This window comes from Pseudomonas sp. No.117 (assembly GCF_054558395.1).
Map to the genome: position 1 here is coordinate 504,210 of NZ_BAAJNP010000004.1, position 56,211 is coordinate 560,420.

At 66.0% G+C, this 56,211-nt stretch carries 51 protein-coding genes, 1 other RNA gene and 2 pseudogenes (2 of these 54 running past the window's edge); 23 read left to right on the forward strand and 31 right to left on the reverse strand.

From position 1 onward, the window contains the following. The 3 genes in view from ACYJP6_RS12195 to ACYJP6_RS12205 are tightly spaced (each overlapping or abutting the next) and all read left to right on the forward strand, a layout consistent with a single transcriptional unit that may run on beyond the window. Positions 1-681, forward strand: the end of a protein-coding gene (locus tag ACYJP6_RS12195) for a cbb3-type cytochrome c oxidase subunit I (RefSeq protein ID WP_459475372.1). Its footprint begins 1,353 nt before the window's first position; 681 of the gene's 2,034 nt are visible here — the last part of the coding sequence; its start codon lies off the left edge, out of view; it ends in the stop codon at positions 679-681. Continuing rightward, positions 678-1,307 carry a cytochrome (ubi)quinol oxidase subunit III gene (locus tag ACYJP6_RS12200; protein WP_459475231.1) on the forward strand — a complete coding sequence of 210 codons (630 nt, stop codon included), beginning with the start codon at positions 678-680 and terminating at the stop codon, positions 1,305-1,307. Before ACYJP6_RS12195 ends, ACYJP6_RS12200 begins: the two co-directional genes overlap by 4 nt. Further along, a complete protein-coding gene (locus ACYJP6_RS12205) occupies positions 1,304-1,612 on the forward strand; it encodes a cytochrome o ubiquinol oxidase subunit IV (protein WP_027599589.1) in 309 nt (102 codons plus the stop codon). The genes ACYJP6_RS12200 and ACYJP6_RS12205 overlap by 4 nt, the downstream gene beginning before the upstream one ends. 44 nt (positions 1,613-1,656) lie before the next feature. Here ACYJP6_RS12205 and ACYJP6_RS12210 read toward each other — a convergent pair whose 3' ends face one another. Both ACYJP6_RS12210 and ACYJP6_RS12215 read right to left on the reverse strand, forming a co-directional pair. Then, on the reverse strand, positions 1,657-2,952 hold the full coding sequence (locus tag ACYJP6_RS12210; RefSeq protein ID WP_459475232.1) for a PQQ-dependent sugar dehydrogenase: 1,296 nt from the start codon (positions 2,950-2,952) through the stop codon (positions 1,657-1,659). Beyond that, positions 2,949-3,377 carry a DUF2231 domain-containing protein gene (locus ACYJP6_RS12215; RefSeq protein WP_459475233.1) on the reverse strand — a complete coding sequence of 143 codons (429 nt, stop codon included), beginning with the start codon at positions 3,375-3,377 and terminating at the stop codon, positions 2,949-2,951. The genes ACYJP6_RS12210 and ACYJP6_RS12215 overlap by 4 nt, the downstream gene beginning before the upstream one ends. 283 nt (positions 3,378-3,660) lie before the next feature. Between ACYJP6_RS12215 and ACYJP6_RS12220 the strand changes: the two genes are divergently transcribed. Beyond that, positions 3,661-4,788 carry an MFS transporter gene (locus tag ACYJP6_RS12220; protein WP_459475234.1) on the forward strand — a complete coding sequence of 376 codons (1,128 nt, stop codon included), beginning with the start codon at positions 3,661-3,663 and terminating at the stop codon, positions 4,786-4,788. Positions 4,789-4,810: 22 nt separating this feature from the next. Here ACYJP6_RS12220 and ACYJP6_RS12225 read toward each other — a convergent pair whose 3' ends face one another. The 4 genes from ACYJP6_RS12225 to ACYJP6_RS12240 all read right to left on the reverse strand — a co-directional run bounded on the left by ACYJP6_RS12225 (position 4,811) and on the right by ACYJP6_RS12240 (position 9,840). Beyond that, a complete protein-coding gene (locus ACYJP6_RS12225) occupies positions 4,811-6,133 on the reverse strand; it encodes a M20/M25/M40 family metallo-hydrolase (RefSeq protein WP_459475235.1) in 1,323 nt (440 codons plus the stop codon). Positions 6,134-6,436: 303 nt separating this feature from the next. Further along, complete coding sequence (locus tag ACYJP6_RS12230) at positions 6,437-7,585, reverse strand: alpha-hydroxy acid oxidase (RefSeq protein ID WP_459475236.1); 1,149 nt, start codon at positions 7,583-7,585, stop codon at positions 6,437-6,439. Between the two features lie 54 nt (positions 7,586-7,639). Further along, complete coding sequence (locus ACYJP6_RS12235) at positions 7,640-8,257, reverse strand: helix-turn-helix domain-containing protein (RefSeq protein ID WP_459475237.1); 618 nt, start codon at positions 8,255-8,257, stop codon at positions 7,640-7,642. A gap of 167 nt (positions 8,258-8,424) precedes the next feature. Continuing rightward, positions 8,425-9,840: an FAD-binding oxidoreductase gene (locus ACYJP6_RS12240; protein ID WP_459475238.1), complete on the reverse strand. Its 1,416-nt coding sequence runs from the start codon at positions 9,838-9,840 to the stop codon at positions 8,425-8,427. Between the two features lie 126 nt (positions 9,841-9,966). Here ACYJP6_RS12240 and ACYJP6_RS12245 point away from each other — a divergent pair, with 126 nt between their 5' ends. The 5 genes from ACYJP6_RS12245 (at position 9,967) to ACYJP6_RS12265 (ending at position 15,818) form a co-directional block, all read left to right on the forward strand. Further along, positions 9,967-11,055: an ABC transporter substrate-binding protein gene (locus ACYJP6_RS12245; RefSeq protein WP_312732724.1), complete on the forward strand. Its 1,089-nt coding sequence runs from the start codon at positions 9,967-9,969 to the stop codon at positions 11,053-11,055. A gap of 18 nt (positions 11,056-11,073) precedes the next feature. Further along, positions 11,074-12,162 carry an ABC transporter ATP-binding protein gene (locus ACYJP6_RS12250; RefSeq protein WP_459475239.1) on the forward strand — a complete coding sequence of 363 codons (1,089 nt, stop codon included), beginning with the start codon at positions 11,074-11,076 and terminating at the stop codon, positions 12,160-12,162. After that, positions 12,159-13,958, forward strand: coding sequence for an ABC transporter permease subunit (locus tag ACYJP6_RS12255; RefSeq protein ID WP_459475241.1), 1,800 nt, complete (start codon positions 12,159-12,161; stop codon positions 13,956-13,958). Before ACYJP6_RS12250 ends, ACYJP6_RS12255 begins: the two co-directional genes overlap by 4 nt. Positions 13,959-13,987: 29 nt before the next feature. After that, positions 13,988-14,905, forward strand: coding sequence for a 4-hydroxy-tetrahydrodipicolinate synthase (gene dapA / locus ACYJP6_RS12260; protein ID WP_459475243.1), 918 nt, complete (start codon positions 13,988-13,990; stop codon positions 14,903-14,905). Positions 14,906-15,224: 319 nt separating this feature from the next. Continuing rightward, positions 15,225-15,818: a TetR/AcrR family transcriptional regulator gene (locus ACYJP6_RS12265; protein ID WP_459475244.1), complete on the forward strand. Its 594-nt coding sequence runs from the start codon at positions 15,225-15,227 to the stop codon at positions 15,816-15,818. A 199-nt stretch (positions 15,819-16,017) separates the two neighbouring features. On the opposite strand, the gene ACYJP6_RS12270 is transcribed toward ACYJP6_RS12265, so the two are convergent. The 7 genes and pseudogenes from ACYJP6_RS12270 to ACYJP6_RS12300 all read right to left on the reverse strand — a co-directional run bounded on the left by ACYJP6_RS12270 (position 16,018) and on the right by ACYJP6_RS12300 (position 22,894). Continuing rightward, complete coding sequence (locus tag ACYJP6_RS12270) at positions 16,018-16,902, reverse strand: methyl-accepting chemotaxis protein (protein WP_459475373.1); 885 nt, start codon at positions 16,900-16,902, stop codon at positions 16,018-16,020. Then, positions 16,876-17,646: pseudogene (locus ACYJP6_RS12275) on the reverse strand (MCP four helix bundle domain-containing protein); the annotation flags it as partial. The gene ACYJP6_RS12270 and the pseudogene ACYJP6_RS12275, both read right to left, overlap by 27 nt. Before the next feature lie 149 nt (positions 17,647-17,795). Beyond that, positions 17,796-18,428 (reverse strand): response regulator transcription factor, encoded by a 633-nt coding sequence (locus ACYJP6_RS12280; RefSeq protein ID WP_459475245.1) that lies wholly within the window; start codon positions 18,426-18,428, stop codon positions 17,796-17,798. Continuing rightward, positions 18,425-19,483, reverse strand: coding sequence for a sensor histidine kinase (locus tag ACYJP6_RS12285; RefSeq protein ID WP_459475246.1), 1,059 nt, complete (start codon positions 19,481-19,483; stop codon positions 18,425-18,427). The genes ACYJP6_RS12280 and ACYJP6_RS12285 overlap by 4 nt, the downstream gene beginning before the upstream one ends. Before the next feature lie 40 nt (positions 19,484-19,523). Beyond that, a non-coding RNA gene (locus ACYJP6_RS12290) (sX9 sRNA) lies at positions 19,524-19,615 on the reverse strand. A 61-nt stretch (positions 19,616-19,676) separates the two neighbouring features. Next, positions 19,677-20,984, reverse strand: coding sequence for an ABC transporter ATP-binding protein (locus tag ACYJP6_RS12295; RefSeq protein ID WP_459475247.1), 1,308 nt, complete (start codon positions 20,982-20,984; stop codon positions 19,677-19,679). Between the two features lie 155 nt (positions 20,985-21,139). Further along, a complete protein-coding gene (locus tag ACYJP6_RS12300; RefSeq protein ID WP_459475248.1) occupies positions 21,140-22,894 on the reverse strand; it encodes an ABC transporter permease in 1,755 nt (584 codons plus the stop codon). A 287-nt stretch (positions 22,895-23,181) separates the two neighbouring features. Here ACYJP6_RS12300 and ACYJP6_RS12305 point away from each other — a divergent pair, with 287 nt between their 5' ends. From ACYJP6_RS12305 to ACYJP6_RS12355, 11 genes are all read left to right on the forward strand, one after another. Beyond that, complete coding sequence (locus tag ACYJP6_RS12305; protein WP_459475249.1) at positions 23,182-24,183, forward strand: substrate-binding domain-containing protein; 1,002 nt, start codon at positions 23,182-23,184, stop codon at positions 24,181-24,183. After that, the gene (locus tag ACYJP6_RS12310) at positions 24,180-25,193 is read left to right on the forward strand and encodes an ABC transporter substrate-binding protein (RefSeq protein ID WP_459475251.1); all 1,014 of its coding nucleotides are present in this window, start codon (positions 24,180-24,182) and stop codon (positions 25,191-25,193) included. Before ACYJP6_RS12305 ends, ACYJP6_RS12310 begins: the two co-directional genes overlap by 4 nt. 1 nt (position 25,194) lies before the next feature. Then, positions 25,195-26,052 (forward strand): ABC transporter permease, encoded by an 858-nt coding sequence (locus ACYJP6_RS12315; protein ID WP_459475252.1) that lies wholly within the window; start codon positions 25,195-25,197, stop codon positions 26,050-26,052. Continuing rightward, a complete protein-coding gene (locus ACYJP6_RS12320) occupies positions 26,049-26,843 on the forward strand; it encodes an ABC transporter permease (RefSeq protein ID WP_459475254.1) in 795 nt (264 codons plus the stop codon). The genes ACYJP6_RS12315 and ACYJP6_RS12320 overlap by 4 nt, the downstream gene beginning before the upstream one ends. Beyond that, a complete protein-coding gene (locus ACYJP6_RS12325; RefSeq protein WP_459475255.1) occupies positions 26,840-27,871 on the forward strand; it encodes an ABC transporter ATP-binding protein in 1,032 nt (343 codons plus the stop codon). Before ACYJP6_RS12320 ends, ACYJP6_RS12325 begins: the two co-directional genes overlap by 4 nt. 12 nt (positions 27,872-27,883) lie before the next feature. Next, positions 27,884-28,711: a phosphodiesterase gene (locus ACYJP6_RS12330; protein ID WP_459475256.1), complete on the forward strand. Its 828-nt coding sequence runs from the start codon at positions 27,884-27,886 to the stop codon at positions 28,709-28,711. A 211-nt stretch (positions 28,712-28,922) separates the two neighbouring features. Continuing rightward, on the forward strand, positions 28,923-29,603 hold the full coding sequence (locus ACYJP6_RS12335) for a GntR family transcriptional regulator (protein ID WP_459475257.1): 681 nt from the start codon (positions 28,923-28,925) through the stop codon (positions 29,601-29,603). A 46-nt stretch (positions 29,604-29,649) separates the two neighbouring features. Next, positions 29,650-30,456: an ABC transporter substrate-binding protein gene (locus tag ACYJP6_RS12340; protein WP_459475258.1), complete on the forward strand. Its 807-nt coding sequence runs from the start codon at positions 29,650-29,652 to the stop codon at positions 30,454-30,456. Between the two features lie 12 nt (positions 30,457-30,468). Further along, positions 30,469-31,236 (forward strand): amino acid ABC transporter permease, encoded by a 768-nt coding sequence (locus ACYJP6_RS12345; protein WP_459475259.1) that lies wholly within the window; start codon positions 30,469-30,471, stop codon positions 31,234-31,236. Between the two features lie 2 nt (positions 31,237-31,238). After that, complete coding sequence (locus ACYJP6_RS12350; RefSeq protein ID WP_459475260.1) at positions 31,239-32,015, forward strand: amino acid ABC transporter ATP-binding protein; 777 nt, start codon at positions 31,239-31,241, stop codon at positions 32,013-32,015. A 33-nt stretch (positions 32,016-32,048) separates the two neighbouring features. Further along, the gene (locus ACYJP6_RS12355; protein WP_459475261.1) at positions 32,049-33,665 is read left to right on the forward strand and encodes a gamma-glutamyltransferase family protein; all 1,617 of its coding nucleotides are present in this window, start codon (positions 32,049-32,051) and stop codon (positions 33,663-33,665) included. A gap of 41 nt (positions 33,666-33,706) precedes the next feature. Here ACYJP6_RS12355 and ACYJP6_RS12360 read toward each other — a convergent pair whose 3' ends face one another. Next, positions 33,707-35,908, reverse strand: a complete 2,202-nt coding sequence (locus ACYJP6_RS12360; RefSeq protein ID WP_459475263.1) for an OsmC domain/YcaO domain-containing protein — start codon at positions 35,906-35,908, stop codon at positions 33,707-33,709. Between the two features lie 273 nt (positions 35,909-36,181). Next, the gene (locus ACYJP6_RS12365; RefSeq protein ID WP_459475264.1) at positions 36,182-39,385 is read right to left on the reverse strand and encodes a hypothetical protein; all 3,204 of its coding nucleotides are present in this window, start codon (positions 39,383-39,385) and stop codon (positions 36,182-36,184) included. A gap of 401 nt (positions 39,386-39,786) precedes the next feature. Between ACYJP6_RS12365 and ACYJP6_RS12370 the strand changes: the two genes are divergently transcribed. Continuing rightward, the gene (locus tag ACYJP6_RS12370; RefSeq protein ID WP_459475265.1) at positions 39,787-40,740 is read left to right on the forward strand and encodes a GlxA family transcriptional regulator; all 954 of its coding nucleotides are present in this window, start codon (positions 39,787-39,789) and stop codon (positions 40,738-40,740) included. Between the two features lie 290 nt (positions 40,741-41,030). Next, positions 41,031-41,384, forward strand: a pseudogene (locus ACYJP6_RS12375) (winged helix-turn-helix domain-containing protein); the annotation flags it as partial. A 1,087-nt stretch (positions 41,385-42,471) separates the two neighbouring features. On the opposite strand, the gene ACYJP6_RS12380 reads toward ACYJP6_RS12375, so the two are convergent. From ACYJP6_RS12380 to ACYJP6_RS12450, 15 genes are all read right to left on the reverse strand, one after another. Further along, a complete protein-coding gene (locus ACYJP6_RS12380; protein WP_459475266.1) occupies positions 42,472-42,603 on the reverse strand; it encodes a hypothetical protein in 132 nt (43 codons plus the stop codon). Positions 42,604-42,640: 37 nt separating this feature from the next. Continuing rightward, positions 42,641-46,189, reverse strand: coding sequence for a VIT1/CCC1 transporter family protein (locus tag ACYJP6_RS12385; protein ID WP_459475267.1), 3,549 nt, complete (start codon positions 46,187-46,189; stop codon positions 42,641-42,643). 132 nt (positions 46,190-46,321) lie between these two features. Next, positions 46,322-47,371: an EscU/YscU/HrcU family type III secretion system export apparatus switch protein gene (locus ACYJP6_RS12390; RefSeq protein ID WP_459475268.1), complete on the reverse strand. Its 1,050-nt coding sequence runs from the start codon at positions 47,369-47,371 to the stop codon at positions 46,322-46,324. Positions 47,372-47,374: 3 nt separating this feature from the next. After that, positions 47,375-48,190: a type III secretion system export apparatus subunit SctT gene (gene sctT / locus ACYJP6_RS12395; protein WP_459475269.1), complete on the reverse strand. Its 816-nt coding sequence runs from the start codon at positions 48,188-48,190 to the stop codon at positions 47,375-47,377. Next, positions 48,191-48,460, reverse strand: coding sequence for an EscS/YscS/HrcS family type III secretion system export apparatus protein (locus ACYJP6_RS12400; RefSeq protein WP_115946921.1), 270 nt, complete (start codon positions 48,458-48,460; stop codon positions 48,191-48,193). It abuts the gene before it with no gap. Between the two features lie 3 nt (positions 48,461-48,463). Continuing rightward, positions 48,464-49,120, reverse strand: a complete 657-nt coding sequence (gene sctR / locus ACYJP6_RS12405; protein WP_459475270.1) for a type III secretion system export apparatus subunit SctR — start codon at positions 49,118-49,120, stop codon at positions 48,464-48,466. Next, on the reverse strand, positions 49,117-50,088 hold the full coding sequence (locus ACYJP6_RS12410) for a FliM/FliN family flagellar motor switch protein (protein WP_459475271.1): 972 nt from the start codon (positions 50,086-50,088) through the stop codon (positions 49,117-49,119). Before ACYJP6_RS12410 ends, sctR begins: the two co-directional genes overlap by 4 nt. Next, complete coding sequence (locus ACYJP6_RS12415; protein ID WP_459475272.1) at positions 50,079-50,540, reverse strand: hypothetical protein; 462 nt, start codon at positions 50,538-50,540, stop codon at positions 50,079-50,081. The genes ACYJP6_RS12410 and ACYJP6_RS12415 overlap by 10 nt, the downstream gene beginning before the upstream one ends. Next, positions 50,537-51,865, reverse strand: coding sequence for a FliI/YscN family ATPase (locus tag ACYJP6_RS12420; RefSeq protein WP_459475273.1), 1,329 nt, complete (start codon positions 51,863-51,865; stop codon positions 50,537-50,539). The genes ACYJP6_RS12415 and ACYJP6_RS12420 overlap by 4 nt, the downstream gene beginning before the upstream one ends. Next, entirely contained in the window at positions 51,855-52,436 is a 582-nt protein-coding gene (locus ACYJP6_RS12425; RefSeq protein ID WP_459475275.1) for an HrpE/YscL family type III secretion apparatus protein, read from the reverse strand. Before ACYJP6_RS12425 ends, ACYJP6_RS12420 begins: the two co-directional genes overlap by 11 nt. Next, positions 52,429-53,007, reverse strand: coding sequence for a hypothetical protein (locus ACYJP6_RS12430; protein WP_459475277.1), 579 nt, complete (start codon positions 53,005-53,007; stop codon positions 52,429-52,431). Before ACYJP6_RS12430 ends, ACYJP6_RS12425 begins: the two co-directional genes overlap by 8 nt. Continuing rightward, a complete protein-coding gene (sctJ, locus tag ACYJP6_RS12435) occupies positions 53,004-53,783 on the reverse strand; it encodes a type III secretion system inner membrane ring lipoprotein SctJ (RefSeq protein ID WP_459475279.1) in 780 nt (259 codons plus the stop codon). Before sctJ ends, ACYJP6_RS12430 begins: the two co-directional genes overlap by 4 nt. 3 nt (positions 53,784-53,786) lie before the next feature. Further along, positions 53,787-54,176 (reverse strand): hypothetical protein, encoded by a 390-nt coding sequence (locus ACYJP6_RS12440; protein WP_459475280.1) that lies wholly within the window; start codon positions 54,174-54,176, stop codon positions 53,787-53,789. A 9-nt stretch (positions 54,177-54,185) separates the two neighbouring features. After that, positions 54,186-54,398 carry a hypothetical protein gene (locus tag ACYJP6_RS12445; protein ID WP_459475281.1) on the reverse strand — a complete coding sequence of 71 codons (213 nt, stop codon included), beginning with the start codon at positions 54,396-54,398 and terminating at the stop codon, positions 54,186-54,188. A gap of 15 nt (positions 54,399-54,413) precedes the next feature. Further along, positions 54,414-54,989, reverse strand: a complete 576-nt coding sequence (locus tag ACYJP6_RS12450) for a type III secretion protein (protein ID WP_459475282.1) — start codon at positions 54,987-54,989, stop codon at positions 54,414-54,416. Between the two features lie 99 nt (positions 54,990-55,088). Between ACYJP6_RS12450 and ACYJP6_RS12455 the strand changes: the two genes are divergently transcribed. Beyond that, on the forward strand, positions 55,089-55,859 hold the full coding sequence (locus tag ACYJP6_RS12455) for a tetratricopeptide repeat protein (RefSeq protein ID WP_459475283.1): 771 nt from the start codon (positions 55,089-55,091) through the stop codon (positions 55,857-55,859). Positions 55,860-55,867: 8 nt separating this feature from the next. Here the strand turns inward: ACYJP6_RS12455 and ACYJP6_RS12460 are convergent, their stop codons facing one another. Continuing rightward, positions 55,868-56,211 carry the 3' portion of a hypothetical protein gene (locus tag ACYJP6_RS12460; RefSeq protein ID WP_459475284.1) on the reverse strand. 43 nt of this gene lie beyond the right edge of the window, so 344 of the gene's 387 nt are visible here — the last part of the coding sequence; its start codon lies off the right edge, out of view; its stop codon occupies positions 55,868-55,870.

The window sequence follows — 56,211 nt, forward strand, 5'->3', positions numbered from 1 at the left end:
GGGCGCATCGCCGCCTTGAACTTCGGTCTGGGCTTCATCCTGGCTTTCATGCCGCTGTACGTGCTGGGCGCCTCCGGCCTGCCGCGGCGTAGCCAAGCCATCCACAACCCCGACTTCGCCCCGCTGCTCTGGGTCGCCGAGGTGGGGGCGGTCCTGCTGCTCGCCGCCTTGGCGAGTCTGGTGATCCAGCTGGTGGTGAGTATCCGCCACCGCGACCAGGCACGGGTACCGGTGGGCGATCCCTGGAACGGCCGCACCCTGGAATGGGCCGTGGCCGCGCCGCCGCCGGCATACAACTTCGCCGTGCCCCTGCCGATCAACGACCGCGATCCCTTCACTTGGCTAAAGGAACAGGGCCTGGCCTATGACCGGCCGCGCACCTATGCCGACATCGAGCTGCCAAAGAACAGCGCCGTACCAGCCATCGTCGGGGCAGCGGGCTTCGCCTGCGCCTTCGGCCTGGTCTGGCACATCGGCTGGCTGGCGGTGCTCGGCCTGGTGGTGGCCTGGGGCGCGGTGATCGTCCGCAGCTTCCAGCGCGATACCGAGCGACTGATCTCGGCGGCGGACATCCGGCGCGAGCACGAGGCCTGGCTGGACGTGGTCGCCGCGACCCGCCCGGTCAATCGCGACGAGGAAACCACCCCCGGCAATCGCGGCCTGGCGGAGATGGGTCCATGAGTCCGCGCGATATGAACCACGCCGGCCTCAACGTCGGCGCCACCGATCACGCCACCCACGCCGAGGCCGAGTATTCGTTGTTCGGCTTCTGGATCTTCCTGATGAGCGACGCCCTGGTGTTCGCGCTGCTGTTCGCCATCTACGCGACGCTGCAACACGCCACCGCCGGCGGTCCGCGCCCCGGTGAGGTGTTCGAGATCCGCAGCGTGACCCTGCAGACCCTGGTGCTGCTGGCCAGCAGCTTCACCTATGGCCTGGCCTCATTGGCGATGAAATACCACGAGGGTCGTTTGCGCGCCCTGGTGACCTGGCTGCTGGTGACCCTGGCGCTGGGCCTGGTTTTCCTCGGCCTGGAGCTGCACGACTTCCTGGGTATGGCGGACAAGGGCGCCCTGCCCCAGCGCAGCGCCTTCCTCTCGGCGTTCTTCGCCCTGGTGGGCATGCACGGCGTCCACGTCGCCAGCGGTTGCCTGTGGCTGGTGGTGATGCTGGTACAGCTCCGGGTGTTCGGCCTGGATACCCCGGTGAAAACCCGGCTGATGCGCCTGGGCCTGTTCTGGCATTTTCTCGATATCGTCTGGGTCGCCATCCTCTCGGTGGTCTACCTGCAAGGACTCCTGCCATGAAGCGAGATGACTATCGCCGCGAACTGGCGAGCTATGTGATCGGCCTGGGGCTGGCGGTAACGCTGAGCCTGATCCCCATCGCCCTGGTCCAGTTTCCAACCTGGCCGCGCGGAACTACCCTGGGCATCGTCTTCGGTCTGGGCCTGCTGCAGATCCTGGTGCACCTGCGCTGCTTCCTGCACGTCAGCCTGGGCCGCTCGCACCGCCACGACCTCTACCTGCTGCTGTTCACCAGCCTGATCCTGGTGCTGATGGTGGTGGGCAGCTTGGTGGTGCTGGGCGATCTGCAGCATCGCATGCATTGACCGGCTTGCTGCCCGGCTGGGCGGCAAGCCGGCCTTTCCCCACCTTACTGGGTACGGGTCACCCGCCAGACGGTGTTGGCCAGGTCGTCGGCGATGAGGACACCACCGCGCTGGTCCACCGCCACGCCCACCGGCCGACCACGGGTCTTGCCGTCGTCGCCAAAGAAACCGGTGGCGAAGTCGATGGGCTCGCCAGTGGGGCGCCCCTGCTGGAAGGGCACGAAGACCACCCGGTAACCCACCGGCTTATCGCGGTTCCAGCTGCCGTGCTCGCCGACAAAGACCCCCTCGGCGAATTGTCCGCCCACCGCGGCGGTGGAGAAGCTCAGGCCCAGGGCGGCGACGTGGGAACCCAGGCTGTAGTCCGGCTTAATGGCTGCGGCCACCTTGGCCGGATCCTGCGGCTGGGCGCGGGTGTCGACGTTCTGCCCCCAGTAGCTGTATGGCCAGCCATAGAAGCCCCCTTCGCGGATGGAGGTCAGGTAGTCCGGTACCAGGTCGGGGCCGATTTCGTCGCGTTCGTTGGCCACGGCCCAGAGCTGGCCGCTGTCGGGCTGCATGGCCAGGGCGGTGGGATTGCGCACCCCGGTGGCATAGTTCTTGTGGGCACCACTCTGGGCATCGATCTGCCAGATCACCGCACGGTCCACCTCGACGTCCATGCCGCGCTCTCCGACGTTGCTGTTGGAGCCGATACCGACATAGAGGTAGCGGCCATCGGCGCTCACCGCGAGGGATTTCGTCCAGTGGTGATTGATCGCCGCGGGCAGGTCCACCAGCTTGGCCGGCGCGCCACTGGCCTGGGTCTGGCCGTCCTGGTAGGGAAAGCTCACCAGGGCGTCCTGGTTGGCCACGTAGATGCGGCCATTGGCGAAGGCCAGGCCATAGGGTGCATTGAGATTCTCGGCGAACACCGTCTTGAGTTCGTAGGTGCCGTCGCCATCGGCATCGCGAAGCAAGGTCAGGCGATTGCCACCCTTCACCTGGGTGTTGCCCTGGGCCTTGATGTAGCCGGCGATGACGTCCTTGGGCTTGAGCTTGGGCGCGTTGCCGCCGCGGCCCTCGGCCACCAGGATGTCGCCATTGGGCAGCACCAGCAGCTGCCGCGGGATGCGCAGGTCGGTAGCGATGGCGCTGATCTTGTAGCCTTGCGGCACGGTGGGAACGCGATCCCCCCAAGGGGCCGGCTCGGCGATCTTCATGCTCGGCAGCAGGCCACGCTGGGGTTCCGGCAGTTTGGGATCCGGGCCACGCGCCTGGGTGTCGGCGCCGCCCTCGTTGCCACAGGCAGCCAGCAGCACGGCCAGACCGAGGACGCTCAAGGCTCTTGGAGTGCTCATCGAACCACCTCCGAACGCAGGTTGGAGAGACCGATCCAGGCAGCCACCAGGCTCAGCACCGAGACGATCACCGACAGGATCAGCCCCGCGGGCATCACTGCCCAGGCGTCCTTGGCATGTTCGAAGGCATTGACCAGCCCCAGCACCCACGCCAGCAGCAGCAGGAGGAAGTAGGCTGCCGGTCGACGACCGCGGAAACGGGCGCCGAAGAGATTGCCCAGCGCGAACAGCAGGGCCAGGCCGGACAGCAACAGCGCCCCGGCGATCAGCCAGGCGGCGAAGTTGGCCCACTGGATCTGCTGGGTCTGGTAGTAGGCGATATCGCTGAGCAGGCCGCCGATGAACAGCGGGACGGAGCCGGCCAGCAGCAGCGCGTGCAGCGGGCCAGGCCGGACGGGATAGGGACGGTGGGCAGCTACGGTCACTGACGACTCCTTTTCAAGACAGGGCGCCGCGTGGGCTCGATGGCCGCAACGGCGGGAACGGTGCACTGAAAAGGATTGTGCGAGCAGGCGGTTAGTTCAGCCGTTACGCCCGCCTGACACCTCTTGCAAAAGACTCCCAACTGCTGGCCCGCCCTAGGACGCGGTTCCTGGCCGGAGTCCCGGCTTGCCTCGCCTTGCCAGGAGTGGCAGCCATTGCACATCGGTTGCCCCGCGCTTCAGCGGTCGTGATAAAAAGTCAGTTTTATTTCAGGACGGATCGCCCATGGCCAGCACCCGCCCCGTCGACCGCGCCTCCCGGCAGGCAGCGATCGTTCTCGCGCTTTGCCTGCCCAGCGACGTCCTGCTCTATCTCATCCTGCCGATGAATGCCGAGGCCTTCGGTATCAGCCTGACCGAGGCCGGGGTGCTGCTCGCCGCCAACCGCCTGGTGCGGATCTTCGGCTACCGCTATGTGGTGCACGGCTATGCCCGTTTTGGTGATCGGCACAGCCTGATGCTCGCCGCCGGGGTAGCAGCCTTGTGCGCCCTGGGCAACGCCACCCTCTCCGGCTTCTGGCTGCTGATCCTGCTGCGGCTGGCCTGGGGGCTGTGTTTCGCGGTCTTCAACCTCTCCACCCAGGTGCTGGCCACCGCCGAGGCCGGCGGCGCCGCACGCCGCTCGGGGACCTCGCGCGCGTTGATCGCCATCGGCCCCATGCTCGCCCTGCCCCTTGGCGCCTGGATCACCCTGCATTTTGGACCAAGGCTGATCTTCCTGCTGCTCGCCGGCCTTTGCCTGGTGGGCCTGGTGGTCGCCAGTCGCCTGCCGGCGCAGCCGCACCAACTGCCTGGTACGGGTCGGCGCTTCCAGTGGCCCGACCGGATCGCCGTCTGGTCCTTCATCGAAGGCGTCGCCCTGGATGGCCTGTTCATCTTCGGGCTGTCGGTGTTCGCCCAGGCCGCGCTTGGTGGTAACGCGGTACTGATTGCCGGACTGCTGATGGCGCTGCGCTACGCCTCGGAGATGAGTCTAAGTCCGCTGGGCGGCTGGGCCGCCGACCGCTACGGCGCCGCGACCATGCTGGTGACCTTCTCCGCCCTCACCGCCCTGGCCCTGAGTGCGTTCGGCTGGCATTGGCTGGTGCTGGGCGCGGGTGGCGTGCTGATCCTGAGGGCGCTGCAGCTGCCGTTGGTCGTAACACTGGTGGCGGCCCGGCATCCCGGCCAGGCCCGGGTGCAGGCGCTGGCCGCCAATGCCATCTGGCGCGACGTGGGTGCGGGTCTGGGCCCGCTGCTGGCTGGCGTGCTGCTGCCGGTGCTATCCCCAACCTGGGTCTATCCCCTGGCCGGCCTCGCCGTCCTCGCCAGCGCCCTGGCCTGTCGGCAGGTCGCACGGTCGCCGGCCTGCTGACCGGCTCCGCGCGCGCCCCAGGCTAGCGCTTCACCGGCAGTACCGGCTCGCTGACGCCCTTGATACCCACCAGCGTCAGGCTGGTCAGCAGGACGTTCTGCGGGCCCTGATAAGCGTTGACCGGCTTGTACCACTCCGCCAGGGAATGCGCGCTGCCGCCCTCCCCGCCACCGCTGATGGTCATGGCCGGTACCCCGAGGGACATGGCGGTATTGGAGTCGGTACTGCCGCCGCTGAGGGTGACCTTGGCACCACCGGTGACCGCGGCGATGGAACGCTGTGCCGTCTGCACCATGGGCGAATCCTCCGCCGTGCCACCGGCCGGACGATCCCCGATCAGCTTGACCGCGACGGAGATCTGGTCGGTATCCCAGCGCTGGTTCTCTTCCTTCACCGCGTCCTGTACCAGGGCCAGGATTTCCTTCTCCTCCGCCAGCAGCGCCGCCTCCTCGTTGGACCTCATGTCCAGGTTCAGACGCGCCTCGGCGGCGATGGCGTTGACCGAGGTGCCGCCCTGCACGGTGCCCACGGTGAAGGTGGTCTTGGGCTCCTTGGGCGGACGAACCTCGGCGATCTTGGCGATGGCCCGACCCATGGCATGGATGGCGCTGGGCCGACCGAATTCGCCGAAGCTATGGCCGCCCGGGCCCTTGAAGGTGATCTCGTAGCGGTGGCTGCCGGTCCCCCGGTTGACGATCCGCCGTACGTCGATGCCATCCACCGAGATGAACCCGTCGATCCCCTGGCGATCCTTGAACAGGGCCTTCACCCCGCGCAGGTTGCCCAGTTCCTCCTCGCCCACGGTGCCGACGAAAACCAGGTCACCCACGGTCTCGACGCCACTCTTGTTCAGGGCGTCGATCACCGACAGCAGCGCCGCCAAGCCACGGGCGTCATCGCCGATGCCCGGGCCGAAGGTCTTGCCGTCCTGTTCCTTGAGCGTAAGGTCCGTACCCTCGGGAAACACAGTATCCAGATGCGCCGACACCACCAGCTGAGGACCCTGGCCACTGCCCTTGCGGGTGGCGATCACATAGCCTTCCGGGGCGATGCTGGCATCCTTCAGGCCCAGCTCCTGGAAGCGCTTGAGGTAGTACTCGGCGCGAACCTGCTCCTTAAACGGCGGCGCCGGGATCTGGGCGATGCGCTTCTGTTCCTCGAAGGTGCGGCCATCATCGGCGCGCAGCGCCTCCAGGGCCTTGGCCACCCGGGCATCGCCCTGGACGGCAGACAGCGCACCCTCGACGGTCGGCGCGGCAGCCAGCGGCAATGCCAGGGTGGCCGCCGTAGCGGCGATAAGAACAGCGGACAAGCGATTGGCCAAAGCCGAACGAGCAAAAGACATCTGACACTCCCATTGCCTAGGTAGTATTCCGAGCGAGCACAATCGTCAGACGAATGCGCAACCTCTTGACGCTAGGCGGGAGTGAGCAAGTCGTCAAAAATCGGGCTGTAACGGGATGTGGCGTGGGCTAACGAATGATAACGCTCGCCATATTCCGTGCCGCCGCGATTTCCCTATTGCGTTAGCAGACGTACTACATTGCCAGCACTGTATCTGTGAAGAAGCACTTCACCCGTGAAAGAGCCATCGCTGGACAGTTGGCTAGCGGTGGTAGCGGCTGACATGAGTTACCGCTATCTCCCCCTAGCGGACGATAAAGGAGCGGTTTATCTCATCGATCGATCGGCAGCCTGCGCCGCCCATAGTCAGGTCCAGTTCACGTGCCAACACGTTGAAGGCCTGGGTAGCGCCCTGAGCACCGCTGATGGCCGTACCGTATAGAAATGCCCTGCCAACCATGACGGCCTTGGCACCGAGAGCCAGGGCCTTGAAGATATCGCTGCCACGCTGCACGCCGCTGTCCAGCAGAATGGTCAGCCGGTCTGCAATAGCGTCGCTGATAGGTTCCAAGGTATCCATGGGTGCGACGGAACTGTCCATGTTTCTTCCGCCATGATTGGACACGACGATGCCATCGGCGCCCAGGCTCAGGGCCTTGAGCGCATCTGCGGGCCGGGCGATTCCCTTGATGACCAGATGGCCCTTCCACAGCCTGCGCAAGCGCACGATGTGGTGCCACGTTAGATTGGCATCATGACGCAGCTGCAAGGTACTGCCACCGCCCGTGAGGGTCTTACGGTATCGCTCGGGATAGTTTGCAAATCCGGGAGCACCACCCTTCGCGACGTAGCGTCCCAGTACGCCCAGCAACCAGGCCGGACGGGTAGCGACCTCTACGACCAGACGCGGTGAATAGCGGAACGGCAGACCCATGCCATTCTTGACGTTGTATTCTCGATTGGGTGTCACCGGCGTATCTACGGTCACTACCAGCGTCTCGATCCCCAGCTGCCGAGCACGCTCGACGAGCTGGTTCGAGAGTACTTCGGACTCCCAGACATACAATTGAAACCACAATGTGGCCGCATCGGTGGTATGCGCAATCTCCTCGATGGACGTGATCGCCTCGGTTGCAGCGCAGAAGGGTATTCCGGCTTGGAGCGCCGCGCGGGCCAACTCGATTTCACCCCTATACCAGACCAACCCTGCGCAAGCCGTAGGGGCGACCACCATCGGTGCCTGCAAGGACTGACCGAATAGTGTCACGCTGCTGGAGCGAGGCGAACCGCCAGTCAATACCTGGGGCAGGATACGAAGCCGTTCGAAGGATCTGCGGTTCTCCAGAAGGCTCGTTTCATCCTCGCTGCCTCGGTCGATATACTCGAAGATTGGCCTCGGTAATCGCTTGCGCGCACCGGCGCGCAGATCCTTGAAATTGAGCGCATCGGTCAAGTGCCAAGCCCACCTATCACCGCTCACTGCGGTCAGCCTAATCGACTATCGAGATCAGTCCGCGAAGACCCAGAGAACCACTGCATCTTCAGGCCCAACCGATACCCACTTATGGCCCGCGTGAGCGTCGTAGTAAAGACTGTCACCTTCGGCCAATTTCACCGGCGCATAAATTTTCGAATGGACGACCAGCTCCCCTGACAGGACGTAGAGGAACAGTTCACCCGCATGCGTCGCCCAGTCACTGTATTCATCCGGATGCCGTGCCACTACCCGAGTCTTCAGCGGCAACATCCGCTTCTGTGTCAGGTCGGCTGCCAGCCAGATGTTGCTACAGGTATGGGTATTGGCCACGAGGCCATGGGAATGGCGGTTGATGCTGCGTCGAGCGGCGGCGGGCTGGGCAGAACGCCCGGATAACAGTGTGATCACATCGATGGAGAATCCCCGAGCGATCTTGTTGAGGCTGCCGAGTGTGGGCGACAACTCGTTCCGCTCAATGCGTGACAACGCGGAATGAGATAATCCGGTTTGCTCAGCCGTCTTGGTGAGTGTCCAATTCCGCTCCCTGCGCAGCTCTTTGATACGTTCCCCGATTTCGCAAGCCACCTCGTCGTTATCTATTTCAAGCTCATCGCCTGAGAGGGGTGGTCTATCGAGCTGGATATCCAAATTGTTCACCTGCTGGTTTTTCTAGCGGTAGGCAGCCCTGGAGACCCCTACTCCCCTTGTCTCCGGGCGCCTGATCGCATCACGATGCCTGTCCCGGAAAGTGTACGCTGACCATTTCATGTCGAGAACTGAATGCCCGGTATGCTGGCACGCCTTTGCTCGGGCGATCAGTCGAATATCTTGCCAGGATTCATGCGGCCATCCGGATCGATCACAGCCTTGATAGCCTTCATCAGATCGAGATCCTGCGTACTGCGGCTCGCGAGTAATCGTCCCTTGTTGGATTGGCCGATGCCATGCTCGGCACTCACGGTGCCTCCCAGGTTCAAGGTCGCCTGGTCAACGATCTGATGTATGCGCTTGGCCGCCACAGCCAGGCGTTCGGGTGAATAGGCGTCCCGATCAAGCATATGGATGACATGCAGATTTCCGTCGCCTATATGGCCAACCATCAATACCCGTCCATCAGGAAACTCGCTAAGCAGTCGCTCTTCTACCTGCGTCGCAAACTCGCCCTGCTTGCTCAGCGGCACGGCAGTATCGTGGGTTACTCCATAGCCGGCGATCTTGTTGGCCTCCGACACACTGTGGCGTAGGCGCCAAAGATTGTTCTGTTGTACCTGACTGGTGGCGACCACGGCGTCGGTAATCAACGCCATTTCCAAGGCTCTTCCCAGCTCGTTCTCCAGCGCACCGCGTAGGTCGTAACCATCAAGCGTCTCTGTAACCTCGATCAAGAGACACCAGGGCGCTGGCTCGGCGAACGGCCATTGATTGCCTTGGGTGTGCTTCAGCACCAACTCGACCTGAGCCCAATTGATGATTTCGAATGACAGCAGACGCTCGCCAAGACTGCGGCGTAGCTGTGTGAGCAAGGTAAGCGCCTGCTCGACCCCCTCGAGGGTGACCATGGCCAGTTCACGCACCTTGGGTGCGGGGAAGACCTTGAGCGTCGCCGCCGTGATGATCCCCAAGGTACCTTCAGCTCCTACGAAAAGTTGCTTGAGGTCGTAGCCCGTTGTGTTCTTGCGCAGTGGTGTAAGCCAGTCATAGATCGCCCCATTGGGGAGCACCACCTCCAACCCCAGCACCAAATCACGCATGGGCCCGTAGCGCAGGACCGCGGTCCCGCCCGCGTTGGTCGCCAGGTTACCGCCGATCTGGCAGCTGCCTTCCGCCCCCAGGCTCATGGGGAAGAAATAGCCGCGATCACTGGCATAGTTTTGCACCGCCTCAAGGACACAGCCGGCTTCCAGGGTAACGCTCGCATCGGTTTCGCTGAACTCACGAATCCGGTTCATCCGGCCTAGCCAGACGACGAGCTGTTCCCCCGTACCGTCAGGAGTGGCCGCACCGCACAGCCCCGTGTTGCCCCCTTGTGGCACGACGCGGACTCCATGTTGGCTACAGAGCGCCAGCAGTTGGGCAACTTCATCAGTCGTGCCGGGACGTGCCACGCAGAGTGCCCTGCCATGGTACCGGTCACGCCAATCGCTAACGAAACCCGCGGTGTCATTACCGACCAGCACATTGTCGCTACCTAGAAGCCGACCGATGGATTCCATAAATTCTTTTGAAATCAACGCTGTTTCCTCGCGCTCGGGCCGCCATCCAGCCTGGACGTCATAAAAATCTCGTTTTAGGTTGAAATCACTATACGCACAAGATAACACTATACGCACAAATTATCACTATAGTGGAGGCGGGCGATGTCGGAGGAGCGGAGTAGCAAGAGCGCAGGAATCACACGTCGTAGCTTCATCAGCAAGACGGTTGTGGCAGGTGCGGCGATCGCTGCCGCGCCCCACTTCATTGGCTCGGCACGTGCCGATAGCAAGCGCCTGTTCGTGCGAGATGCAGGAGGTATGTGGACAGAGGGGTATCGAAAAGCATTTTTCGAGCCGTTCTTCAAAGAGACCGGCATCGAAGTGATCGGCATTACTTCGACCGCCGAACCGACCGCCGAGGTGAAAGGTATCGTCGAGACCGGCAACTACACCTGGGATCTGGGTGGAGCCATTAGCATGGCGGCAGCGAACCTATTGGCGGGCATGAACCTGCTCGAGCCTCATCAGCTGAACGACAGCGCGGTCATCCAAACCATCCCTGCACACTTCAACACCCCCTATGCAGTCGGCTCGGACATCTATTCGACGGCGCTCGGCTATAACACCGAGAAGGTGAAGAAGGTGCCCCAGGGATGGGCGCAATTCTGGAATGTGAAGGAATTCCCGGGGCGGCGGGGCCTGCGCAAATATCCCTTCGACACTGTTGAAGAAGCCCTTATGGCGGATGGCGTCGCTACAGACGCCGTTTATCCCTGTGACCTGGACCGCGCTTTCAAGTCATTGGACAGGATCCGGGATGACATCGCGGCGTGGTGGAGTTCAGGGGCCCAAGCGACACAGATGTTCACCAGCGGCGAGATCGACATGATGCCGACCTGGACTTCGCGCATCCTGGCGGCCCGAGACGCAGGCGCCAAGGTAGCGATCTCCTGGGACCAGCACATCTGGGGTATCGACGTCTGGATCATCCTGCGGGGTACGCCCAAGGCTGATCTTTGCCGGCGCTTTATCGAGTTTGCCTGCGCGCCAGAGCGTCAGGCGGCGTTGACCGAATATGTACTGAATGGCCCCACGCAGCCACAAGCATTCCAGCACATACCACCCGAACGCGCTCGCGACCTGCCCACTTACCCCGACAACCTCAAGCGGGGACTACCCATCGATAACGCTTACTGGGCGAAACATAAGTCGGAAGCGCTCGAGCACTTCAACGAATGGATTCTCAGCTAGACATCGAAGGGATAGGCCATGCACGCGAAATTGAAGATCGAAGGCATTGAAAAGAATTTCGGCTCCTTTCAAGCGCTAAAGCCCACCAACCTCGAATTGCGGCAGGGTGAGTTCTTAACCCTGCTAGGCCCCTCTGGATCGGGCAAGACGACCTTGCTGATGATGGTGGCCGGCCTCCTCGAACCTGACGCTGGAAAGCTGTGGATCGATGGCAAGCTGGCGACCTATGCCCCACCATTCGAGCGCGACATCGGCATGGTATTCCAGAACTACGCGCTCTTTCCGCATATGACGATAGCCGACAACATCGGCTTTCCGCTGCGAATGAGGCGGCGTCCGCCAGCCGAGATCGGGCGCGAAGTCGCGAGGGTGTTGGAGTTGGTGCAATTGAGCCACGTGGCCAACCGTCTGCCGCGCGAGCTTTCAGGCGGCCAACAGCAGCGCATCGCCCTCGCTCGCTGCATCGTCTACCAGCCGAGCATCATCCTCATGGATGAACCTCTTGGGGCACTGGACAAAAAGCTGCGCGATCAATTGCAGATCGAAATCAAACGGCTTCACAAGCAGCTGGGGACGACGATCCTGTTCGTTACCCACGACCAACAGGAAGCCCTGACGATGTCGGATCGGGTCTGCCTGATGAACCATGGCCAAATCGAGCAGCTGGGAACGCCAAGCGATCTTTATTTCCGCCCCACGACCACCTTCGCCGCGGACTTCCTCGGTGAATCCAACATCCTTCACGGTACAGCCACCGCGCTCGGCAACCAGCAGAGCAGCATCCAATGCCCGGCCATGAATGCAACGCTCGTGGCCGATAGGCAGACTAGCGGCCCGGTAAGCATCATGATCCGCCCTGAACGCATGCGCCTCTGCTCTGCGGCCCAGGCCGGGCTGAACTCGGTGCAGGCGACTCTTGCCGACGTGATTTTCACCGGTGGCGTAACTCGTTTCGTCGTAGATACCGTCGGTGGCGCCCAGCTCATGGTTGCTGGTCTCACCGAGGAAAGTGGGCTGACCGCCGTGCCGGGCGCTCCCGTTTGCGTCTGCTGGGCTCCAGCCGACACCGTTCTGCTTCCAGCGGACACCACGCGGGAGGCGGCATGAATCAGGTCGCTTACGTGCAGGACACGAGTCAGCAGGTAGCTAAGCGCCCCTTTCGACCGAAACCCTGGATGTTGGTGCTTCCAGCAACCTTGTTCTTGCTGGCACTGATGGTCTACCCAGTGCTGGACCTGCTAGGCCTCAGCTTCACCCGCAACGGCAGTCTTTCCCTGTATCACTACCAGCGGATGCTTGACCGCGAAATCTACTGGCGCGTGCTGGGAATCACCTTGCAATTTGCCGCCTGGACGACCGTTCTGGCGTTGGTCTTCAGCTATCCCCTGGCCTACCTGACCGCCACCAGCAAGGCCAACACCCGCACGCGCTTGATGTTCTGGCTGCTGTTACCCTTCTGGACCAGCTTCCTGGTCAGAACCTTTGCCTGGATCGCCCTGCTCGGGCGTAACGGCCTGTTCAACCAGTGGCTGCAAGCGCTCGGCCTAACGGATGCTCCGGCGGAATTGCTCTACAACTACAGTGCCGTGATGATCGGCATGCTGCATGCCATGATGCCGTTGTGCGTGATCACGCTGTTGTCGGTACTCGACAATATCGATGGCAATCTGAGCCGCGCCGCGATGACGCTGGGGGCCAAACCTGGCAGCACCTTCTGGCGAATCTACTTCCCGCTGTCGTTGCCCGGAGTGGCCGCTGGCGGCCTGCTGGTCTTCATCTCCTCACTCGGCTTTTTCATCACGCCCGCTCTGCTGGGTAGTCCCAAGACCATCATGCTCCCCCAGCTGATCATTCAGCAGGTCCAGGAACTGCTCAATTGGCCCTTCGCCGGCGCCCTGGCCGTGCTCCTGTTCGTCGCGGTGATGGTGGTCTTCCTCCTCTATGACCGCTTGTTCGGGCTGTCCACGCTGGCAGGGGGAGAAGCACGTCGACGCTCGGGTAAAGCGGGACCTCTGACGCGTCTGGGGAATATGCTACTAGCAGGGCTGGGGCGTCTTTCAGACGCGCTGATCCTTTGCGCGGCACCTTTGGCGGGTCGCTCGGCGCACAGACGACGCCGGCCCATTGGCCGAGCCGTTCTTTGGCTTTTCTCTCTGCTGATGCTGGTTTTCCTGGTGGCACCGGCCTTCGTGATGATTCCGATCTCCTTCACCCAAGGATCGGTACTCGACTGGCCGCCGCAGGGCTTCAGTTGGCAGTGGTATCAACAATATCTTCACTCGCCGCAATGGCTCGGTGCGACATGGCGGTCGATCAAAGTGGCCATCTTGACCGCGGCCTTCTCGATGCTCATCGGCACCATGGCTGCTTTCGGCCTGCAACGTGGCCTGAGGAAAGGCAATGCCTTGATACTTGCCTTCCTCTTATCGCCACTGATCGTGCCACGGATCATCATCTCGGTCGCCCTGTTCTATCTGTTCTCCCGCATCTCGCTCACCGGCACCACCATCGGACTGGTCCTTGGCCATACCATCCTTGCTACGCCTTACGTAGTTGTCAGCGTGATGGCCGTCCTGAAGAACTACGACCAGCGTTACGACCAAGCGGCTTGGAGTCTCGGTGCAAACCGCTTCAGAGCCTTATGGCACGTCACCTTGCCACTGTTACGCGGTGGTCTTATCGCGGCCTTCCTATTCGCCTTCGTGACATCGTTCGATGAGTTGACCCTGTCGCTCTTTATCAGCGGCGGCATGCAATCGACCCTACCCAAGCAAATGTGGGATAGCGCGGTACTTCAGGTCAATCCACTCCTGGCCGCCGTATCGACCCTATTGCTGCTATTGGTCGCACTCATTCTCTGGATATCGGGAAAACTCGGAAAACGTGATCAGGCCAAGCGCTGATCAATCAATGCAGCAAAAGGGACCACTCAATGAACATTCCAACCCTCAATGGCATCTTGCCGCCCTTCCCTACGCCGGTCACGACTGACGGCAAAGTAGACGAGGTTGCGCTGAGAAAGCTCGTCGACTTTCTGGTTCAGGCCGGTTGTCGTGGCCTGGTACCTATCGGTGGCACTGGCGAATACACAGCGCTGGCTCCGGCCGATCGCGAGCGGGTGGTGGCGATAACCGTCGAAGTCGCTGCCGGGCGGGTCCCAGTCGTAGCAGGCATGGTTTCGCCAGGCTTCGCCGAAGCAGTAGAAGCCGGGAAAGCGTTCAAAGCATGCGGCGCCGATGCCTTGCTGACGGTGACGCCATTTTATGTATCTCCTTCCCAGCAGGGCATTCGCGACTACTTCCGTGCCTACCGCGATGCCGTGGATATGCCGATCCTGTTTTACGACATCCCGTACCGCACGCGAATCGTCACGGATGTTTCGACCATCGTGCAGATGGAACTGGACGGTTCCATTTTCGGCATGAAGGCTTGCAATACCGACATGGCACACTTCAATGAAATCGCCGCGCTGACCACCGCCGACTTCCAGCTACTGTCTGGAGAAGACATGTTGTTCCCCGCTCAGATCGCCTTGGGTGCGCGTGGGGGCATTCTGGCTTCATCCCCACTGATTCCCGAATACTGGGTCGAGTTACAACACCTACTGGATAGAGGCGAGATGCAGCAGGCTATCGCCGCACACCGCGAATTGCTTCCCCTGCTCAAGGCGCTGTTCCTGGAAGCGAACCCTGGCCCGCTGAAGACCGCCATGAAATGGATGGGTCATGACTGCGGCGCCGTGCTGGCGCCGCTACAGGCACCGACCGAGGTAACCATGGAGAGGATGCGGCAGGCCATTGAAATACTGGCCCAGAAGGCGCTGATCAAGGGTGCCGCTCTTACCTTTTGATGGGCCAGTCATTTTCGGAGCAGTCGCATCTCCATGACGGCGGAACGCCTAGGTGTCCTGATACCTGGTAGATCGAGGGGCTTGGCCAGCAGCTGGGATCTGGCCTCGCTCTACCTTCGAACGAGAATTCGCCGAGCACGCCTTCGTCTTGCCACCGCTCCGCACTCCATTGCCATGGTAGAGGCTAGCCGGGCCAGTCGCAGAAGGATAGCCAGACAACAGATCGCAATGGGCAGATAAGGATCTCGCCCCGGCCTTGTATTCCGCGACTTCTCGATATCGAAGGTAGCTGCCCCTCGGCCAAACCGGAACGACTGCCGTGCATACCCGCACCACCCGACCTTCAGGCGATGCCGCCACCCACATTTTACAGGTTGCCTGCCAACTATTTAGCAAGCACGGCTATAAGGCAGTAGGTATGCGACGCCTGGCCCAGCAGGTTGGGGTTCAGCCTGGCTCGCTCTACTACCACATTGAAAGCAAGCAGTCTTTGCTCTATGAGTTGATCGAACACTATGAAACCGGGTACCTGCAGCTCATTCGCGCTCTGGCAAAGAAACCAGCCTCCAACCGCGACGAATTAGCCCAGCACATTTGGGCGGCGATGACGCCGTTCTTCGACCGCCACGCTGAACTGGTGCGGCTGGCCCAAAATGAGAGCTCCAACCTTTCATTAGAGCAGCAGGAACAAATCCAAGCCATCCGCCAGAAGCGAGACGCCGAATTATGTCGGCTGTTGATCAGCAAGCGCATCGTGCTGCCACGTGCGGCCAACTTGAACGATGCAGTGCAGAATTTGACCGGCATTTTGGATCACCTTGCCAGCTTGACTACCAGTACTGCCACTGCCCCTCGCTACCTGATAGAAAGCCAGCTGAAGGAGCTTCTGATCAGGATCCTACGCGATGCCTGAGCGTTGGCTGAAGGGTGTTTGCGCTCGGTCACCCAGCATTCCAAACGCAGAGCAAGGCCACCCCGGTTAGGACCGCCCCGCCCCGAATTGACTCAATTAGAAGATTCGAACGACAGGCGGGTGAATATCCTGCCACATTCAGTCGCCTGGCAGCTTATGCCAAGGAAAACTCGGCGACGGCCGAGGGCTCCCCTCCCCCTCACGCCAACTTGAACCGGCGCACCAGGGTTTCCAGCTCCCCCGCCAATCCGGACAGCTCTTCGCTGGCACCCACCGTCTGCCGGTTGCCATCGCTGGTCTGCACCGAGAGGTCGCGGATGCTGATGAGGTTGCGGTCCACTTCGCGGGAGACGTGGGCCTGTTCTTCGGCGGCTGTGGCGATCTGCAGGTTGCGTTCGTCGATCAGGCGGACGGCCTGGAGGATGTCGTTCAGGGCGCGGCCAGCGTCCTGGGCGATTTCGTAGGTCGCCTGGGCCTGGCTGGTGCTGAGTTGCATGGAGTCCAGGGCTTCGGCCGAGCCCTGCTGGATGGCCTGGATCATCTGCTCGATCTCGCGGGTCGAGGTCTGGGTGCGGTGCGCCAGGGCCCGTACCTCGTCGGCCACCACGGCGAAGCCACGGCCCTGCTCGCCGGCGCGGGCCGCTTCGATGGCGGCGTTCAGCGCCAGCAGATTGGTCTGCTCGGCGATGGCGCCGATCACACTGAGCACCTGGCTGATGTCCTGGGCCTGCCCGGCCAGGCCTTCGACCTGGACCGAGGTCGATTGCACCTGATGGCTCAGGCGCTGCATGGCGTCGAGCGCCTGGCCGACCTTGGCATTGCCATTTTCCGCGGCGGCGCTGGACTCGCGCGCCGCCTGGGAGGTGGAAGCCGCGTTGCGGGCCACCTCCTCCACCGCGGCGCTCATCTGGGTGACCGCCGTGGCGGCCTGGTCGATTTCCGCATTCTGACTGGACAGCACCCGACTGGCGCCATCGGTCACCAGGTTCATGGTCTGCGCGGTCTCGCTCAGGCGCCCCGAAGAGGCGGAGATCCCGTGGAGGGTGTCCTTGAGATTGTCCTGCATCTGCGCCAGGGCGCGCATGAGGCCGGCGGCCTCGTCGGCGCCGGTCGGATCGATCTTGCCGGTCAGTTCACCCTGGGCGATGGCGTTGGCCACGGCCAGGGAATCACCGATCGGCTGGGCCAGGCTGCGCGTCAGCCGCCAGGCCAGCAGCAGCGTCAGGACCACTGCCAGCGCCATGATGGCCAGCACCACGCGGACACTGTGGTCATAGATGCCGGTGGCGGCTTCACCGGCTTGGCGGGCTCCTTCGCTGTTGAATTCGCGCAGCCGGGTCAGTTGCTCCTGATAGGCTTCCGCGCGCAGGCGCTGGTCGCCGTTGGCCAGCTTGAGCGCCTCGCCGCGATCGGTAGCGACGAGGGCGACGACCTGGTCGAGACCCTCGAGATAGGCCTTCATCTGCAAGGCAGCTCGCTCGAAGTTGCTTCTTTCCTCGGCCGTCGAGATCAGATGGTCGCGGTAGTAGGCCGTGCGGGCGTTCATCACCTCGCGGTTCTGCTGGATTTGCCGGGTGGCGACGGCCACGGCCGCGCTGTCTTCACTGGCCAGCAGGCGGATGCTTTCCAGGCGAGTGTGCAAGAGTGCCACCTGGATATCGTCAGCGGTTTGCACACTCGCCAACCATTCGGCCTCCATCGCCTGCTCGGTCGCGCGCAGGGCGTTCAGTTGCATGAGGGCGAACCCACCGAGCAGGATGACGATCAGCGTTACCGCGCCGAAGCACAGGGTGGCGCGGGGGGCGATGCGTAGCGAGCGAAGGTTCAAGGCGGGCTCCCTGGATCGGCGAAGGCGATCCTCTAGAGCCCTAGAATCGACTGACTATTCCTTTTCTTTAGTGCGATCGTGATTGGCGCGACAATTAAGGCGCTGCCTATGCTTCCCAACTTGCCCAGCTGGATCATCCCTCGCCCCGCCTACACCTGAGATCGCGGTGCTTCCAGCCGCTCCACCATCTTCACCAGTTCCGCCAGGGAGCCCGCCTGCAATTTGCGCATGAGCGCCGCGCGGCGCACCTTGACGGTGATCTCGCTGACGCCCAGCTGGGCGGCGATCTGCTTGTTGAGCAAGCCGGTGACTACTCGCGCCAGCACCGCACGCTCACCGTCGTTGAGGGTCTCGAACCGCGCTTGTAACTCCTGCAGTTGCGCCCGCTGCGCATGGGCCTCCTGGGCCTTGCGCAGGGCCTGGTCGATGGCGTCGAGCAGGTCCTGGTCGCGGAAGGGCTTGGTGAGGAACTCCAGGGCGCCCTGCTTCATGGCCCGTACCGACATGGGGATGTCGCCATGACCGGTGATGAAAATGATCGGCAGGGCCAGCGCGCGGCGCTGGAGTTCCTGCTGCAGGTCCAGGCCGTTCATGCCCGGCATTCGTACATCGAGCACCAGGCAGGCGGGTTGCTCGAAGGTCGCACGCTCGAGGAAGTCGGCCGCCGACACATAGCTGCGGGTGGTGAGACCCACGGAGGCCAGGAGGTCTTCCAGGGCAGCACGCACCGAGGCGTCGTCGTCCACCAGGTGGACCAGGGTGGGCAAGGCGCGCTCGGTCATGGTTCCTGATCCTTGGGCAAGCTGCAGTAGACACCGGTGCCGCCCTCGGGCAGCGAGGTCGCCCAGATGCGGCCGCCATGGGCTTCGACGATTGAGCGACTGAGTGCCAGCCCCAGCCCCATGCCCTGCTCCTTGGTGGTGTAGAAGGCCTCGAACATCTGCTCGCGAGCCGCCGGGCTCAGGCCGCGGCCGCTGTCTTCCACACCCAACCGGATGCAACCGGCGGTGTCCAGGCCCACCTGGATGACGATCCGGCGCTGCTCGGGTGGCACGCCCTCCAGGGCGTCGAGGGCATTGAGCAGCAGATTGAGGATGACCTGCTGCAACTGGCTCTGGTCGGCCAGCAGGGGCGGCAGGCCTTCTTGCAGCCGTACGTCCACCGCCACCTGGCGCTGGGCCAGTTCGGTGCGTACGAAATCGAGCACCTGTTCCACCGTATCGCCGACGTTCAGCCAGTCCTTGGCCACCTGGGCCTGGCGGACCAGGCCGCGTACCCGGGCGATGACCGCGCTGGCGCGGTGGGCGTCATCGATGACCCGTTGCGCGGCCTGCACGGCCCGCTCCACCTGCGGCGGTTGATTGCTCAGCCAGCGCTGGCAGGCATTGCCGCTGGCGGCTATGGCGGTGAGCGGCTGGTTCACCTCGTGGGCGATGGAGGCCGCCAGCTCACCGAGCTGGCTGAGACGACCGGCCTGGGTCAGCCGCGCACGGGCGGCCTCGGCAGCGCGCTTGGCGGCATCCAGGCGCAGGGCCAGCGCCGCGACCGCGACGATGGCCAACAGGCTGATGATGCAGTTGACCAGGCCGGCATCGCGGTCACCGCTGCGGGTGGCGGCATAGCTGCACAGCACCAGCAGCGCGCAGCCCAGCGCCGTGACCGTGACGCCACGGGTGGAGAGGAAGCCCGCGGCCAGCAGCACCACCACCACCTGGAAGACGCCAATGGCGATCTCCCGGTCGGTGAAGGTATCCAGCAGGGCGATGCCCAGCGCCAGGGCACAGAGGCCCCCCAGGCGCAGCCAGTGGGTGGTGGTGGCGAAGGGTCGTCGATCCATGGCCAGTTTCTCGTTCGTAGTCGCGTGGACGTCCTAGAGCGGCTAACAAAACGTAGCGAGCGGCTGTCAGGCGGGTGCGCGCGGCGCGCAGGAATCGCACCGGGCTCGCGCACGAGTGTACGAGCGGTACATGAGGATTCCGAGCACTGCACGCGCCCGTCTGGCGGACGCGCAGTAGTTTTATTAGTCGCTCTTAGCCTGGATTTTCCAGGCTGAACATATCGGCCGCTTGATCATAGGCGAAGAGCTCACCATAGCGCCCCCATTGAATGGCGCTGCCGAGGGTACGGGCGGCATCGGCCTCGTCCATGAAGTCCTCCAGCTCGTCACGGAAACGCCGCGCCGGTGCGGTGTGGCCCTGGCGATCGTCCAGCACCCGGCGGATATGGGCCACCAGCGGCACGAAGTTGAGCAACTGGCGAGCGAACAGCTGCTTGCGCACGTCCACCCCCGCCTCGACATAGGCGCGCCCGGCCGGCAGCAGGCGCAGATCGCCGCCCTCCAGCACCGCGAGGCGCAGCAGTTGCAGCACCTCGGCGAGGGGAAACAGCTCGTCCAGCGCATAGCCCAGGCCACCGGCCAGCTCCGGCAGGTCGGCGCGGCCGTCGTAGGGCGCGGCCTGGACGGCCTCCAGCAGACCGGCCAGGGCGTTGGTGGAGACGGTCGGCAGCAGCATGCCTAGACCGCTGCCCGGGAAGACGCCCTCGTGGGGCGTCGGCGTGGTCTCCCCGGTCATGCGCACGTAGATCTCCTCCACCAGCTCGCGGAAGGCCGGGTCATGGCGGTTGCGCGGCTGCGGCAGGTCGATGCGGATCTCGCTGGCGACGCGCCCGGGATTGCTGGAGAAGATCAGCACCCGGTCGCAGAGCAGGACGGCCTCGGCGATGTTGTGGGTGACCATGAGGATCGAGCGGATCGGCATGCGGCCTTCCACCCAGAGGTCGAGCAGGTCGGTGCGCAGGGTCTCGGCGGTGAGCACGTCCAGCGCCGAGAACGGCTCGTCCATCAGCAGCACGTCCGGGTGCACCACCAGGGCGCGGGCCAGGCCGACCCGCTGGCGCATGCCGCCGGAGAGCTCCTTGGGATAGGCGCTCTCGAAGCCGTCCAGGCCGATCAGGTCGATGGCGGCAAGGGCGCGGCGCCGGCGCTCGTCCAGCGGTACGTGCAGCGCCTCCAGGCCGATCTCGACGTTCTGCAGCACGGTCAGCCAGGGGAACAGGGCGAAGCTCTGGAACACCATGCTGACGCGGGCGCGCTGGCCGTCGTCCTTGGGCGGGAAATCGACCTTGCCACCGCTGGGGGTGAGCAAGCCGGCGATGGATCTCAGCAGGGTCGACTTGCCCGAGCCGGAGCGGCCCAGCAGGCCGACGATCTCGTTCTCGTGCAGGGTCAGGGAGACCCCGTCGAGCACCACCCGGGCCGGGCCGGCGGCATTGCCATAGAGTTGGCGGACGTCCTGGACGTCGATCAGGGGACGCTGGTTCAGAGTGGTCAGGTTCATGGCGTTTCTCCTCTGGAGCCTGTTTAAAGGCTAGCGAGCTAGAGACAGACAAGGCGGAAATGGCTGAGGAAGCGGAGTTTACGAGCGGTAAATGAGCATTCCGAAGCCATTTCCAACGCAGTTCGGCCGACGCGCAGCAGCCTTTGAACAGGCTCTTAGTCGAGCCGCAGGCGCCGTTCGGCGTAGGCATACAGGGGCCGCCAGAGCAGCCGGTTGAATCCGAGCACGAAGATCGACATCACCACGATGCCCAGGGCGACCCGGGGGAAGTCGCCGGCGGTGGTCATCTGCGCGATGTAGGCGCCCAGGCCGTGAGCCTGCAGGCGCTCGTTGCCCCAGCTCACCACCTCGGCGACGATGCTGGCGTTCCAGGAGCCACCGGCGGCGGTCAGGGCGCCGGTCACGTAGTAGGGAAAGATCGCCGGCAGGGCCAGCTGCCGCCACCACTGCCAGCGCTTGAGGCCGAACAGCCGGGCCGCTTCGCGCAGGTCGGTCGGCAGCACGCTGGCGCCAGCGATGACGTTGAACAGGATGTACCACTGGGTGCCCAGCACCATCAGCGGTGACAGCCAGATGTCCGGGTTGAGGTGGAAGCTGACGATGCCCACCACCGCCACCGGGAACAGCACGTTGGCCGGAAAGGCGGCAAGGAACTGGGCCACCGCCTGCAAGCGCTGCGACCAGCCGGGGCGCAGGCCGATCCAGACGCCGATGGGTACCCAGATCACGCTAGCGACGGCGATCAGCAGCAGTACCCGGGCCATGGTCAGCAGCCCCAGGCCCAGCACCGACACCGCTTCCACCCAGTAGACCGTGCCGGCGATGAAGGTGAACAGCGCGTAGATGCCATAGGGCAGCACCAGCAACAGCGCTCCGTACCAGAGCACATCCAGGCCCCGCTGCAGCCAGAGGCGGCCCTGCGGCGCCAGGTGCCAGTGCGGCCAGGACCGCCGGAGACGTGGGCTGGCGAGTTGGGTGCAGAAGGTCCCGAAACCGCTCAGCATGCGCCCCAGGCGTGCGCGGCGGACCAGGTCGTAGACCCAGGAACGCGGCACCTGCTGGCTGGCGGTCTGCTCGACGCGGAAGCGGTCGGCCCAGGCCACCACCGGGCGGAAGAACAGCTGGTCGTAGACCAGGATCACCAGGCCCATGGCCAGCACCGCCCAGCCGATGGCGGCGATGTCCTGCTTGGCGATGGCCAAGGCCAGCCAGGAGCCGATGCCCGGGAGGTTGATGGTGTTGTCACCGACGGTGATGGCCTCCGAGGCCACCACGAAGAACCAGCCACCGGACATGGACATCATGGTGTTCCACACCAGGCCCGGGATGGCGAACGGCAGCTCCAGGCGGAAGAAGCGTCGCCAGGCGGACAGCCCGAATTGGCGGCTGACCTGCTGCAGGTCCTCGGGCACGGTGCGCAGCGACTGGTAGAAGCCGAAGGCCATGTTCCAGGCCTGGCTGGTGAAGATGGCGAAGATGGCCGCGCACTCGGCGCCCAGCTGGCGACCCGGGAACAAGCCGAGGAAGAAGCTGACGGTGAAGGTCAGGAAGCCGAGGATGGGCACCGACTGCAGGATATCGATGGCCGGCAGGATCAGCAGCTCCGCCTTGCGGCTCTTGGCCGCCAGGGTGGCGAAGACGAAGGTGAACAGCAGCGAGGCGCCCAGGGCGATGAACATGCGCAGGGTGGTGCGCAGCGCATATTCGGGCAGGCGCGCCAGGTCGAGGGTCATGGGATCCGCGTCGAGCACGGCCAGGGGCGCGCGCATCTCGGCGATGCCATGCCAGATCAGCGCCAGGGCGATCAAGCCGAGCACCAGGCAGAGGGCGTCGGCCCACAGCGACGTCGGACGTTGCCGCAGCGGGCGCGGCGCCACGGCAGGGGCGTAGAGGCCAGGAAGGGTCTTCATGGCGTACCTCGTGAATGAAGGGCCTAGGGAAAGGGCCGGTCCTGCCGCGCAGGTTCCAGCCGCCGGGCTAATCTAGGCTCGCCGCCCCGTGCCAGCCATCGAAACGATGGATGTCTGGCTATACCAAGGTATATCCCGCCCCGGCCCGCCCTCGCCTGCTGCCCTGCGCGCCGGAGGACCTACCGGCGCCCGGATCCAGAGCAGAAGCTTCATCTCGCTGTCATCGTCCCGACATCTGCCGCCGGCATTGTCTGCCCCCAATGAGATCGATCTCAAACGAGGCCGGCATGACCGATCTGAAACAGGTAGCGCAACAGGCGGGAGTCTCCCGGGCCACCGCGGCCCGCGCCTTCGCCACGCCCGAGCAGGTGCGCGAGAGCACCCGGCAGCGGGTGCTGGACGCCGCGCGTAGTCTCAATTTCCGCCCCAATCTGCTGGGTCGACAGCTGCGCCAGCAGAGCACCCGGCTGATCGGCGTGGTGGTGCCCAGCCTGCTCAACCCGGTGTTCGCCGAACAGTTGCACGCCATGGAGCGCACCGCGCGCACCCAGGGCTATTCGCTGGTGATCGCCACCACCGACTACCAGCCCGAGCGCGAGGCGGCGGTGGTGGAAGAACTCCTGCGCCAGCGCGTTGCCGGCCTGGTACTGACGGTGGCCGATGCCGACCGCAGCGCGGTGCTGGCCGAGCTGAGCCAGGAGCAGACGCCCTTCATCCTCGCCTATCACGAACCCCAGCGCCCCTATGCAGCGGTGGCGGTGGACAATCGCCAGGGCATGGCCATGGCCACCGAGCACCTGCTCGGCCTGGGCCACAGCCGTATCGCCCTGGTCTCGGGGCCCGCCCTGCAATCGGATCGCAGCGAGCGGCGCTTCGCGGGTTATTGCCAGGCCATGGCCGCCGCCGGCCTGCCGACGCTGCCACGCCTGGAATTGGCCAGCCACACCGACGCCGACTGGGCGGAGCTGGCGCCGCTACTGGACCGCCACGCCCCGACCGCCCTGCTCTGCACCAACGATCTGTTGGCCATCAGCGTCATCGCCGAACTGCAACGCCACGGGGTGCCCGTGCCCACCGACCTCTCGGTGGTGGGCTTCGATGGCATCGCCATGGGTGCCCGCCTCGAACCCAGCCTGTGCAGCGTCATGCAGCCCCTGCAGAGCCTGGGCGCCGTGCTCGTCACCGAATTGCTGGCGCTGATCGCCGGCAGTGCCATCCACCAGCAGTGCCTGCCCTGCCTCGTCCGTCCCGGCAGCAGTGCCGGTGCCCTCAAGGAGTCTTGCCGATGAAATCCCGCTTCCCCCTGCGTCGTCTCCTGGCCGGCGTCGCCCTGGCCTGCGGCCTGGCCACTGCCCAGGCCGCCGAAACCGCCATCTGCTACAACTGCCCGCTGGAGTGGGCCGACTGGGGCGCCCAGCTCAAGGCCATCGCCGCCGATACCGGTATCCAGGTCCCCCAGGACAACAAGAACTCCGGCCAGTCCCTGGCCCAGCTCGTCGCCGAGCGCGATGCCCCGGTGGCCGACGTCGTCTACTACGGGGTGACCTTCGGCATCCAGGCGGACAAGGCCGGGGTGCTGCAGCCCTACCAGCCCAAGCACTGGGATCAGGTCCCCGCCGGGCTCAAAGACCCCCAGGGTGAATGGACCGCCATCCATTCCGGCACCCTCGGCTTCATGGTCAATACCCAGGCCCTGGGCGGCAAGCCGGTGCCGCAGCGCTGGGCCGACCTGCTCAAGCCCGAGTACCGCGGCCTGGTGGGCTACCTGGATCCGTCCAGCGCCTTCGTCGGCTACGTCACCGCGGTGGCGGTGAACCAGGCCCTGGGCGGCAACCTCGACGACTTCGGCCCGGCCATGGCCTTCTTCAAGCAGCTGGCGGCCAACGAGCCCATCGTGCCCAAGCAGACCGCCTATGCCCGCCTGCTCTCCGGCGAGATTCCGATCCTGGTCGACTACGACTTCAACGCCTACCGCGCCCGCTACAAGGATCAGGCGCCGGTGGCCTTCGTCATCCCCCAGGAAGGCAGCCTGACCGTGCCCTACACCATGAGCCTGGTGAAGGGCGCGCCGCATCGCGGCAATGGCGAGAAGGTGCTGGACTATGTGCTGTCGGACAAGGGCCAGGCGCTCTGGGCCCAGGCCTATCTGCGCCCGGTGCGCGACGTGCCGCTGCCGGCCGAGGTGAAGGCGCGCTTCCTGCCCGCCGCCGACTATGCCCGCGCCGGCACCGTGGACTACGGGCACATGGCCGCGGTCCAGGAAGCCTTCGCCAAGCGCTACCAGGCCGAGGTGCGCTGACATGCAGGGCCTCGCCGTTTCCTTGGGGCGCCCCCGGGCGCCGCGCCGGCTACCCTGGCCGGTGCTCGTCGCCCTGGCACCGGCGAGCGCCTTCCTGCTGGCCTTCTGGCTGCTGCCGCTGGCGCAGCTGCTGGTACTCGGCGCGCGCCCGGACGCCGCCGGCAGCTCCGGCTACTGGCAGGTGCTGACCAGCGCCGGCTATCTGTCCGGACTCGCCCAGACGGTGGCCCTGGCCGCCGTCACTACCCTCGCCACCCTGCTGGTGGCCGGCATCGCCGGCTGCTTCCTGGCGCGGCATGCCTTCGTCGGGCGCAGCCTGCTGGTGGCCCTGCTAACCTTTCCGCTGGCCTTTCCGGGCGTGGTGGTGGGCTTCCTGATCATCCTGCTGGGTGGCCGCCAGGGCCTGTTCGCCGGTCTCGGCCGCAGCCTGATCGGCGAGCCTTGGGTGTTCGCCTATTCGCTGTTCGGGCTGTTTCTCGGCTATCTCTATTTCTCCATCCCGCGGGTGATCCTCACGGTGATGGCGGCCTGCGAGACCCTCGACACCAGCCTGGAAGAAGCCGCGCGCTCCCTGGGCGCCGGTCTGTTCGCCGTGGTGCGCGACGTGTTGATCCCGGGCCTGACCCCGGCGCTGCTGTCCAGCGGCGCCCTGTGCTTCGCCACTGCCATGGGCGCCTTCGGCACCGCCTTCACCCTCGGCACGCGGCTGGCGGTGACGCCCATCGCCATCTACGACACCTTCACCAACTTCGCCAACTTCGGCGTGGCCGCGGCGCTCTCGGTGGTGCTCGGCCTCGTCACCTGGCTGGTCCTGCTGCTGGCGCGGCGCCTCGGCGGCGTCCAGGGAGACCTGCGATGAATCGACCCCTGCGCTTCTGGCTGCAACTGCTGTTCACTCTGCTGGTGGCGGCCTTTCTGCTGGTGCCGGTGCTGCTCTCGGTGCTGGCCGGCCTTACCCGCAACTACTTCCAGGGCCTCGCCAGCGGCCTCACCCTCGACTGGGTGCTCCAGGTCTGGCAGGCCTATGCGCCCACCGTCTGGCTATCGCTGCAACTGGCGCTGGGCACCGCGGCCCTCGCGGTGGTGCTCGGCGTCCCGGCCGCCTATGCCCTGGTGCGCCTGGACAACAGGTTCGCTCGCGCCTTCGAGGAATTGCTGGTGTTGCCGGTGGCCATGCCCGGCTTCGCCTCGGCGCTGGCGCTGCTGCTGACCTACGGCCACCTGGGCGGCTTTCGCCGCAGCCCGGCGATCATCCTGGTCGGCCACCTGCTGTTCACCCTGCCTTTCCTGATCCGCCCGGTGATGGCGGTGCTTAGACGCAGCCAACTGCCGCAACTGGAAGAAGCCGCCGCGAGCCTTGGCGCCGGTCCCTGGCGGCGCTTCTTCGGCGTGGTGGTGCCCAATGCCCGCGCCGGCATCCTCGCCGGCAGCCTCATGGTGATCACCCTTTCGCTGGGTGAATTCAACCTCACCTGGATGCTGCACACGCCCCTGACCAAGACCCTGCCGGTGGGCCTGGCCGACAGCTACGCCTCGGCGCGGCTGGAGGTGGGCTCCGCCTACACCCTGATCTTCCTCTGTCTGATCGTGCCGCTGCTGGTCGCCCTCCAGGCCCTCAGCGCCCGCCTCTCCCGTGGAGCCCTGCGATGACCCAAGGTACCGCCGTCCGCCTGCGCCACTGCGCCAAGACCTTTCCCGGAGGCCGCCAGGTGCTGCAGCCCCTGGACCTCGACATCCATCCGGGCGAGACCCTCGTGTTCCTCGGCCCCTCCGGCTGTGGCAAGACCACCACCCTGCGGCTGATCGCTGGCCTGGAGCAGCCCGACGCTGGCGGCCAGGTGCTGTTCGACGACCGCGACGTCACTGCCCTGCCCATCGAGCGGCGTGACGTCGGCATGGTGTTCCAGAACTATGCCCTGTTCCCCAATTTGGACGTGGCCGGCAACATCGCCTACGGCCTGAAGATCCGCGGCCTGCCACGTGCCGAGCGCGACGCCCGGGTCGCCGAGCTGCTGGCCATGATGCAACTCGAGCCCCTGGCCGAGCGCCGTATCCAGCAACTCTCCGGCGGCCAGCGCCAGCGCGTGGCCCTGGCCCGGGCCCTGGCGCCGCGCCCCCGGGTGCTGCTGTTCGACGAACCCCTTGCCGCGCTGGATGCCCAGCTGCGCGAGCAGCTCCGCACCGACATCGGCGCCCTGCTGCGCGAACTAGGCACCACCGCCGTCTATGTCACCCACGACCAGCAGGAAGCCCTGGCCTTGGGCGATCGCATCGTGGTGATGGGCGAAGGCCGCATCGCCCAGATCGGCACCCCGACGCAGATCTACCAGCGCCCGGCCAGTCGCTTCGTCGCCGGCTTCGTCGGCCAGCTCAATAGCTTCGAGGTGCGCGGCCACAGCGGCACCGAGGTGGCGGTCGCCGGCGGGCGCCTGCCCTGGAGCGGCGTCGCCAGCACCCTGTTCTGTCGTCCGGAGCATCTGGCGCCGAGCCCGACGCCCGCCCACCTCACCGGCATCCTGGTCGGGCAGTTCTTCCAGGGCGCCCATTCGCGGCTGCTGGTGGAGGTCGGCACCGGCCAGCCGCTGCTGGTGGACACCGCCCAGCGCATCCAGGCGCAGCCGGGCGACCTGCTGTACCTGAGTGTGAGCCCCGCCACCCTCTTCACCCTGGCTTCCTGATCGGAGATCTCCATGCACGCGCCCTTCCTGCTGGCCCAGCTCAGCGACCTACACATCAAGGCTGGCGGCCGGCTGTCCTATGGGGTAGTCGATACCCTCGGTGCCCTGCGCAGCGCGGTGGACCGCCTCAACGCCCTGCAGCCGCGCCCGGACGCCCTGGTCATCACCGGCGACCTGGTGGACTTCGGCACCCCCGAGGAATACGCCACCCTGCGCGAAGTGCTCGCCGAGCTGACCATGCCCTTCCATGTCATCCCGGGCAACCACGACGACCGCGCCGCCCTACGCGCCGCCTTCGCCGATCACCCCTATCTGCCGGCCCAGGGCACCCTGGACTGGCAGCAGGACTGCGGCCCGCTACGGCTGATCGGCCTGGATACCCATATCCCCGGCGAGCACGGGGGGCGCCTCGACGCCAGCCAACTGGCCTGGCTCGACGAGCAGCTCGGCCAGGCGCCCGACCAGCCGACCCTGGTGCTCCTGCACCATCCGCCGTTCCCGGTCGGCATTGGCCATATGGATCGCATCGGCCTGGCCGGCGGCGCCGAGCTGGAAGCGGTGATCCGCCGCCATCCCCAGGTGGAGCGGCTGCTCTGCGGTCATCTGCACCGGCTGATCCAGCGGCGCTTCGGTGGCACCCTGGCCTGCGTCTGCCCCGGCGTCTCGCACCAGGTCGACCTGGACCTGCGGGAGGCGGCGCCCTCGCGCTTCCGGCTGGAGCCGCCAGGCCTATTGCTGCATCGCTGGGCGGACGCTGCCCTGACCACCCACTATCTGCCCCTGGGCGACTATCCAGGGCCCTACCCCTTCTTCGCTGCCGACGGCCAGTTGCTCGACTGAGCCCGGCCAGTCACCGCGGCCATTCCGGGCGGTGACTGCCCTTTTTCGGGTACCCGAGGTAGCGAAACGCCGCGCCGGCGAACCAACCTGGTGCAAAAGGTAACGCCCAGGGCGGCCGCTCTGGACCGCGATCCAGGGCCGCTGGGCTTTTCGCGCCCTGGCACGGGCCTTGCGTGAACGGATTGGATACAAAAATCCAGGAAGCCAGTTCATGCCGCTCTCCGCCCTGTCCCGCTCCGCTGCACTCAGCGCCGAAGAAGAGGCCTATCGCCATTTGCTGCAGGCCATCTGCGGCGGGCGCTATCGCAATGGGGATCGCCTGATCGCCGAAGACATCGCCACGGGCCTGGGCATGAGTCGCATGCCGGTGCGCAGCGCCTTCCAGCGCCTGGCCGCGGAGGGCCTGGTGATCCTGCGGCCGCATCGCGGGGCGGTGGTCAGCGGCCTGGACCTGGACGACATGCGCGAGGTGTTCGAGATGCGCGGGGCGCTGGAAGGACTGGCGATCCGCCTGGCCACGCCCCATGTCGGGCCGCGCGAGATGACCCGCCTGGAACGTCTGCTGGAGGACCTGGACGAGGAACACGACCCGAGCGCCTGGGTCAGGCAACACCGCGCCTTCCACGAATACCTGTGCAGCCTGGCCGGACGGCCGCGGTTGCTGCGCCAAATCAACGGGCTCTACACCCTCATCGAGCCGCACATGCAGCTCTGGCTGCACGCCGACCGCCCCCAGTCGGCGCGTGACGAGCATGCCCCCATCCTCGCCGCGCTGCAGGCCGGCGATGCCGCCGAGGCCGAACGGGTGCTGCGCGAGCACATCGAGAGCACGGTGCCCTACCTGCTGACCTTCATCGAACGATCGGGCGACCAGACCCGAAGTGAACCCTAGCGCTGAGCCATCCGCCCTGCCCATCCTCGTCCTTCCGGAGAAGACCATGTCCCGCCACCGGCTTTCCTGCAGTCTGCTCGCCCTGACCCTCGCCGCCGGCCTCGCCCAGGCCGCCCCCCAGATTCCCGAACGCCTGGCCAAGGCACCGAAGATCACCTATTGCGGTGCCCTCGACACCCCGCCGATCGGCTTCTTCGACGCCAGCCAGAAACCCCAGGGCCTGACCGTCGACCTCGGCGCCGAAATCGCCAAGCGCCTCGGCGACAAGAAGGTGGACTGGCGCGTGGTGCCCTTCTCCGGCCTGATCCCGGCCCTGCTGGCCGGCCAGTGCGACCTGCTGATCGACCAGCTGTTCGACAAGCCGGAACGCCGCCAGGTAATCGACATCGTCAACTACATGTACTCCAGCCAGGCGGTGGTGGTACCCGCCGGCAACCCGGCCGGGGTCCACACCCTGGACGACCTGACTGGCAAGAAGGTGGCGGTGCTCAACGGCTCGACCATCCGCACCCTGCTGGAAGCCCACAACGAAGAGCTGAAGAAGGCCGGCAAGGCGCCCATGAAGCTAGTGGCCTACAACACCGACACCGACGCCTTCCAGGCCCTGCGCCTGAAGCAGGCCGACGCCTACGGCACCACGGTGGAAACCGCCGCCTACTACCAGGGCGTGGCGCCCGGCCAGTTCGAGACCGGGGTACCGGCCTTCGCCCGCATTCTCACCGGCATTGGCGTGCGCAAGGACGATACCCAGATAAGCGCCGCCCTCACCCAGATCCTCACCGACATGAAGGCCGACGGCAGCTACGCCGCGCTCATGCAGAAATGGCACCTGGAAGGCGACAAGCTCGACTAAAGGAAGGGCACGATGAACTTCAGCTGGGATGTGTTCTGGCAGTACCTGCTGCACCCGAGCGACGTCTACCTCTACGGCCTCTGGCTGACCTGCGTGATCGCCATCGGCGCCATGCTGCTGGGCTGCGCGCTCGGCCTGCTGGCGGCGCTGGCGCGACTGTCGCGCTACCGGGCGCTGCAATACCCGGTCCGCTTCTACGTCTGGCTGATGCGTGGCACGCCGCTGCTGGTGCAGATCGTCTTCCTCTACACAGCCCTGGCGGCTGGCGGCATCTTTCGCTTCGAGGACCTCGACCTGGGCTTCCTGGTGATCCCCGGCAACATCCAGGCGGCCATCATCGCCCTGGGGTTGAACGAAGGTGCCTACATGGCCGAGATCATCCGCGCCGGCATCGGCGCGGTGGATCGCGGCCAGTACGAGGCGGCCCGCTCCCTGGGCATGACGCCAGCCAAGCTGATGCGGCGCATCGTGCTGCCCCAGGCGCTGCGGGTGATCATTCCGCCGCTGGGCAACGAGTTCAACGTGATGCTCAAGAACACCACCCTGGTCAGCGTCATCGGGGTGCAGGAGCTGCTGCTCAGCACCCAGATGATCACCTCGGCGACCTTCCGCGTCTTCGAGCTGTACCTGGTGGTGGCCATCTATTTCCTGGTGCTGACCACCCTCTGGGGCTTGTTCCAGGCCTGGCTGGAGCGGCGCTTCGGCAAGGCCGACGGCCAGCGACCGACCGCCACCGGCCGGCTGTTCAGCCTGCAGGGCTTCAAGCTGAGGGGACGCTAGTCATGACGACCACGCAAGAACCCGTGATCCAGGCGCTGCAGGTGCACAAGGCCTTCGGCGAGCTGGACATCCTCAAGGGCGTGACCCTGGAGGTCCGTCGCGGCGAGGTGGTGGTGCTGATCGGCGCCTCCGGCTCCGGCAAGACCACCTTCATCCGCTGCCTCAATCACCTGGAAGACATCCAGGGCGGCACCATCCGCGTCAACGGCGAACTGATGGGCTTTCGCGAGCGCCCCGACGGCAGCCGGGTGCGCGACTCGGAACGCAACATCGCCCGGCGCCGCCGCGACATCGGCATGGTCTTCCAGAGGTTCAACCTGTTCCCGCACATGACGGTGCTGGAAAATATCATCGAGGCGCCCATCCAGGTGCTCGGCGTGGCGCGCGCCGCTGCCGTGGAGCAGGCCCGCGCCCTGCTCGCCCGGGTGCGGCTGTCCGACAAGACCGAGCACTATCCGGCGCAACTTTCCGGTGGCCAGCAGCAGCGCGTGACCATCGCCCGCGCCCTGGCCATGAAGCCCCAGGCCATGCTGTTCGACGAACCCACCAGCGCCCTCGACCCGGAAACCGTCGGCGAGGTGCTGCAGGTGATGAAGGAGCTGGCCGAGGACGGCATGACCATGGTGGTGGTGACCCACGAGATGGGCTTCGCCCGCGAGGTGGCCGACCGCGTAGTGGTGCTGCACCAGGGCGAGCTGATCGAAGAAGGTCCGCCAGCCCAGGTATTCGGCAATCCCACCCACCCGCGTACCCGCGAATTCCTCAGTCGCGTGCTCTGAGCCGCCACTGGTCTTGAAGATGACGAGCCTGCCATGCTGAATTTCTCCGCCCACGATTATCCCTACGCCTCCCAACGCCAGAGCGTCTTCGCCCGCAATGGCATGGTCGCCACCTCCCAGCCACTGGCGGCCGAGGCCGGCATCGCCATGCTGCGCCAGGGCGGCAACGCCATCGACGCGGCCATCGCCACCGCCGCGGCCCTGACCGTGGTGGAGCCCACTGGCAATGCCATCGGCGGCGACGCCTTCGCCCTGGTCTGGGTCAAGGATAAGCTGCATGGCCTGGACGCCAGCGGTCATGCCCCGGCCAGCCTGGACATCGCCACGGTCAAGGCCGCCGGCCACCAACGCATGCCGGTGCACGGCTGGCTGCCGGTGACGGTGCCGGGGTGCCCGGCAGCCTGGGCCGAGTTGTCGCGGCGTTTCGGCAAGCTGCCCTTCGCCACCCTGTTCGAGCCCGCCATCGCCCTGGCCCGCGATGGCTTCCCGGTCTCACCGGTGGTCGCCCACCAGTGGCGCATCGCCCAAGCCGAGTACCAGGCCAGCCGGGACCAGTCGCCCGAGCTGGAGGCCTGGTTCGACACCTTTCTCATCGACGGTCAGGCCCCGGTCGCCGGCCAGCTGTTCCGGAACCCGGCCCAGGCGCGCACCCTGGAAGAACTGGCGCAGACCCGCTGCGAAAGCTTCTATCGCGGCGCCCTCGCCCAGCGCCTGGCCGCCCATGCCGCCGCCAGTGGCGGCCACCTGACCGCCGCTGACTTGGCCGGCTACAGGCCGCGCTGGGTCGAGCCGATCAAGGTCGACTACCGCGGCTATCAGGTGTGGGAGATCCCGCCGAGCGGCCAGGGCCTGATCGCCCTCATGACCCTGAACATCCTCAAGGGCTATGACTTCGACCAGCGCGACAGCCAGCTCACCTGGCACCGCCAGCTGGAGGCCATGAAGAAGGCCTATGCCGACGGCCTGCACTACATCACCGATCCCGAGCACATGAGGGTCGCCGCCAGCGCGCTGCTGAGCGATGCCTATGCCGAGCGCCGTCGCGCCGAGATCGGCGACCAGGCCCAGCCGCCGCGGCACGGCGATCCCCAGGCCAGCGGCACCGTCTATATCGCCACCGCCGATGGCGAGGGCAACATGGTGTCCTTCATCCAGAGCGCCTACCACGGCTTCGGCTCCGGCGTGGTGCTGCCCGACAGTGGCATCGGCCTGCAGAATCGCGGCTCGGAATTCAGTCTCGATCCGAAACACTCCAACGCCCTGGCGCCGGGCAAGCAGACCTTCCACACCATCATCCCAGGCTTTTTGACCCGGGGCGACATGCCCATCGGTCCCTTCGGCGTCATGGGCGGCTACATGCAGCCCCAGGGCCATGTGCAGATGGTGATGAACCTGGTGGACTTCGGCCTCAATCCCCAGGCGGCGCTGGATGCGCCGCGGTGGCAGTGGCTGGGGGAGATGAAGGTCGGCATCGAGCAGGCCGCTTCCCGCGCCCTGGCCAATGGCCTGGCGCGGCGCGGCCACCAGGTCGAGATCGCCCACGACTCCACCGACTTCGGTCGCGGCCAGATCATCGTCCGCGATCCGGAAACCGGGGTGCTCTGCGGCGGTACCGAGCCGCGCGCGGATTCCCATATCGCGGTCTGCTGACCGCCGGGAAAGCCCCGCCCGGACACGGGCGGGGCGCTACCTCAGAGCGCGATGCCGGCCGCCCGGGCGCGCGCCGCGTGCAGCTTGCGGTAGCTGTCGATCAGCCGCAGGTGCTTGTCGATGCCTTCCAGCTCGAGGCTGGTGGACGTCAGGCCATGAAAGCGCACTTCGCCCGAGACCGAACCCAGGGCGGCATCCAGTCGCTCGCTGCCGAACATGCGCCGGAAGTTGACCTCGAAGTCGGCCAGCTCCAGTTCGTCGTCCATCTCCACTTCCAGCACCGCATTGAGCGCCTGGTAGAACAGGCCACGCTCCAGGGTGTTGTCGTTGAACTGCAGGAAGGTCTCGACCTCTTCCTTGGCCTCTTCGAATTGCTGCAGCGCCAAGTGGATGAGCAGCTTGAGCTCCAGCAGGGTCAACTGGCCCCAGACGGTGTTCTCGTCGAATTCCACGCCGATCAGGGTGGCGATGCGGGTGTAGTCGTCCACCTGGGTATCGTTCAGGCGTTCGAGCAGGGATTCCAGGGCCGCATCGTCCAGGCGGTGCAGATTGAGGATGTCCTCGCGCACCGGCAGGGCCTTGTTGGTGTTGTCCCAGATCAGGTCCTCGACCGGATAGATCTCCGAATAGCCGGGCACCAGGATGCGACAGGCTGGCGCGCCCAGTTCCTCGTACACCGCCATGTAGGCTTCCAGATCCCGCTCGGCGAGGATGCCGAACAGGGTGGCGGCCTCCTGGGCGGTGGCGTCCTCACCCTCGCTGGAAAAGTCCCAGTCGACGAAGTCATGGTCGGCCTTGGCGCTGAAGAAGCGCCAGGACACCAGGCCGCTGGAATCGATGAAGTGCTCGACGAAGTTGTTCGGCTCCATCAGCGCCTGGCTCTCGAAGGTCGGCTGCGGCAGGTCGTTCAAACCCTCGAAGCTGCGGCCCTGCAGCAACTCGGTGAGGCTGCGCTCCAGGGCGATCTCCAGGCGCGGATGGGCGCCGAAGGAGGCGAACACCCCGCCGGTGCGCGGATTCATCAGGGTCACGCACATCACCGGGAATTCACCGCCCAGGGAGGCGTCCTTGACCAGCACCGGGAAGCCCTGGGCCTCCAGGCCGCGGATGCCGTCGACGATGGCGGGATAGCGGGCCAGTACCTCTTCAGGCACATCCGGCAGCGCCAGCTCACCTTCGAGGATCTCGCGCTTCACCGCCCGCTCGAAGATTTCCGACAGGCACTGCACCTGGGCCTCGGCCAGGGTGTTACCGGCGCTCATGCCGTTGCTCAGGTAAAGGTTCTCGATCAGATTCGAGGGGAAGTACACCACCTCGCCATCGGACTGGCGGACGAAGGGCAGCGCGCAGATGCCGCGGGCGATGTTGCCGGAGTTGGTATCGTGCAGGTGCGAGGCACGCAGCTCGCCTTCCGGGTCATAGATCTTGCGGCAATAGCGGTCGAGGATCTCCCGGGGCAGCGCATCCTTGGGCCCCGGCTGGAACCAGCGCTCGGCGGGATGGTGGACGAAGGCGGCGTTGCCGATGGCCTCGCCCCAGTACTGGTCGTTGTAGAAGAAGTTGCAGTTGAGGCGTTCGATGAATTCGCCCAGCGCCGAGGCCAGCGCCGCTTCCTTGGTCGCGCCCTTGCCATTGGTGAAACACAGCGCCGACTGCACATCGCGCAGGTGCAGCGACCAGACGTTGGGCACGATGTTGCGCCAAGAGGCGATCTCCACCTTCATGCCCAAGTCGGCGAGGATGCCGGAGAGCTTGGCGATGGTCTCTTCCAGCGGGCGGTCCTTGCCGGGAATGTAGGTCTGCCTGGCGGTATCGCTGGGCAACAGCAGGGCCTGGGCATCGGCGTCCAGATTTTCCACCGCCTCGATGATGAAGTCGGGGCCGGCCTGCACCGCCTTCTTCACGGTGCAGCGGTCGATGGAACGGAGGATGCCTTGGCGATCCTTGTCGGACAGATCGGCGGGCAGCTCGACCTGGATCTTGAAGGTCTGCTTGTAGCGATTCTCCGGGTCGACGATGTTGCTCTGCGCCAGGCGGATGTTATCGGTGGGAATGTCGCGGGTCTGGCAGTAGAGCTTGACGAAATAGGCCGCGCAGAGCGCCGAGGACGCCAGGAAATAGTCGAAGGGCCCCGGGGCCGAGCCGTCACCCTTGTAGCGGATGGGTTGATCGGCGATCACCGAGAAGTCGTCGAACTTGGCCTCGAGCCTCAGGTTGTCGAGAAAATTGACCTTGATTTCCATGCACAGCATTCCGGTTTGGAGACAGATTGGCCGCCATTATCCGGACAAAGGGCCGCGGGTGATACGTAGGCCGTCGACTCATGGCCGCCAAAGGCGGCGCGTGCCGGTCCCCCTCCAGCGGAAAAGACGCGCCAGGATGAGAGGTGCTTAGGGGGTCGACCAAGCCTTCACTCTGAAAGCACTGCACCCCTTACGATCAACGCAACGACCGACGTGTGGAGCGCGCCGTTACTTGGCAGCGTCCGGCGCTCAGCGCCTTGGCTTCCTACCGCCTCAGGACGCGATGGTCGAGCCGCTATCCATCTGGGTATCCAGGTTATCGCCGTCACCCTGGTAATCCTGGTGCTGGCCGTCCAGGTAGACAAAGCCATGGTCGAGGAAGTAGTCCCACTCGTCCTGGCGATAGTCGAAGATGCTCTGGTCCGCCGGTGAATCGCGCTGGGCATAGCTGTAGAGGTAGTCGTCGAGGAACTGGTAGCGCTGCAGGCCATCCTGGGTCAGCACGCCATCCCCGTCGAGCTGTTTGAACAGGTCCGCCAGGCCACTGCGGTAGTCGTCGAGCTGCTTGTTGTACTTGATGTCCTGGACGATGGCGAAGGGCAAGGTGGCGACCGTCAGCGCCGCCGACACCCAGAACATGGGCCCTACCGCGGAGCGGGCGAATGCCAGCCCCTTGAGAGCGCCGAAGGCAGCCGCACCGCCACCGATACCGAAGGAACCCGCCGCTACGGTAACCGCGCCCTGGGCGATGGTGGCCCCGTCGTTGCGCTGCACGCCGCCCTTGATCATCAGCGCCCCGAGGGCGACATCCGCCGCACCGACGAAGGTGTTGGCACCGGCGTCCAGCACGCGCAGGAAAGCGGACAGGCTGCGCGTGCCCAGGTTGGCCCCCTTGATCGTCGGGTTCTGCACATACTCGCCACGCATACCCTTGAGTACTTCGTCCTTGCCGGCGTCGTCCAGGTTGAGCAGCCGGTTGAGCTTGCGCTCGCCATCCGTGGAGGCCCCCTCCAGCAATCCCCGCACCTGCTCGGCGAAGGCGCTCCAGGTCGGTTCCGCCCGCACGGGCGCCTTGCCCTTGGCCTGGTCCTTGCCGAAGATGTCCGGCAGCGACTTGTCCAGGGCCAGTACCCGGTTGAGGTCGGTGCCGTTGATGGCGTCGATGACGTGGGTGCCCAGGTTGACGAAGTGCTGGCTGGCACCGAAGAAGGACACCAGTTCCTTGGCGATCGCCAGGCGCTCCTCGGGGCTGCCACCCAGCTTGCCACCCGCCATCTGGTAGATGCCCGAGGCGAGCGAAATCAGGCCGCCGGTGCTGCCCAGCACGCCGTTCTTGTTCAGCTCCGCGATGGTCGTGAGCATCCCGCCGTGGGTCTTGTCGTTGAGTGCGGTGTAGACGTCACTCTTCATCAGGTGGTCGATGTCGGACTGCTTGATCTCGCCGTTGCGGGTATAGAGATCGCCCAATTGCTGCAGGGCTTTGCCGAAATCCTTGGCGGTCTGCTTGTCACCCAGCAGTTCCTCGACGAACTTGTCCAGGCTCTCCGCGGTGCGCCGCGGCAGGTCCACCCCGGCCTTCTTCAGAGCGGTCAACACGGTCTTCACCGTGTCCTGAGTCGCCAGGGCGACGTTGTCGTCGGTCAACCGGCTCGGGTCGGCCAGCAGGCCGTCCAGGTCGAGCATCAGGGTGTCCATCTGTACCTGCTGGGCGAAGCGCGCCGCCTGCGCCGGGTCCACGCTGGCCAGGGCCGCGTAGGTCTCGCGCATGTCGGCTTCGGCCAGACCACCCTGCCCGTCCTGCTGCAACTGGGCGAGATGTTGGACATAGCCTTCGCTGAACGCCATGTCCTCGAGTTTGCCCACCGCCTCGTCCTTGTTGGGCAAGGACGCCAGGGCCGACTGCTGGGCACTGGCGAAGTCCTGCTGCACGCTGTCGCTGGCGAACAGGCCGGTCAGTTGCTGGTCGAGCTTGCGGCCATCGATGATCGAGCGGAAATCCTCACCCTGGGTCTTGGCGGTCCCCTGGCCCTGGCTGATGTCCAGCGTCACCATGTCCAGGCCGCTTTCGAGCATGCCCTGGGCGCGCAGGGCCCGGAACAGCTTGGCACGATCGTCGTCGGCCTTGATCGAGCCATCGGCGATACCCTTTTTCCAACCCTCCACCACCCTCTGCCAGGTCAGCTCACCGACCGTCAGGATCCGCTGCGGGTCGTTGGGGTCTTGCTCCGTGGTCCTCATCGCCCGCACGTCGACTTCGCCGGTCGGGGGCAGCTGGCTCGCCCGGCGGGCATCGTCGATCTGACCGGCGCCATGGACCCGGCCCTCGTACTGGGCGACCAGACGCTCATACAGGTCCGGACTGAGTTCACGGGAAACCACCACCTTGCGCATGCCACCCTCACCATCCGGGATCTCCGCCCGAATGAAGCCATCTCCCACTTCACCCTCAGGGCCTAGCGTCGCGCCCTCGATTTCCTGGGTGGTCAGATAGTCGGCGGGATGCAGCGTGTCATAACCTTCCTTCTCCTGGGCATTGGCCTTGACCATCACCTCGGTATAGGTCGACAGTCGCGCATAAGCCTGGGGACTCAGCGCCTCGGACACCGCCACCTTGTCGCCGGCGAAGGTCTCGTAGGTGATGAGGCCGTCGGCACGCACGATGCTCTGGATATCGCCATAGGCAGGGACGTCGCTCTCGCGCGGCAGCAGAGAGAAGCCGTCACCCTGGGCCTGGTTCAGGCGCTCACGCTTGGCAGGATCGCTGACGATGCCCTGCAAGGCCGCAAGGTAGTCGAACAGGCCGGGGTTGTCGTCGCGGTGCACCACCACCTTGCCGTCGCCATTGTCGTAGCGAATCAGGCCCGGCCCCACTTCATCGACCGGTCCGACCTGAATGCCACTGGCGGGCGGCCAGGTTTCGTCGTCGGAGGCACGCCGATAGCCTTGACGCTCGCTGGCCTGGATCCCCTCCAGGGCGGCCTGGTAGCCCAGCAGCACCTCGAACACTGCAGGATTGTCAGCCCTCGCCACCACCGTTGCGCGGCCGTCCGCCGCTTCGGCGCGCAACACCTCGGGGCCAAGGCGCTCCACGTCGCGCACGTCGCGCACGCTGGAGGGCGCGGCTTCGGTCGGACCGGCACGTCGATCGCCCTTCGCAATGGCCTCGTTCAGGGTTTTCAGGGTCTCGAAGTCACGCCTAACCGCTGCGAACAGCGTCGGGTTGGTGGACCTCAGTACCAGAACCTTCTGACCAGCCAGGGTTTCGTAGCTCAGGGTATCGGCGGCTATCTCGCCAGGCCGACCGATCGCCCTGTAGTCGGCCAGCGCGGGCGCCTTGGCCTCCGGGCTGGCAGGCTGGTAACCGCCGTCCTGCTCTTTTTGCTTGTGCGCGGCCTGGCGGCTCGCAGTCAGCAGACGGTCGAAACCTTCGCGAGGTAACGGGACGGTGGAGGCCTTGAAACCCTGGACAGTGCTCATCGTTGTACTCCGTTGAAGGTGCGCAAGCGAAGCCGGACTACAGTGACGACGGAGCCACTCCAGGCTGATAGCGGTGGCGGACGGGGCCGCCGGTGAAGAAGACGGCCCAGGCGGAATCCCTGGGATCCGTGCAGCCGGTGATCCCGGCAATGCCTGCAGGGAGCCTGTCCTGGACTATGCCGCCGCGGCGTGACAGTCCTGTTTCACCTTCCATTGGGGCATGCGCACGTCGAGGGTCCCGACACCAGGCACGGCGGTCGCCGAGCCACTGCCGGACCCGTTGAGCCGCTCAAGATCGCCGGCCCAAGCGAAACGATTGACCGAGTAGACATAGTATGACCATATGGTCCGGATGGAGCTTAAGTCTCTCGTCCACCCAGGCCCATCCAATCGATGACCCCATGAAGACAATCCTGGTCGTGCTGTTCGACGATGTACTCTTGTTGGATGTGGTGGGACCGATCGAGGTCTTTTCGCTGGCGAATCGCTTCCTCGCGGAAGACCAGCGCTATCGCATCCATACGGTGAGCGTTCGCCAGGGCAGCATCACGGCCAGCAATGGCATGCGGATCCAGGCGGACTGGAGCCTGGACGAAGCACCTACCACCGGTCACTACCTGCTCATTCCAGGCGGGCCGGGTGCCTACCTGCAAGCCCCCTCGGATCGCCTGCTGACGTGGCTCCGACAAACCGCAGCCGCGGTCTCGGTGCTGGGCTCCGTCTGCACCGGGGCCTTCGTGCTGGCGCAGGCCGGGCTGCTCGACGGCTATCGGGTCACCACCCATTGGAACTACACCGAACGATTGGCCCAGCGATTCCCCGCCTTGTCGGTGGAGGCCGATCACATCGTGCTGCGGGACCGCGCCTTCATCAGCTCGGGCGGCATCACCGCGGGTATCGACCTGGCGCTGACCCTCGTCGCGGAAACCCATGGCCAACGCATCGCTACCGAAGTGGCCAAGACCATGGTCGTCAGCCTGCCACGGCAGACCAACCAGCGGCTCTTCAGCCCGCTGATCCAGCAACACGGCTCCGCCTCTCCGGCAGTCCTCGCCGCCTATGACGCCATGGTCGCCCGGCTGCACGAGCCACTGACCATCGAGCGCCTGGCCGCGGCCGCGGCCATGAGCGCCCGGCACTTCGCGCGGGTCTTCGTGCGAGAAACGGGACTGACACCCATGGAGTACCTGAAACGAGTGCGAATCGACCATGCCCGTACCCAGCTCGAAAGCACCACCCTGCCGTTGAAGGCCATCGCCCACGGCGCGGGGTTCGGCACGGTTCGCACCATGCGCCTGGCGTTCATCGAAAAACTGGGTGTCTCGCCGAATCAGTATCGGAAGCAGTTCACTTAATCGGCGATATGACCGTCTGGTGTACGTCCGTGGCCGGATCACTACCTATTTGTCACTCACAGGACACATCTGGTGATAGATCATAGGGTTAGCCCGTTAGCCAAAGGTCGTAGCCGTAGGGCGACGCCCTCTGTCGGGTAGATCGATGCAGACGCGAGAACCACAGACAAGACGGCGAAGGCATCGCCGCTGCAGAACAAAGGTTCTCCGATAATCAAAGTACGAGCCAGGGGCCTTGCCACTGCCTTTCGCTGTCGGGACCTGGGCTCAGTCATGCAAAGGGGTGATTCATGCTAGACACGATAGGTGCTTACGACGTCCGCCACGAAGACGTCGAAGATTCAGTCGTCAATCTGTCAGCCGAAGCAACGGGGTGGTCGTTCGGACCCTTCCTGTTGCTGCCGCACCGCCAGCAATTGCTCAAGGACAATGTACCGGTATCCCTGGGCGGGCGGGCCATGGAACTGCTCGGGGCCATGGTGGCCCAGGCAGGCGTCCTGCTCACGAAACAGGAACTGCTGACGCGGGCCTGGCCACATGCCTTCGTCGAGGAGTGCAACCTGCGCGCCCAGATGGTCGCCATCCGCCGCCTGCTCGCCGAGCATGACCCCGGCACCGATTACATCGTCACCGTACCGGGTCGTGGCTATCGGTTCGTGATGCCCGTCGCGACCTGCACCCTGGAGCCCGACCTGCGCGAGGCCACGCCGGCTCTCGGGGGTGCCCTGGAATTGTTCGGCGTCGACACCCTGCTACCCCGGCTGCTGGATACGCTGGCCGCCCATCGCCTACTGACGCTGAGCGGGCCTGCCGGCGCCGGCAAGACCGTCATCGCGCAGGCGCTGGGCCGGACCCTGAGCGACGCGTTGGGTGGTCGTGTCTACCTGGTCGACGTCGGTGACGCGGTGAATGCCGAGGTGCCTGGCCGTATCGCCCTGCGCGCCCAGGGCGTTGCCCCCGGTACGACCCTGGAGGATTTGCTCGCTCGTCCCCTGGAAGAGTTCCTGCTGATCCTGGATGGCTGCGACCAGGTCCTGGGCGGCATGGCGCTGTTCGTCGAACGGCTGCTGGAGCACTGCCTGGCGGCGAAGGTGGTGGTGACCTCGCGCGAACCCCTCGGCGCCCTGGGCGAAGTCATCGAGCGGATCCCGCCGTTGGCCTTCCCCCTGAAGCCCACCCCGCCGGACCGCCTGAGCTGGGCCGACTTCCCCGCCCTGGCGCTGTTCGAACGGCGGGTGCGCGCAGTCGATGCCACCTTTCAGTTGGACGAAGGCAACCTGGCCATCGTGCGCGAACTGTGCGTGCGCCTGCACGGCAACCCGCTGGCACTGGAGTTGGCCGCGGCCCGGGTACCCAGCTTCGGCCTGGCGCGGTTGCTCTCGCTGCTGGAGACCGATTTCCGCCTGGACATGCGCGGCCGGCGAACGGCAATCGGGCGTCACCGCTCGTTGCAGGCGGCCTTGGAGTGGACCTACGACCGGCTGAGCGACCAGGAGCGGGCGATCATGAACCTGCTGGCGCTACAGGGCCGCCCCTTGCCGCTGGACGCCCTGACCAGCAGCCTGCCCCACACCGACAGCGTCGGCGGCGACCTACTGCTGTGCGTCGAGAGCCTGATCGAAAAATCCTGGCTCATCGCCGACAGTATCGAGGGCAGCCATCGCTATCTGCTGGATAGCACGGTACGGGCCTTCGTCTTGCGCCAGCTCCGGCAACGACTGGACGAGCCACTCAGTGTAGCGACGCCGGTCGCCAGCCTTGCCTTGCGTTCGCGCATCCTGACGGGCTATGCCAACGCCGGCCCGACCTCCTACCGCGTCGAGGCCTGGCCGCTGTCCTGATCGACCCTTGCGGTGCGGCCATGCCGGACTCGTCTCAGAGCCCGGCATGGCCATCAGACCTAGGCCAGGCGTGCACCAGGGCCGCCACCGCCACGGGTCGGACGCTCCGGCTGGTTCTCGCGCTCCTCCGCCGCTTTCGCCTTGGCCGCTGCTTCTTCGGGCGAGACGTAGTCCTTGTGCAGCTCGCCATCCAGCCGATTGCTGGAGCTGCCGCCCTTCTGCGGCGTATCCTTGAAATGCTCGAATTCGCTGGACTGGTAGCGGAACAGACTGTCGTCGTCCGGCGTATCGCGCCCACCGTAGTGGTGGATCTCGTAGCGGGCGTACTCCAGCTTCTCCGCCCAATCGGCCTGCATCAGACCGTCCTTGGCCAGGTCCTTATACCAGTCGCCCTCGGCGTCGGTGGCCTTCTGCTTCTTGTTGTGGTTGATGAAGATGCCGGCGATGGCGGCGATGCCGCCGAGGATCAGCGCTCCCAGGAACAGCGGGCCGGTGAGCGCCGACGCCGCGCCGACGCTACCGAACAGCCCGGCGATGCCGATGCCGCCGGCAGCCATGCCCATGGTTCCGCTGACCACCTGCAAGGAACCCATGGCGATGCCGGCCTTGTCGTTGCTCGCCACGCTGGACTTGAGCGAGAAGGCGCCCAGGACGATGTCCGCCACGCCGCCGATACCGTCGCTCAGCGCGCCCAGGGTCTTCAGGGCGGAACCGGCGATCCGGGTCCCCGTGGAGCCCCGTACCGACGGACGCTTCGCGCTACTGTTAAGGTCGTCCATCAACCCCTGGATGCCCTTGGCATCGTTACCGTCGACCGCACCACTGCCACTGCCGGTAGCCGGCACGGCGGGGGCCGCTGGCGGTGTCGCCTCGCTGAGTACCCGATCGGCGATCGCATTGCCGTCTCGACGCAGTTCGTCGGCTACCCCGGTGGTCACCTCAGGCAGCTCCGGGACATAGAGGGGTACCGAAGAAATCTGGGTCGGCTTGTCCCAGGTCGGGATCCAGGATGCACCCAGGTTTTCTTTCAGCGTCTTGCTGACGCCCAACGCATCGGCCACGCCATTCTTGCCCAGCACCGACAGCCCCTGGTCGAACAGCTTGGCGAACTGCGGCCCCATGCTGAGGAAGTTGATGAAGTCGCGGGCCACCCCGAGACGCGCCAGCGGATCGCTGGCCAGCGCCTCACCGCCCTTGGTCAGGGTATAGATACCGGACACCAGGCTCAGGGCGCCAGAGAAGGAACCCAGGATGCCGGCATTGTTGAGGGTGCCGAGGAAACCGGCGATCTTGCCGCGGTCTTCGAGGGGTATATAGGGCTTCTGCACCGCCTGGCTGATGTCGTCGGCGGTGATCATCTGGCCGCGCTCGAACCTGGTCTGCAGCTCCTCGATGGCCTTGGTCACCTCGGTGAGCTTGGCGTCGCCAGCGAATTCCTTGATGAAGCCGTCGATGGAGTTGTAGGTCTGCCGGCTGATGCCCGCCGAGGAACTGAGGATGGTCTTGATCAGGGTGAAGAGGTCGCCGGCGGCCTTGTTCTTCACCGACTGCTCGATCTTGCTGGGATCGTCCACCAGCTCGTTGAGATCGCTGGTCAGGGCGTTGACCTGCAGCCGCTGGGCCGCCTTCTTGCCCTCCTCGGGATCGAGCACGTTGAGCGCCGCCAGCATCCGGTTGACGTCCTGGCTGGCTTCATTCTGCCGTCCCTGCCCCTTGAGGTCGTCGAGGTAGTGGGTGTAGGCGTCGCTGTTGAGCGTATCGATCAGGTTCTGCTTGACCTTGTCCTTGTCGGGGATGCGTTCGAGGGCGCCATTGAGTTTGTCGGCGTAGTCCTTCTGGACGGTCGGGTCGTCGAACAGCGCCGTGAGGCGCTCCTGCAGCTTGGGTCCGTCGATGAAATCATGCATGTCAGCCGAGGTGAGCTGCGTCTGCTTGTCGTCGGACTCGCGCCAGGTGGTGTTGAAGGGGCGCGTTGCCTCCTCGTAGCCGGTTACCCCGCGGCCGTTCTGGTAGGCCGCCTGGGCCTCCAGTGCGCGGACCAGCTGGGCGCGCGGATCGTCCTTGCCGATGCTGCCGTCCTCCACGCCCTTCCTGTAGCCATCGATCAGGTCCTTGGTGGCCAGCTCCTGGACATTGAGTTCCGGGGCGTTGTCGCCGTCGCCGTGCTGGCCGGTACCCATGGCGAGGATGTCCAGCTCGCTCTCCGGTTTGAGATCGTACTTGGCGCGGGTGTCATCCACCGGCTTGGTACTCATGGCGTCCCAGCGATCGAGGACATCCTGGTAGAGCTGGGGACTAAGGTCACGGGAGACGATGACCTTGCCCTGGTCCGGCGTCTCGTAGCGGATGAGGCCATCGGTAAGCTCGTCCGGCGGACCGATCGTCCAGGAGTCTCCCTTCATGAAGTCGTTGGGGCCGGCCAGTTTGTAGCCGTCCTGCTCGCTCTCGTGGATCTTGTCCCAACTCAGCTTGTCCGCCTTGACCCGCTCGAAGAGTTCAGGGGTCAGGTCACGGGAGACCACCACGTTCTGGCCATCGTGGGTCTGGTAACTGATGACATTGCCCTCCTCCCCCACCTGCCAATGGAATTCCTTGTAGTCGTTGAGCTTGGGCGCGGTGGCATCCTGGCTGGCCAGGGTGGCACCGCCATCGAGGGCGCCCTGGATGGCGCTGGAGCGCCCCGGGTCCGCGTCGATGGTTCTCATCCCTTCGAGGTAGGCGTAGAGCGCCGGGTTGGTGTTGGGATCCACCACCACCTTGTCGTCACCGTGCCGGTAGCTGAGGGTGCCACCCTTGCCCGGGGCCTCCACCTCGGTATCGCCAAAGGGGGGTGGCGCCTCGCCAGCCGCGGCGGCCCGGTACCCTTCCGCCTGTCGCTGGTTGACCTCCGACAACGCTCGGTAGGCCTTCTTCGCGGCAGCGAAGGCTTCCGGATTCTCCCGTTCGGCGATCACCACCTTGTGCCCGTCCTGGGTTTCGTAGCGGATGATCCCCGGGCCGGTTTCATCCGGCGGACCGATATTCAGATAGTTGTCGGCCGCTTCCGGCGCCCGGTCGCCCTTGGCGCGCTCGTAGCCCTGGGCCACGCTGCCGTCGAGCGCGGCCAGCGTATCCAGATCGCCTTTCACCTGCTTTGCCAGCTCGGGGCTGCGGGAGACATCCACCAGGACCTTGCCCGCTGGTGTGCTGTAGGCCAGGAGGCGGTCGCTCAGGCGCTCGGGCACCCCGGCGTAGTCGGCCAGCGCGGCCGGGGCCTGGCCGTCTGGCGCGGCGAGCGTATAACCGTCCGCCAGCCGCGCCTGTACCGTGGGCAGCGCCTTGGCGTCGGCCAGTACCTGCTCATAAAGCTCGGGATTGCTGGACTGGGCTACCAGCACCCGCTCGCCTTCGGTGGTGACATAGACCACCGTAGCGGCGCCCTGCGCCCCCGGCTTGCCGATGCTCGCGTAATCGCTGAGCACCGGCGCCTTGTCGCCGGGCGCCGCCGACCTCGGCGTCACGCTGCTGTTCTTCAGGGCGCGCAGAAACACGCCTAGCTTGGCGTTGGGCGTGTCGGCAGTGGGAGACGGCGAGCGATCGGTCTTGGTAGAGACGGGCGAGGTCGACATTTCGAGAGTCCTTCGTGGCGACGGTTGGGACGGGAGGGCCTCCTCCAGTCTAGGAACACGCCCGGGCACCCAGGGTTAAAAGGCTGCGAAATGTTGTGAAATCAGCGATTTGTGACGGGATTCGTAGCGCCTCTAGATCAAGCCGGCCTGTACCAGCAGGTCGGCCACTTCCTGGAAGGTCGCCTCGGGGATGGGCTCCCCCGGTACGCTGCGGCGCGCGATGCGCGCGGCCAGGTCGCCCACGACGGCAATCGGCAGCGCGGCGGCCCGGGCTTCCCGGCGCAGGGCCTCGGCACCCTCGCCCTGTGCGCCGCAGACCACCACCGGCACCGGCGTCTCGCCCCGGCGATAACGCAGACCGACCACTTCCCCACCTGCCCCTTCCAGGACCAGGGTGGCTGCCGACAGCCCGAGGCGGCGAGTGGTCAGGGCCTGGGTCTCGCGTCTCAGGCGCTGGCGTTCCTGTCGGATCGCCGGATCCCCTTCGAGATCCTTGCGCTCGCGCTTCTGTTCGCTACGGGTCATCCGCTGGTCACGGCGAAACAGCCAACGCTGCAGGAGAATATCCGCCAGCCCAAGGGCCAGGTAGACCACGACCAGGGTAACGGCCAAGGGCTTGAGCACGGCGATGAAGGTGGCGTCCACGCACCCCAGGCCGCAACGCGAGGACTCCAGCAGCGCCTGCAGGCCCAGCCGGCCGATGACATAGAAGGCCAGCGACAGCACCCCGACCTTGACCAGGCCCTTGAGAAACTCGACCAGATTACGCAGCGCGAACAGCCGCTTGAGACCTTCGACTGGATTGATGCGGGAGAACTGTGGCTTGAGCGGCTCCAGCGAGAACACCGGGCCGCGGGTGATAAGCCAGTTGGTGAGGATCACGGTGACCACCACCAGCGCGAACAGCGGCAGGCAACCCTGGAGGATCAGGCTCTGGGCATCGCCCAGCAGGCGCGGCGCAACTTCGGCAAAGGGCTGCACATAGAGGTCGGCGACCTGCTCGAAGAAGGCTCGCAGCCGACCGACGAAGCGCGGAACCAGCACCACCAGCGCCAGGCTGGCGCTGAGCAACACCACGGCGGAGACCATGTCCTGGCTGCGCGCGATCTGGCCCTTGCGGCGCCCCTCGCGCAGCTTGCGGTCGGAGGCCGGCTGGGATTTTTCCTCCGAGGTATCGGCCATGGGTCAGCCCTCGGCGCCGGCCAGGGTCTTGAGCAGCTCCACGGTGCCGCGAAATTCCGCCAGCTGGTAGAGCATGAGCGGGACCAGGTAGACGCAGTAGAGTACCATGATGACGGCGAAGATCAGGTTCTTGACCGCCAGGGATAAGTCGAAGATGTGCATGTTGGGTGCCATGCGCGCGAGGAAGGCGAGCATCAGGTCGGCGATCAACAGCGCGATCACCAGGGGGGCCACCATCAGCAGCCCCGTGCGCATGACCTGGTCGAGTACCGCCAGCAGTCCCTCCAACGCGGGCGCCACCACCACCGGCGTGAAGGCGGTCGCCGGCCAGAAGCGGTAGCTGTCATAGTAGCCGCCGACCATGAGCATGAAGCCGCCGGAGAGGAAGAACAGGGTGATCAGGGCGACCGACAGCAGCGTCGAGGAAATCCCGGTCTCACCGGACTGCGCCGGATCCACCAACTGTGCCATGGTCGAACCCCGCTGCAAGTCGACCAGCTCGCCGGCCACTTCCGCCGCCCAGAACGGGATGCCGAACAGCAGTCCCACGGTCACGCCGATCAACAGCTCCTTCACCAGCAGGCCCATGATCAGCCAGCCCGAGTAGTCCGCCAGGGCCGCTAGCCCCTGCTCCACCGGCAGCATCATGGGCACTGCGATCACCACGGCGACACTGGTCCGCAATAGCCCGGTCAGGCCAAGGCGGTTGAAGGCCGGCGTGACCAGGACCAGTCCGGTGGCACGACTCGCCGCCAGCGCCACGCCCTGCAACAGCGGGACGATCTGGTCCAGCACATCCGGCGCCAGGGCGAAGTCCATCTAGCGCGTCCAGGCCGGGAAGTTGTTGAGCACCTCGTCCGCCAGGCCCATGACCTGCCCGGCCAGCAGCGGGCCGAGGAAGATAACCACCAGCAGCACGGCCACCAGCTTGACGCCCTGCGGCAGGGTCTGGTCCTGGACCTGGGTCAGCGCCTGCAGCAACCCCACCCCCAGGCCGATGACGATGGCCACCAGCAGGGCCGGTGCCGACAGCAGCAGGACCGTGAGCAAGGCGTGCTGCATGAGCCCCTGGAACAGCGCCTGGTTCATGGATCAACTCCCATAGCTGAGGATGAGGCCGTGCATCAGTCGCGACCAGCCGCTCAGGGCCACGAACAGGAAGATCTTCAGCGGGATGGAAATGAGGGTCGGCGAGACCATCATCATGCCCATGGCCATCAGGACGTTGGCCACCAGCAGATCGATGACCAGGAACGGCAGGTAGAGCAGAAAGCCGATCTCGAAGGCGCGGGTCAGCTCGGAGCTGACGAAGGCCGGCACCAGGATGACCAGGTCGTCTTCCTTGAGATCCTGGCGGGCGGCCGCAGGCCAGACGGCTTCGGTGGCCTGCAGGAAAAACTGCCGTTCACCCGGATTGGCGAAGCGTCCCAGGTGCTCCTGCAAGGGTGTGCGCAAGGTGGCACCCAGCTCCTTGAGCTGCTCCACCCGTTCCAGCTCCAGCGGCCGCTCGGCCACCGCGTCGTAGAGTTGCGTCATCAGCGGAGTGGTGACGTAGACCGAGAGGATCAGCGCCAGGCCATAGAGCACCAGGTTGGGGGGCGTCTGCTGAACCCCGAGGGCATTACGGATCAGGAACAGCACCACGGAGATCTTGAGAAAGCCGGTCAGGGTCACCACCGCCAGGGGTATCAGCCCGATGGTGGCGACGACCAGGATGATCTCGACCAGGTTGGGCTGGTAGCCGGTCATGCGCGCTCCATCCGCAGCAGCCGCACGCCCAGCCCCTCGCCGAGCCTGATCAGCTCGCCCAAGGCTAGCCGGCGGCCGTTGAGCAGCAACTCCACCCGGCCGGGCTGGTCGGCATTCAGCGGCAGCACGCTGCCCTCGCCCAGGCCGCGCAGGTCGGCCAGGGTCAGGCGCAACTGGCCGACCTGGCAGATCACTTCCAGTGGCAGTTCATCCAGGGTCGCGTCGAGTTCGGAGTCGAGCATGGGTGGTGTTCTCGCAAGGTCAAGGGATCCAAGGGGTTCGCCAAGCAGCCAGCCGTCGTCGCCCTGGCGTACCCGCGCGCCGAGCCGGTCGCCGATTACCAGACGGGCGCTGTCGGGCGCTGGCGTCTCCAGCAGCACCACGTCACCGGGTTGCAAGGCGCGGCATTCGGCGACGGTCAGCCATTGGCGACCCGCTTCCACCCGGGCCGGCAGCGTCACAGCGGCGAATGCCAGCGTAGTGGGCGCGGGCAGTCTCTCCAGGTAGCGCGCCAGGCATTCGGCTGCCTGGGGGCCGAGGGCGCACTCGGCGACGGTGACACGCTCCTCCGCCAGGATTCCCACCGCCAGGCGATAGGCGGGTGGTTCATCCAGCGCCGTCACCACGGCCACGGGCCGTTCGAGAGCCGCGCCGAGGGCATCCAGCCAGGGCGCCAGGCGCAGGTTCAGCAGGAGCGTCCGCGCGCGCGCGGGCAACGCCAGCGTCGCCGCCAGGTCGACGGGTGCCAGGCGCGCCGCCAGCCAGGCCTCCGGCAGCCGGACTTGAGCGCCCTCTCCCGCGATAGCCACGTTAAGGCACAGCAGCCGGGCCGCTGCCTGGGGCTCGGTCCAGGGCCAGTGCAAGACGAAGTCCGCCACCGCCAGGTGGCCAGGCCGGTGCAGCCGATTGTGCAGACGAACATCACACGCCGATGGCCATTCAGGCAGGGCCAGCCCGGTCAGGAGCATCGCGGAATCTCCAAAGCCTCGTTCATCCGTTCCTCGCGGCGCTGCAAGTCCGCGCGCTGCGCCGCTGCCAGCGGCGCGCCCAAGGCGTCCAGCCGGCGTTGCTGGCGAACCAGTTCCCGCAGCAGGTGTCGCTCCCGTTGCCGTTCCTGCACCAGCTGGGCCTCCAGAGCTGCACGGCGAGCGGCCAGGGTTTCGGTACCTTGGCGATGCTCGGCCTGACGGCGACGTTCGCGAGCGGCTTGGGCCTGCCCTGCCCCGTCCTGCGCCAGGGCGTCGAGAAACGCCGCTCGCGCCGCCCGTCCCGCGTCGGCCTGCGCACCCTCGACGGTTTGCGCCTCGTGTAGCGCTTCCTCGATTTGGCGTACGCGACCGCCCTGCGCGGTCCTGGCCGCCAGCGCCCGGCGCTGTCGTAACTCCCGCAGCCGGTACAGATCCGCAAGTCCGGGCTTCATGCGAGCACCTGCGCCAGTTGTCGCCAGGTATCCGCCGGCGTGCTCGCCTCCTCGGCGCCCTGTTGCAGAAAGCCGTCGATCGCGGCACGCCGGGCGATGGCCTCATCGCTCAGGGCGTCGCTACCGGGGCTGTAGTCGCCGGTACTGAGCACCAGCTCCAGATCGGCATGGCGGGCCAGCAACGCCCTGATCCGACTGGCCTGAGCGCTCTGCTGGGGCGTTACCACCCGTTCCATGAGACGGCTACGACTGCGCAGGATGTCGATGGCGGGGAAGTGATTGCGCTGCGCCAGGGTAGCGCTGAGGACCAGGTGGCCATCGAGCAAGGAGCGTACCTCCTCGGCGATCGGATCGAGATCGGCCTCGCCTTCGGTCAGCACGCTATATAGCGCGGTCACGCTGCCGGCCTCGGTGGCACCGGCGCGCTCCAGCAGGGCCGGCAGGCTGGCGAAGCAGGACGGCGGATAGCCGCGCCGGGTAGGCGTTTCGCCGGCCGCCAGCCCCAGTTCGCGCTGCGCCCGCGCGAAGCGGGTCAGGCTATCGATCAGCAGCAGCACATGCCGGCCCTGGGCGCGGTGGTATTCCGCCTGGGCGGTGGCCATCAGGGCGGCCCGGACCCGTTCGGCCGCCGGGCGCTCGGCGGTAGCTACCACCGCGATCGTTCGTGCCCGACTGGTGGCGTCCAGCTGGCCTTCGATGAAGTCCCGCACCTCGCGGCCGCGCTCACCGATCAGGCCGATCACCAGCACCTCGGCCTGGCAATGCCGCATCACACTGCCCAGTAGTGACGACTTCCCCACTCCCGGCTCGCCGAAGATCCCGAGCCGCTGACCTCGAGCGACGCTCAGCAGGCCATCGATCGCTCGCACGCCGAGGCTCAGGGGGCGCTCCAGCGGTTTCCGGGCGAAGGGCGCCGGGGGCGCGGCACGCAGCGGCCAGCGACTGAGCGCCGTGGCAGCGACGGCCGGCCCACCGTCGAGCGGTGCGCCAAAGGCATCCACCACCCGGCCGAGCAAGGCCTCGCCCACCGCGACCTCCTGCGCCCGACCGGTATGTCGGATCGCCGTATGCCGCGACAGGCCCTCGAGACTACCGGCGGGTGCCAGCAGGGCCTGGTTACCGTCCAGCCCCACCACCTCCGCCAGCAACGGTGAGGCGCGGTGGGGATCCAGCAGTTCGCATTGTTCGCCGACCCGGGCGCCGGGCAGGCTGGCCTGGACTACCAGGCCCCGCACACCGAGCAGACGTCCGAGCAGCGGCCGCGGCTGGGCCTGGTGCAGCCGCTGGGACAGCCGCGGCAGGATGGCCTGGAGTTCATCGGTCATCGCCGACCTCCTCGGGTCGCAAGGCCTGGCGCAGGGCCGCCCACTGCGCGTCCAGGGTGACCTCGACACAGGCCGCCGGACTGCACAGGCGCGCACGACCCGCCGCCAGCTCGTCGTCCACCTGCAACCGCAGGGGGAGATCAGCAAGCGCCTCGGCGACCGCAGGCGTGTGGCTCTCGCGGGCCAGGTAGAGCACCAGCTCCTGCTGGTCGTGAAAAGCGGTCAAGGCCCGCCGCGTCGCGCCACGCAGCCGGTCGGCGAAGGGCCATTCCGCCACTACCTGCTGCGCGGTGCCCACGGCCAGTTCGGCCAGGGCCGGCTCGAGGCCAGCCAGGTAAGCCTGCACGCGCCGATTCAGCTCAGCCAGCTGCCCGACCGCCTCGCGTTCGGCGGCGCGACGACCTTCCGCCAAGCCCTGATCAAAGGCCAGGGCGCGTGCGGCCTCGGTACTCGCCTGCTGCTCGGCCAGTACCAGGCGTGCGGCTTCCAGCAGCGCAAAGCCATCGCGCCAGGCGTCGGCTTCGGCCGCGCGGATCACCCGCGCCGTGGGTTGCCGGGGCAAGTCAGACATCACCACCCTCCTCGGCCAACTCGCGGAACAGCGCGGCATCACCGCCCTGACAGGCGGCTGCGGGGAGCGCCAGCCCTAGCCGCACCCAGGCCATGACCGGCGGCGGCAGGCTGGCGAGCCAGGCGTCAAGACAGACAGCGCCGTCCGTCCGCACCGCCTCGATCACCTGAGTGACAGGCAGCGGTGGGCGAGCGTCCAGGGGCGCGGGATGGCGCCGCGCGTAACCCAGGGCGTCGGCGCCCAGCTCGGCCTCGAACGACCGGCGATACTCGCCGCGAATTTCGGCGTTAAGCGTGCTCGCCTGGCGCACCGCACCGCAGCGCAGTGCCACGCGCTGCAGACCTGCCGCGCCACCGCGTAGCAAGGCGATGTCTCCGCTCGCCAGCGGACTACCTGCCCAGACCGGCAGACCATGAACCTCGGCGACGACCGCGGCCGTCGCGGTGCACCAACGCGGCTGGCGCAGGAGACCCGCCTCGGCCGGCTCGAGCGCTCCGGGGAAGCACGCGGCGAGGAAGGCATCATCGAACAGCTCCAGCGGATCGAAAGCCGCTGACCGGATCTGCATCATTCCCGTGCCTCCAGACTGTAGACGACCGGTGCCGACGGCTTCGTGCGCCGGCGCCCCAGGCTCCAGGCCAGGGCGCCGGCGAGGCCGACGATCAGTACCAGGGCACTGGCAGCCACGGTCCGGGCCCACGGCAGGCTGGACGCCACCAGTTGCAGCCCGAGGAACTGTTGGATGACCGGCGCCACACTCGGCGGGGGCTCGACGGCCTCGATGGCCGTCACCGAGACATTTTCGTAGGTAAGACCCGCGATACCCTTCGCCACCAGCGTCTTGATCTGCGGCAGCAGCAGGCCGATGTCGGTGCCCTTGCCGTAGCGCACCAGTACCGAGGCCGACGAGGGCGAGATCACCCGCTTGAGCAGGTCGTTGTCCGGCAGTACCACATGTACCCGTGCCGAGCGGATGCCGTCGATTTCGGAGATGCTGTGGGCCAGTTCCTGGCTCAAGGCGTAGATCATCTGTGCCCGCTCCTGCATCGGCGAGGACACCAACCCATTGTTCTTGAACACCTGGCCGAGGTTGTCGAAGCGCGACTCCGGCAGCCCCGCCTCATTGAGGATATGGACAGCCTCGGCCAAACGGGCTTCGTCGACCCGCAGGGTGACCTTGCCATCGTCCTGGGCCTGCCGCTCGACCGCAATGCCGGCGCGCAGCAAGGCCGCCGCCATGGTGTTGGCCTCGCGCTCGCTGAGATCGGTGTAGAGCGTGGTACCGCCGCAGCCATGCAGCGCCAGGCAGAGCAACAGCAGACTTCTACGCAACCAGGCGGTACTCATGCGTCATTGCCCTCGCATCAGGGTGTTGGCCGAACCCGACACCTGGGTCGCGCCGCGGACCACCATCTGGGTCTCGATGGCGTAGTCGAACAGACGGCTAAGATTGCCCACCAGCTGGCCGACGTCGCTGGCTGGCTGCTGTCGCGGCGAGGCCTGGGGAGGGGTCACCGCCGGCGCCTGCTCTCCCGCGTGGGCCTGGGTCGCGAAGGCATGAGAGCGATCGAGAAAGCCATCCAGTCGCTGCAACAGCCGCTCGCCGATCTGCGCATCGGGCGTGGGAGCGGCGGCAGCCCGTTGCGCCAGCTGCTCGAACAGGTTCTGGGAGTGCAGGGTCTCCGGTGCCATCGCAGGCGCCGGAGCGACCGCCGGGGCGGCCACCGCGGGCAGGCTCATGACGACCTCCTATTCTTCATCGTCCGAGGACATGGCTTCCTGGAAGATCTCCTGCGCCCTGGGCATGATGATGAACTGCCCACCGATGCTGACGGCGTTGCTGATCAGCTCGTCCTGCAATTCGGCGTCGGAGGTCTGGTTCTTGGCCGAGTCGACGGCGGCCTCGAAACGCTGGGTGGTGTCGACCGGAACGTCGCTGGCACCTACGGGGGTCACGGACATGGGAAACTCCTGGGTTCAGGGGGACGAAGAGGCGCGGACTGGGACGGTTTCTTCCCGCGCCGCACCACGGAATACCCGCACGCCACTTCGGGACGGGTCCCGGGCGACGATGGCGGGCGGGGTCTCCAGCCGCTGCCGGAGCCATTCGACGAAGGCTGGCGAGCCGGAGGCGAGGATGCCACCGGCCCCGGGCAGCGCCCGCACGGCCAATGGATTACCGGAGACGCCATAGGCATCCAGGCGCTGCTGCACCTGCGCCACCGCCAGGCCACCGGTGGCGATACGCTGTTGCTGATTACGCGCGGCCGGGGTCACGTGCAGCGTGTTGCCGTCGTAGAACCAGGCGAGTCGCGCGGTCCGGGCCAGCGCTTCGAGGAATTCACCGGCGGTCGCCGCCTCCAGCCGGGCCGGGGCCTCGCCGTCGACGGTCGCGTCCACGTCCAGCGGTAGGCCGAGGTTGCGGCCGAAGGCCTCCAGCACCTCCTGCAGCGACTGATCCACTACCACGTAGGGATAGGGTTGGGGCCACCAGGCCGGCTCGACCCGCGCCTGCGCCGGCAAGGCCAGAAGCAGGACGAGGCAGGCTGGCAACCAGGCACCTGGCGCTGGGGTTCGGCGTATGCGCCTGTCCCATGACGGGCGCGCTGCGGCTACACTGGCGCTACTCGTCCACCGCCAAGAGGCTGTCCGGTGTCCAGTCATCGCGCTTTCGCTCTCGCTCTGCCCTTGCTGCTCGCGGCTTGCAGCCATACCCCGCGGGATGATGAACAGACCCGACTCACACAGCTGGCCGAGGACGTTGCCCAGCGCGGCGACAACGCCACGGCGGCGGCGCTCTACCAGCGGGCCAGTCAGCTGCCCGGGGCGAATGCCGATCTCTGGCGCCGCCTCGGCGACATCCGCCTGGCCAGCAATGACCTGCCGGGCGCGGCAGCGGCCTATCGCCAGGCCCTGAACCTGGCGCCGAACGATGCCCGTAGCCAGCTCGGTCAAGGCACCCTGTATCTGCGTCAAGGCCAGGCGGCACTCGCCGTACCCCTGCTGGAGCAGGCGGCGCAGGCCCTGGACGACGGGAGCAGTTGGAGCCGGCTGGGGCTGGCGCGACTGTTCGCTGGCGATGCCAATGGCGGGCAGACTGCCCTGAGCAAGGCCCTCGACCGCGAACCCGGCAATGCCGATATCCGCGGCAACCTGGCCCTGGCCTACGCCGTCGCCGCTGACCGCACCAGGGCGCTGCAGACCCTCGGCGATCTCGGGCAACAGTCCGGTGACCTGCCTCGACAGCAGCGCAACGCCTTGATGGTCCTGATCCTGGCCGGCGAGGACGCCCGCGCCGAGCAGGTACCCCTGGGTGACCGGGATGCCCAGCAGCGAACGCAACTGTTGCACCAGGCGCAGCGCATCGCGCAGTTGCCCAGTCCTCAGGCGCGCATCGCAGCGCTGGGCCTGCTGGAACCCTGAGTCACGACTCATGGCTGCCCCCGGGTGGTGGCCTGGGCATCCTGGTCACGCTCGCGCTGACGCTGCTGCAATTCGTCTCCCTGCAGGTACCGATGCGCAGCACGCCCCACGGGTGCGGCGAAGGCCGGACCGGTAGCGCGACCTACCCGCAGGTCGTCCTGGCGCTCCACCATCTCCAGCAGGTTCAGCGCCGAGGCGCAGCCCGGAGGCAAGGCCTCCGGAAGCTCGCGCGTATCCCAGGCTTCGCAGCGTCGCGGCAGCAGCAGGGTCTCACCATTCGCGGTGACCACCGGGCGGTAGCCGTGGGCTAGCGGCGGCGTCTCCAATGACGTGGCACAACCGGCCAGCAGCG

Bases quoted from the DNA above. Each gene is read 5' to 3' on its own strand.
- ACYJP6_RS12270 (WP_459475373.1), bottom strand. From the start codon at position 16,902: ATGCGCGCCCTGGCGCAGATGCAGGACAATCTCAAGGACACCCTCCAC.
- ACYJP6_RS12325 (WP_459475255.1), top strand. From the start codon at position 26,840: ATGACCCAAGGTACCGCCGTCCGCCTGCGCCACTGCGCCAAGACCTTT.
- ACYJP6_RS12280 (WP_459475245.1), bottom strand. From the start codon at position 18,428: ATGACCGAGCGCGCCTTGCCCACCCTGGTCCACCTGGTGGACGACGAC.
- ACYJP6_RS12345 (WP_459475259.1), top strand. From the start codon at position 30,469: ATGAACTTCAGCTGGGATGTGTTCTGGCAGTACCTGCTGCACCCGAGC.
- ACYJP6_RS12305 (WP_459475249.1), top strand. From the start codon at position 23,182: ATGACCGATCTGAAACAGGTAGCGCAACAGGCGGGAGTCTCCCGGGCC.
- ACYJP6_RS12370 (WP_459475265.1), top strand. From the start codon at position 39,787: ATGAAGACAATCCTGGTCGTGCTGTTCGACGATGTACTCTTGTTGGAT.
- ACYJP6_RS12300 (WP_459475248.1), bottom strand. From the start codon at position 22,894: ATGAAGACCCTTCCTGGCCTCTACGCCCCTGCCGTGGCGCCGCGCCCG.
- ACYJP6_RS12410 (WP_459475271.1), bottom strand. From the start codon at position 50,088: ATGCTCCTGACCGGGCTGGCCCTGCCTGAATGGCCATCGGCGTGTGAT.
- ACYJP6_RS12385 (WP_459475267.1), bottom strand. From the start codon at position 46,189: ATGTCGACCTCGCCCGTCTCTACCAAGACCGATCGCTCGCCGTCTCCC.
- sctT (WP_459475269.1), bottom strand. From the start codon at position 48,190: ATGGACTTCGCCCTGGCGCCGGATGTGCTGGACCAGATCGTCCCGCTG.
- ACYJP6_RS12220 (WP_459475234.1), top strand. From the start codon at position 3,661: ATGGCCAGCACCCGCCCCGTCGACCGCGCCTCCCGGCAGGCAGCGATC.
- ACYJP6_RS12390 (WP_459475268.1), bottom strand. From the start codon at position 47,371: ATGGCCGATACCTCGGAGGAAAAATCCCAGCCGGCCTCCGACCGCAAG.
- ACYJP6_RS12430 (WP_459475277.1), bottom strand. From the start codon at position 53,007: ATGATGCAGATCCGGTCAGCGGCTTTCGATCCGCTGGAGCTGTTCGAT.
- ACYJP6_RS12400 (WP_115946921.1), bottom strand. From the start codon at position 48,460: ATGAACCAGGCGCTGTTCCAGGGGCTCATGCAGCACGCCTTGCTCACG.
- ACYJP6_RS12415 (WP_459475272.1), bottom strand. From the start codon at position 50,540: ATGAAGCCCGGACTTGCGGATCTGTACCGGCTGCGGGAGTTACGACAG.
- ACYJP6_RS12250 (WP_459475239.1), top strand. From the start codon at position 11,074: ATGCACGCGAAATTGAAGATCGAAGGCATTGAAAAGAATTTCGGCTCC.
- ACYJP6_RS12245 (WP_312732724.1), top strand. From the start codon at position 9,967: ATGTCGGAGGAGCGGAGTAGCAAGAGCGCAGGAATCACACGTCGTAGC.
- ACYJP6_RS12420 (WP_459475273.1), bottom strand. From the start codon at position 51,865: ATGACCGATGAACTCCAGGCCATCCTGCCGCGGCTGTCCCAGCGGCTG.
- ACYJP6_RS12440 (WP_459475280.1), bottom strand. From the start codon at position 54,176: ATGAGCCTGCCCGCGGTGGCCGCCCCGGCGGTCGCTCCGGCGCCTGCG.
- ACYJP6_RS12340 (WP_459475258.1), top strand. From the start codon at position 29,650: ATGTCCCGCCACCGGCTTTCCTGCAGTCTGCTCGCCCTGACCCTCGCC.
- ACYJP6_RS12310 (WP_459475251.1), top strand. From the start codon at position 24,180: ATGAAATCCCGCTTCCCCCTGCGTCGTCTCCTGGCCGGCGTCGCCCTG.
- ACYJP6_RS12210 (WP_459475232.1), bottom strand. From the start codon at position 2,952: ATGAGCACTCCAAGAGCCTTGAGCGTCCTCGGTCTGGCCGTGCTGCTG.
- ACYJP6_RS12315 (WP_459475252.1), top strand. From the start codon at position 25,195: ATGCAGGGCCTCGCCGTTTCCTTGGGGCGCCCCCGGGCGCCGCGCCGG.
- ACYJP6_RS12380 (WP_459475266.1), bottom strand. From the start codon at position 42,603: ATGGCCGCACCGCAAGGGTCGATCAGGACAGCGGCCAGGCCTCGACGC.
- ACYJP6_RS12225 (WP_459475235.1), bottom strand. From the start codon at position 6,133: ATGTCTTTTGCTCGTTCGGCTTTGGCCAATCGCTTGTCCGCTGTTCTT.
- dapA (WP_459475243.1), top strand. From the start codon at position 13,988: ATGAACATTCCAACCCTCAATGGCATCTTGCCGCCCTTCCCTACGCCG.
- ACYJP6_RS12330 (WP_459475256.1), top strand. From the start codon at position 27,884: ATGCACGCGCCCTTCCTGCTGGCCCAGCTCAGCGACCTACACATCAAG.
- ACYJP6_RS12355 (WP_459475261.1), top strand. From the start codon at position 32,049: ATGCTGAATTTCTCCGCCCACGATTATCCCTACGCCTCCCAACGCCAG.
- ACYJP6_RS12425 (WP_459475275.1), bottom strand. From the start codon at position 52,436: ATGTCTGACTTGCCCCGGCAACCCACGGCGCGGGTGATCCGCGCGGCC.
- ACYJP6_RS12445 (WP_459475281.1), bottom strand. From the start codon at position 54,398: ATGTCCGTGACCCCCGTAGGTGCCAGCGACGTTCCGGTCGACACCACC.
- ACYJP6_RS12335 (WP_459475257.1), top strand. From the start codon at position 28,923: ATGCCGCTCTCCGCCCTGTCCCGCTCCGCTGCACTCAGCGCCGAAGAA.
- ACYJP6_RS12350 (WP_459475260.1), top strand. From the start codon at position 31,239: ATGACGACCACGCAAGAACCCGTGATCCAGGCGCTGCAGGTGCACAAG.
- ACYJP6_RS12365 (WP_459475264.1), bottom strand. From the start codon at position 39,385: ATGAGCACTGTCCAGGGTTTCAAGGCCTCCACCGTCCCGTTACCTCGC.
- ACYJP6_RS12360 (WP_459475263.1), bottom strand. From the start codon at position 35,908: ATGGAAATCAAGGTCAATTTTCTCGACAACCTGAGGCTCGAGGCCAAG.
- ACYJP6_RS12320 (WP_459475254.1), top strand. From the start codon at position 26,049: ATGAATCGACCCCTGCGCTTCTGGCTGCAACTGCTGTTCACTCTGCTG.
- sctJ (WP_459475279.1), bottom strand. From the start codon at position 53,783: ATGAGTACCGCCTGGTTGCGTAGAAGTCTGCTGTTGCTCTGCCTGGCG.
- ACYJP6_RS12200 (WP_459475231.1), top strand. From the start codon at position 678: ATGAGTCCGCGCGATATGAACCACGCCGGCCTCAACGTCGGCGCCACC.
- ACYJP6_RS12205 (WP_027599589.1), top strand. From the start codon at position 1,304: ATGAAGCGAGATGACTATCGCCGCGAACTGGCGAGCTATGTGATCGGC.
- ACYJP6_RS12295 (WP_459475247.1), bottom strand. From the start codon at position 20,984: ATGAACCTGACCACTCTGAACCAGCGTCCCCTGATCGACGTCCAGGAC.
- ACYJP6_RS12285 (WP_459475246.1), bottom strand. From the start codon at position 19,483: ATGGATCGACGACCCTTCGCCACCACCACCCACTGGCTGCGCCTGGGG.
- ACYJP6_RS12255 (WP_459475241.1), top strand. From the start codon at position 12,159: ATGAATCAGGTCGCTTACGTGCAGGACACGAGTCAGCAGGTAGCTAAG.
- sctR (WP_459475270.1), bottom strand. From the start codon at position 49,120: ATGACCGGCTACCAGCCCAACCTGGTCGAGATCATCCTGGTCGTCGCC.